The 57671-nt window shown below is 26.5% G+C and carries 44 protein-coding genes and 3 tRNA genes (1 of these 47 running past the window's edge); 20 read left to right on the forward strand and 27 right to left on the reverse strand.

The features are described from left to right. Nucleotides 1–250 precede the first annotated feature (250 nt). A complete protein-coding gene (gene cspE, locus Bfest607_RS02265) occupies nucleotides 251–460 on the reverse strand; it encodes a transcription antiterminator/RNA stability regulator CspE (protein ID WP_500838133.1) in 210 nt (69 codons plus the stop codon). 1417 nt (nucleotides 461–1877) lie between these two features. Next, nucleotides 1878–3365 carry a glucose-6-phosphate dehydrogenase gene (gene zwf / locus Bfest607_RS02270; protein WP_500838134.1) on the reverse strand — a complete coding sequence of 496 codons (1488 nt, stop codon included), beginning with the start codon at nucleotides 3363–3365 and terminating at the stop codon, nucleotides 1878–1880. 521 nt (nucleotides 3366–3886) lie between these two features. Between zwf and pyk the strand changes: the two genes are divergently transcribed. Beyond that, a complete protein-coding gene (gene pyk / locus Bfest607_RS02275) occupies nucleotides 3887–5341 on the forward strand; it encodes a pyruvate kinase (protein WP_500838135.1) in 1455 nt (484 codons plus the stop codon). A gap of 122 nt (nucleotides 5342–5463) precedes the next feature. On the opposite strand, the gene mepM is transcribed toward pyk, so the two are convergent. Together mepM and aspS are read right to left on the reverse strand one after the other, a co-directional pair. Then, nucleotides 5464–6837 carry a murein DD-endopeptidase MepM gene (mepM, locus tag Bfest607_RS02280; protein ID WP_500838136.1) on the reverse strand — a complete coding sequence of 458 codons (1374 nt, stop codon included), beginning with the start codon at nucleotides 6835–6837 and terminating at the stop codon, nucleotides 5464–5466. A gap of 303 nt (nucleotides 6838–7140) precedes the next feature. Beyond that, nucleotides 7141–8874 carry an aspartate--tRNA ligase gene (gene aspS, locus Bfest607_RS02285; protein WP_500838137.1) on the reverse strand — a complete coding sequence of 578 codons (1734 nt, stop codon included), beginning with the start codon at nucleotides 8872–8874 and terminating at the stop codon, nucleotides 7141–7143. A 302-nt stretch (nucleotides 8875–9176) separates the two neighbouring features. Between aspS and argS the strand changes: the two genes are divergently transcribed. Beyond that, the gene (argS, locus tag Bfest607_RS02290; RefSeq protein ID WP_500838138.1) at nucleotides 9177–10925 is read left to right on the forward strand and encodes an arginine--tRNA ligase; all 1749 of its coding nucleotides are present in this window, start codon (nucleotides 9177–9179) and stop codon (nucleotides 10923–10925) included. A gap of 20 nt (nucleotides 10926–10945) precedes the next feature. Here argS and murJ read toward each other — a convergent pair whose 3' ends face one another. Continuing rightward, nucleotides 10946–12502: a murein biosynthesis integral membrane protein MurJ gene (gene murJ, locus Bfest607_RS02295; RefSeq protein ID WP_500838139.1), complete on the reverse strand. Its 1557-nt coding sequence runs from the start codon at nucleotides 12500–12502 to the stop codon at nucleotides 10946–10948. 313 nt (nucleotides 12503–12815) lie between these two features. Between murJ and mdtH the strand changes: the two genes are divergently transcribed. Further along, nucleotides 12816–14039: a multidrug efflux MFS transporter MdtH gene (gene mdtH, locus Bfest607_RS02300; RefSeq protein WP_500838140.1), complete on the forward strand. Its 1224-nt coding sequence runs from the start codon at nucleotides 12816–12818 to the stop codon at nucleotides 14037–14039. A 265-nt stretch (nucleotides 14040–14304) separates the two neighbouring features. After that, nucleotides 14305–14394, forward strand: a tRNA-Ser gene (locus Bfest607_RS02305). A 139-nt stretch (nucleotides 14395–14533) separates the two neighbouring features. Here the strand turns inward: Bfest607_RS02305 and Bfest607_RS02310 are convergent. After that, nucleotides 14534–14627, reverse strand: a tRNA-Ser gene (locus Bfest607_RS02310). A gap of 147 nt (nucleotides 14628–14774) precedes the next feature. Between Bfest607_RS02310 and Bfest607_RS02315 the strand changes: the two genes are divergently transcribed. Beyond that, nucleotides 14775–14850, forward strand: a tRNA-Asn gene (locus Bfest607_RS02315). Between the two features lie 27 nt (nucleotides 14851–14877). Here the strand turns inward: Bfest607_RS02315 and Bfest607_RS02320 are convergent. Then, on the reverse strand, nucleotides 14878–15861 hold the full coding sequence (locus Bfest607_RS02320) for a KpsF/GutQ family sugar-phosphate isomerase (protein WP_500838141.1): 984 nt from the start codon (nucleotides 15859–15861) through the stop codon (nucleotides 14878–14880). A gap of 369 nt (nucleotides 15862–16230) precedes the next feature. Beyond that, entirely contained in the window at nucleotides 16231–16566 is a 336-nt protein-coding gene (gene tmaR, locus Bfest607_RS02325; protein WP_500838142.1) for a PTS system regulator TmaR, read from the reverse strand. Between the two features lie 187 nt (nucleotides 16567–16753). Here tmaR and sbcB point away from each other — a divergent pair, with 187 nt between their 5' ends. The 9 genes from sbcB (at nucleotide 16754) to hisIE (ending at nucleotide 25671) form a co-directional block, all read left to right on the forward strand. Further along, nucleotides 16754–18283 (forward strand): exodeoxyribonuclease I, encoded by a 1530-nt coding sequence (gene sbcB / locus Bfest607_RS02330; RefSeq protein ID WP_500838143.1) that lies wholly within the window; start codon nucleotides 16754–16756, stop codon nucleotides 18281–18283. A 230-nt stretch (nucleotides 18284–18513) separates the two neighbouring features. Further along, complete coding sequence (gene hisG, locus Bfest607_RS02335; protein WP_500838144.1) at nucleotides 18514–19413, forward strand: ATP phosphoribosyltransferase; 900 nt, start codon at nucleotides 18514–18516, stop codon at nucleotides 19411–19413. A gap of 7 nt (nucleotides 19414–19420) precedes the next feature. Further along, a complete protein-coding gene (gene hisD / locus Bfest607_RS02340) occupies nucleotides 19421–20740 on the forward strand; it encodes a histidinol dehydrogenase (RefSeq protein ID WP_500838145.1) in 1320 nt (439 codons plus the stop codon). Nucleotide 20741: 1 nt separating this feature from the next. Next, nucleotides 20742–21800 carry a histidinol-phosphate transaminase gene (hisC, locus tag Bfest607_RS02345; RefSeq protein WP_500838146.1) on the forward strand — a complete coding sequence of 353 codons (1059 nt, stop codon included), beginning with the start codon at nucleotides 20742–20744 and terminating at the stop codon, nucleotides 21798–21800. A gap of 35 nt (nucleotides 21801–21835) precedes the next feature. Further along, nucleotides 21836–22912 (forward strand): bifunctional histidinol-phosphatase/imidazoleglycerol-phosphate dehydratase HisB, encoded by a 1077-nt coding sequence (gene hisB / locus Bfest607_RS02350; protein ID WP_500838147.1) that lies wholly within the window; start codon nucleotides 21836–21838, stop codon nucleotides 22910–22912. Continuing rightward, nucleotides 22909–23505: an imidazole glycerol phosphate synthase subunit HisH gene (gene hisH / locus Bfest607_RS02355; RefSeq protein WP_500838148.1), complete on the forward strand. Its 597-nt coding sequence runs from the start codon at nucleotides 22909–22911 to the stop codon at nucleotides 23503–23505. The genes hisB and hisH overlap by 4 nt, the downstream gene beginning before the upstream one ends. Nucleotides 23506–23510: 5 nt before the next feature. After that, nucleotides 23511–24275: a HisA/HisF-related TIM barrel protein gene (locus Bfest607_RS02360; RefSeq protein WP_500838149.1), complete on the forward strand. Its 765-nt coding sequence runs from the start codon at nucleotides 23511–23513 to the stop codon at nucleotides 24273–24275. Next, entirely contained in the window at nucleotides 24245–25021 is a 777-nt protein-coding gene (hisF, locus tag Bfest607_RS02365) for an imidazole glycerol phosphate synthase subunit HisF (RefSeq protein WP_500838150.1), read from the forward strand. The genes Bfest607_RS02360 and hisF overlap by 31 nt, the downstream gene beginning before the upstream one ends. Further along, nucleotides 25015–25671, forward strand: coding sequence for a bifunctional phosphoribosyl-AMP cyclohydrolase/phosphoribosyl-ATP diphosphatase HisIE (gene hisIE / locus Bfest607_RS02370; RefSeq protein ID WP_500838151.1), 657 nt, complete (start codon nucleotides 25015–25017; stop codon nucleotides 25669–25671). Before hisF ends, hisIE begins: the two co-directional genes overlap by 7 nt. A gap of 336 nt (nucleotides 25672–26007) precedes the next feature. Here hisIE and gnd read toward each other — a convergent pair whose 3' ends face one another. Further along, complete coding sequence (gnd, locus tag Bfest607_RS02375) at nucleotides 26008–27429, reverse strand: NADP-dependent phosphogluconate dehydrogenase (RefSeq protein ID WP_500838590.1); 1422 nt, start codon at nucleotides 27427–27429, stop codon at nucleotides 26008–26010. 382 nt (nucleotides 27430–27811) lie between these two features. Here gnd and metG point away from each other — a divergent pair, with 382 nt between their 5' ends. After that, complete coding sequence (gene metG / locus Bfest607_RS02380) at nucleotides 27812–29452, forward strand: methionine--tRNA ligase (protein WP_500838152.1); 1641 nt, start codon at nucleotides 27812–27814, stop codon at nucleotides 29450–29452. A 186-nt stretch (nucleotides 29453–29638) separates the two neighbouring features. Here the strand turns inward: metG and folE are convergent, their stop codons facing one another. Next, nucleotides 29639–30301, reverse strand: a complete 663-nt coding sequence (folE, locus tag Bfest607_RS02385; RefSeq protein ID WP_500838153.1) for a GTP cyclohydrolase I FolE — start codon at nucleotides 30299–30301, stop codon at nucleotides 29639–29641. Nucleotides 30302–30658: 357 nt separating this feature from the next. On the opposite strand from folE, the gene rplY reads away from it, so the two are divergent. After that, nucleotides 30659–30952: a 50S ribosomal protein L25 gene (rplY, locus tag Bfest607_RS02390; protein WP_500838154.1), complete on the forward strand. Its 294-nt coding sequence runs from the start codon at nucleotides 30659–30661 to the stop codon at nucleotides 30950–30952. A gap of 137 nt (nucleotides 30953–31089) precedes the next feature. Here rplY and Bfest607_RS02395 read toward each other — a convergent pair whose 3' ends face one another. The 3 genes from Bfest607_RS02395 to gyrA all read right to left on the reverse strand — a co-directional run bounded on the left by Bfest607_RS02395 (nucleotide 31090) and on the right by gyrA (nucleotide 36336). Continuing rightward, on the reverse strand, nucleotides 31090–32169 hold the full coding sequence (locus tag Bfest607_RS02395) for a D-alanine--D-alanine ligase family protein (protein ID WP_500838155.1): 1080 nt from the start codon (nucleotides 32167–32169) through the stop codon (nucleotides 31090–31092). A gap of 199 nt (nucleotides 32170–32368) precedes the next feature. Continuing rightward, on the reverse strand, nucleotides 32369–33493 hold the full coding sequence (locus Bfest607_RS02400) for a porin (protein ID WP_500838156.1): 1125 nt from the start codon (nucleotides 33491–33493) through the stop codon (nucleotides 32369–32371). Nucleotides 33494–33795: 302 nt separating this feature from the next. Next, nucleotides 33796–36336 carry a DNA gyrase subunit A gene (gene gyrA / locus Bfest607_RS02405; protein WP_500838157.1) on the reverse strand — a complete coding sequence of 847 codons (2541 nt, stop codon included), beginning with the start codon at nucleotides 36334–36336 and terminating at the stop codon, nucleotides 33796–33798. A gap of 250 nt (nucleotides 36337–36586) precedes the next feature. On the opposite strand from gyrA, the gene ubiG reads away from it, so the two are divergent. The 4 genes from ubiG (at nucleotide 36587) to yfaE (ending at nucleotide 41431) form a co-directional block, all read left to right on the forward strand. Further along, entirely contained in the window at nucleotides 36587–37318 is a 732-nt protein-coding gene (ubiG, locus tag Bfest607_RS02410; RefSeq protein ID WP_500838158.1) for a bifunctional 2-polyprenyl-6-hydroxyphenol methylase/3-demethylubiquinol 3-O-methyltransferase UbiG, read from the forward strand. A gap of 386 nt (nucleotides 37319–37704) precedes the next feature. After that, entirely contained in the window at nucleotides 37705–39993 is a 2289-nt protein-coding gene (gene nrdA / locus Bfest607_RS02415; protein WP_500838159.1) for a class 1a ribonucleoside-diphosphate reductase subunit alpha, read from the forward strand. 42 nt (nucleotides 39994–40035) lie between these two features. Continuing rightward, nucleotides 40036–41169: a class Ia ribonucleoside-diphosphate reductase subunit beta gene (gene nrdB / locus Bfest607_RS02420; RefSeq protein WP_500838160.1), complete on the forward strand. Its 1134-nt coding sequence runs from the start codon at nucleotides 40036–40038 to the stop codon at nucleotides 41167–41169. After that, a complete protein-coding gene (yfaE, locus tag Bfest607_RS02425; RefSeq protein ID WP_500838161.1) occupies nucleotides 41144–41431 on the forward strand; it encodes a class I ribonucleotide reductase maintenance protein YfaE in 288 nt (95 codons plus the stop codon). The genes nrdB and yfaE overlap by 26 nt, the downstream gene beginning before the upstream one ends. Nucleotides 41432–41585: 154 nt before the next feature. Here yfaE and Bfest607_RS02430 read toward each other — a convergent pair whose 3' ends face one another. The 14 genes from Bfest607_RS02430 to folC all read right to left on the reverse strand — a co-directional run. Further along, nucleotides 41586–43109 (reverse strand): NADH-quinone oxidoreductase subunit N, encoded by a 1524-nt coding sequence (locus Bfest607_RS02430; RefSeq protein ID WP_500838162.1) that lies wholly within the window; start codon nucleotides 43107–43109, stop codon nucleotides 41586–41588. A gap of 50 nt (nucleotides 43110–43159) precedes the next feature. Beyond that, a complete protein-coding gene (gene nuoM / locus Bfest607_RS02435; RefSeq protein WP_500838163.1) occupies nucleotides 43160–44692 on the reverse strand; it encodes an NADH-quinone oxidoreductase subunit M in 1533 nt (510 codons plus the stop codon). 63 nt (nucleotides 44693–44755) lie between these two features. After that, nucleotides 44756–46642 (reverse strand): NADH-quinone oxidoreductase subunit L, encoded by a 1887-nt coding sequence (gene nuoL / locus Bfest607_RS02440; RefSeq protein WP_500838164.1) that lies wholly within the window; start codon nucleotides 46640–46642, stop codon nucleotides 44756–44758. A 22-nt stretch (nucleotides 46643–46664) separates the two neighbouring features. Further along, nucleotides 46665–46955 carry an NADH-quinone oxidoreductase subunit NuoK gene (gene nuoK, locus Bfest607_RS02445; protein WP_500838165.1) on the reverse strand — a complete coding sequence of 97 codons (291 nt, stop codon included), beginning with the start codon at nucleotides 46953–46955 and terminating at the stop codon, nucleotides 46665–46667. Further along, complete coding sequence (locus Bfest607_RS02450; protein ID WP_500838166.1) at nucleotides 46956–47525, reverse strand: NADH-quinone oxidoreductase subunit J; 570 nt, start codon at nucleotides 47523–47525, stop codon at nucleotides 46956–46958. A 30-nt stretch (nucleotides 47526–47555) separates the two neighbouring features. Next, nucleotides 47556–48101, reverse strand: a complete 546-nt coding sequence (gene nuoI, locus Bfest607_RS02455; RefSeq protein WP_500838167.1) for an NADH-quinone oxidoreductase subunit NuoI — start codon at nucleotides 48099–48101, stop codon at nucleotides 47556–47558. A gap of 27 nt (nucleotides 48102–48128) precedes the next feature. Next, the gene (nuoH, locus tag Bfest607_RS02460; protein ID WP_500838168.1) at nucleotides 48129–49097 is read right to left on the reverse strand and encodes an NADH-quinone oxidoreductase subunit NuoH; all 969 of its coding nucleotides are present in this window, start codon (nucleotides 49095–49097) and stop codon (nucleotides 48129–48131) included. Beyond that, entirely contained in the window at nucleotides 49087–51933 is a 2847-nt protein-coding gene (nuoG, locus tag Bfest607_RS02465; protein ID WP_500838169.1) for an NADH-quinone oxidoreductase subunit NuoG, read from the reverse strand. Before nuoG ends, nuoH begins: the two co-directional genes overlap by 11 nt. An 82-nt stretch (nucleotides 51934–52015) precedes the next feature. Continuing rightward, entirely contained in the window at nucleotides 52016–53356 is a 1341-nt protein-coding gene (nuoF, locus tag Bfest607_RS02470; protein ID WP_500838591.1) for an NADH-quinone oxidoreductase subunit NuoF, read from the reverse strand. Nucleotides 53357–53363: 7 nt separating this feature from the next. Next, nucleotides 53364–53831, reverse strand: coding sequence for an NADH-quinone oxidoreductase subunit NuoE (nuoE, locus tag Bfest607_RS02475; RefSeq protein ID WP_500838170.1), 468 nt, complete (start codon nucleotides 53829–53831; stop codon nucleotides 53364–53366). Between the two features lie 93 nt (nucleotides 53832–53924). After that, complete coding sequence (gene nuoC, locus Bfest607_RS02480) at nucleotides 53925–55712, reverse strand: NADH-quinone oxidoreductase subunit C/D (RefSeq protein ID WP_500838171.1); 1788 nt, start codon at nucleotides 55710–55712, stop codon at nucleotides 53925–53927. Nucleotides 55713–55805: 93 nt separating this feature from the next. Continuing rightward, on the reverse strand, nucleotides 55806–56474 hold the full coding sequence (locus Bfest607_RS02485) for a NuoB/complex I 20 kDa subunit family protein (RefSeq protein WP_500838172.1): 669 nt from the start codon (nucleotides 56472–56474) through the stop codon (nucleotides 55806–55808). Between the two features lie 2 nt (nucleotides 56475–56476). Beyond that, a complete protein-coding gene (gene ndhC / locus Bfest607_RS02490) occupies nucleotides 56477–56917 on the reverse strand; it encodes an NADH-quinone oxidoreductase subunit A (protein ID WP_500838592.1) in 441 nt (146 codons plus the stop codon). Nucleotides 56918–57047: 130 nt separating this feature from the next. Then, nucleotides 57048–57671, reverse strand: the 3' portion of a protein-coding gene (gene folC, locus Bfest607_RS02495) for a bifunctional tetrahydrofolate synthase/dihydrofolate synthase (RefSeq protein WP_500838173.1). The gene runs 663 nt beyond the window's last position; only the last 624 of its 1287 coding nucleotides appear in the window; its start codon lies beyond the right edge, outside the window; it ends in the stop codon at nucleotides 57048–57050.

Consider the following 57671-nt stretch of genomic DNA (forward strand, 5'->3'; position numbering starts at 1 on the left):
CTGCTATACTTACAACAAAGAATCCTTTTCATGATAAATAAAAAACACAATACATTTAAAAAGTTAAATCTCAGTATTATAACTACTCCTCTATTTATAAAGAGAGAACCCTTTTATCTTTTACTTATCTTATTCAAAAATTACAATCGATAAAACTATTATATAACAAAACATCATATTTGATTTCTTTCTTAAACTACCTCTGACATAAAACAAATTTATTAAAAACTTTTTATATACTCAAAAAAGTTTATATAGTTGTTACATTAACTGCTGACGGTCCTTTATGTCCATCTTGAATCTCAAACTCAACATTTTGACCTTCAGATAAAGTCTTAAACCCATTTCCTTGAATCGCAGAAAAATGTACAAACACATCCTTACTTCCATCAGATGGTGTAATAAAACCAAAACCTTTAGATTCATTAAACCATTTCACTTGACCTTTAATTTTTGACATCTTACATATTTCCTTTAAACGTTTTCTATTTCATAAAACAAAATTTTTAATGTTAAATCTACCAATTTTTAAAACAAAACAACTAGCCGACATTATTATAATTTTTATAATCTATAATATTATTCACATAATACTGTTACTAGTCAGTCTACCCTAAAAAATACTACTATACTCCTATTTTCTCGTGCTTGCATATCCTACCATTTTTAGAATAAAAAACCAACTTAGTTATTTCATAATAACAGAAAAATACCTATTATCAATTTTTTTTTATATCTATTTTTAAAAAATAAAATATAATCCTGTTATTAATAGATATTCTTCTAAATTACATACTATATATTAAATCATATTTATTATTAATAAATATGATTTAATATATTACTAACAATTTAATGTACTTTATAAATACAAAAAATATAGTCTTTAATATTAAAGACACACAATAATAACATAATTATCTATAAGAATACGTTAACACAAATCAAATAACTTATTATTATTTAAAAAAATTTATCTAACTAATATCTAAGCTTTCGATAAAAATTATAAAATACAATTAATATTCAATACAATACATACTGTATATTATAGCATACAGTATGTATAATTTTTTATAATTATAAAACTATAATAATATAACAATATAAAATAACTAAACTAAACAGAATTTTTAAAATATTCAAATAACACTAACCAAAAACTAACTTCAATAAAATAAAAATAATTACTCTTATTATATAAAATTATTATTATATTTATAATATTCCATAATATTAAATATCTACTATATAATTAATTAAATTTTCTCTATAAACAAAAAAAATAACAGAAGAATTAATTATACCTTAAATTAAAATACACTAATCATAGCTTCTATAAATATAATAGAATCTATAGAAACATTTATGACTACTACAATAAATTCTTGCTCATATTTCTAACAAGCTCACATCTAAAATCTATTGAAATATTATTTCGATACTAAATTACAAAATACTTACACTAAAATCTATACACAAATAATGTTAACTTAATAATTTTAACCATACAATTTCCTAATAATTATTAGAAATAACATAAAAAAATTTAAATAAATATAATAATAAAAACATCACCTTTTCTAATATTCCAATGATCTATATTAAATTACATATATAACGATTAAAAACATTTTACATATTTAATACGTTTTTCAACAAAATACTTTTAATAAAAACAAAATAATCTCTATTGTTCTTTAAAACAAGAAATTCTTTATTAAATATATACATAAATTTTTTAATTTAAAAAACAATCAATCATACATAAATATATATCAAACAAACTTGTTTACTAAAATTAGTATAGTTTTAATACCCCAACACAAACATATCTGAGTAATATATCATATATACTATAACCCTAAAAAATAATATTAATAATATATATACTCATTCCAATTACGATTATCTTTAAGAATCATAGCAGTAGATTCATTTGGACCCCAAGTACCAGCTTTATATAATTTAGGAATACTATTATCCAATTCCCATGCTTTCATAATAGAATCAACCCATTTCCAAGAACCTTCTATTTCATCGTAATGTACAAATAAAACTTGAATACCTTTCATCACTTCTAATAATAATCTTTCATATGCATCAGAAACATATTCTTTAGAAAAAATTTTGTTAAAATATAAATTTAAATTAGTGGTTTGCAAACGACTTTTATGTCCTAATCCAGGTACTTTACTAAGAATTTGCATATCTATCCCTTCATCTGGTTGCAATCGAATAATTAATTTATTATTAGGTAAACATAAATATGAATCTGAAAATAAATTAAGTATTGGTTTTTTAAAATACACAACAATTTCAGAATATTTTTTTGCTAATCTTTTCCCTGTTCTTAAATAAAATGGCACACCAAACCATCTCCAAGTATCTATATTCACTCTAATAGACACAAAAGTTTCAGTAGTACTATCCTGGTTTGCCCCTATTTCTTCCAAATAACCTGGAACTGGTTTGCCCCGAATTAAACCTGAAACATATTGACCACGAACTGTAATTTCATGTATTTTATTAGGATCAGCCATACGTAACGCACGTAAAATTTTTACTTTCTCATCTCTAATACAATCAGCACTTAAATAAGCTGGAGGAGACATAGCTATAATAGTTAAAATTTGTAATAAATGACTTTGTATCATATCTCTCATTTGACCTATTTTATCAAAATATCCCCAACGCCCCTCAATACCTACTTCCTCTGCAACAGTAATTTGTATATGATCAATAGTGTTATTATTCCAATTAGAAAAACATAAAGAGTTTGCAAAACGTAATACTAATAAATTTAATACAGCTTCTTTTCCTAAATAATGATCTACTCTATAGATTTGAGTTTCATCAAAATATTCTGACACCTTAGAATTAATAGTTTGAGCAGAACTCAAATTAGTCCCTAACGGTTTTTCTATAACTACTCTATTCATTTTTCTATTTAATCCTATTGAACTCAATCCCTTACAAATAGCTCCAAAAGTATGAGGAGGCATAGCCAAATAATTTATTGTTAATAAATCTAAACGTTTTAATTTATTAACTAATAAATTAAAACGCTCTATATGATTTACATCTAAATTACAGAATTCAAATCGTTTATAAAAACGATTCCATATATTTTCATCAATAGATTCACTTTGAATAAATATTTCTAAAGCAGAACGTATCACTTGAACATATTTTAAAGTATCCCATTCTGCTCGACCTACCCCTAATATACAAGTATCAGGATGAATAAAGCCTATTTTTTCTAATTTATACAACGCCGGGATTAATTTTCTACGAGCTAAATCTCCTTTAGCCCCAAAAATAATTAAATTACAAGCATGTGCTGTAGGTATATCTAACTGCATGTTTATGATTCTGCCTAATATAAATAATATTATTAAAATATTGAAATTTTCTTATATAAACCCTATAAATTCAATTTATTTATAAAATTTACATTATTCATGTAAATCAACACACAAAATAATGTTATATCTATAATACATATAAAATATTCACTACATATATTAGTATATAATACATGTAAATTAACTATTCAATTTAAATCCATTCTACATACTTACCAATGTATGTAATAAGTATACCAATATATTACATCTTCTTATAAAAAAAATACTATAAATCATTAATAACTAAAAATTTACACATTATAAAATATTGTTAAACAAAATTGAAATTTCTACGTTAGTATTAAGTAAATTTATCATCTAATAATTAATTATAATATTTTTATAATTAAAACTAAATAATAATAATTATATAATTGTAACTATAATACTCATTAAAAATTAGTATATTAAAAAATATTCTTCTTATACGGTAAGATATTAGATATAATAATATTATTACTATATAAGGAATTATTATGCTAAAACAATTGAGAAGAACTAAAATTATTGCTACTCTTGGCCCTTCTACAGATCAGGAAAACAATCTAAAAAAAATTATTACTTCTGGAGTTAATATAGTACGACTAAATTTTTCTCATGGAAAACCTTCAGAACATTTTAATCGAGCAAATAAAGTTCGAAAACTTGCTTCTCAATTAAATAAATATATTGCTATTCTTGGAGATTTACAGGGTCCAAAAATTCGAATTTCAACTTTTCAAAACGATAGAATACATCTACAATCAGGAGATAATTTTTTACTTGATTCCATGTATGAAGCTACTAATCAAGGTAATCAAAAATATGTAGGAGTCAACTATAAAAAACTTTATCAAGATGTATTTCCAGGTGATTATTTGCTTTTAGACGATGGAAAAATTCAACTACAAGTTATTAAAATTCATAACACTAAAATTTATACTAAAGTAATAATCGGCGGGATATTATCTAATAACAAAGGAATAAATAAATTAGGAGGAGGATTATCAGCTAAAGTATTAACAGATAAAGACAAAGCAGATATTATTACTGCCGCTAAAATAGGAGTAGATTATTTAGCAATATCTTTTCCTCGTAACAGTATTGATTTAAATTATGCTAGAAAATTAGTCACAAACGCTGGCAGCAATGCGAAAATTATATCTAAAGTAGAACGTGCAGAAGCAGTCAAATCTGATGAAACGATAGATGATATTATCAAAGCATCTGATGCTGTGATGGTAGCTAGAGGAGATCTAGGAATAGAAATTGGAGATCCAAAATTAGTTGAAATACAAAAAAAAATAATACATAGAGCACATATCCTTAATAAAGCAGTTATTACTGCAACACAAATGATGGAATCTATGGTTACAAATTCCATACCTACTCGAGCTGAAGTTATGGATGTAGCTAACGCTGTATTAGATGGAACAGATGCAGTTATGTTATCTTCAGAAACTGCAACTGGAAGATATCCATCTGAAACTGTTACTTCTATGTCCAATGTATGTTTAGGAGCAGAAAAAATATCAAATATTAATCAATCATCTACACTATTAAACGAATCAAAAAAAAACATTAAAAATATAAAAGAAGCTATTGCTTCATCAACAATGTATATAGCAAATCATTTAGATAGAATACGTGCAATTATTTCTATTACTGATTCTGAAAATATTGCATTATTTATGTCCCGTATTAATTCAAAATTACCTATCTTCGTGTTATCTAAGCATATCAGCATTCTTAATATAGTTACCTTGTATAGAGGGGTAATTCCTATTTATTTTAATTGTATTGGTAATAATATAATTGATGCAAGACGTTCTACTAATTTGTTACGAAATAAAGGATTCTTGTTTTCTGGAGAGTTGGTAGCAGTAATACAAGATAATACAATAAATAAATCCAATATAACTAATATGAGTTATATATTATCAGTTGAATAAAACATATTTAAATAATAGAAAAATATTTAATGCGTGTTATTTTACATGTCTCCTCATAACAAATATGAATAAGGTAATTTAGTCAAAACTCTGAAACATATATATCAACACGCGTACTATTTTTAATCAAAATTCAATTGTGGAATAATTTTATTTATTTGATTCAAATATTTTACACGTTCATTCCCTAAAAGTTTTTCTACATTTAAAATACTTGCAGTTAATGGATTTACAGGTCTTCGATTAATCCATACTTCAAAATGCAAATGAGGTCCTGTAGATCGTCCTGTATTACCAGAGAATGCAATATTATCTCCTCGTTTTACTTTTTGACCCGCTTTCACTAATATTTTTTTAAGATGCATATATCGAGTTATGCATTGAAAATCATGTTTAATAACAACATAATTTCCAGCAATCTTACTATATTTACTAACTAACACAATTCCATCTCCTATAGATAAAACAGGAGTACCAATAGGAACAGCAAAATCTACTCCAACATGTTGAGAAACTTGACCAGTAACAGGATTCAACCGATTCATACTAAAATTAGAAGATATACGATATGGTTTTAATATTGGTAATCGTATAAATTTATCCACAGATCTAACAGCTTCTTTATTATAAAAACGACCGTTATTTGCTCTAAAAACATAATAATCTTGACCTGAAGTATATATTCTTGCTCCAATTAATTCACTACATAAATTATCACTATTATTATTAAGAATAAAAGATACTAATATAGCAAACTTATCCCCTGAATGTAGTTTTTTAAAATCTATTTGATATTTCAACGCATTAACTACGTCTATTATACAATTTTCTTCTAATCCTAAAGATCGAGCACTATCAACAAATGTTCCATTTAATGATCCTGAAAATAAAACTGTATAATACAATTTATCTTCACTGCTAGATTTTTTTAATATTTTTATAATTCCTTGTTCAAAATTGGTATGTACATTATTATAAATACGTATTTCTTGTTCAGAAACACCCCAAATTAAACATTTTAATCGTTTTTGATTAACCATTATCCAAAATAAAGATTCTCTAATATTAAAATTATTTAATACAGGATATTGTTGTATTAATAAACCAACTTCCTCAATATTAATAAAATTACTGCTATATCTTTCCAAAAATTTCATTAAAGTATTATTAGGAGATAATATAGAATAATCATGCACAGCAAAAATTTTTATAGATTGATCTTGACAAAATTTTTTTCTTAAAATATTTGAATATAATATATTTTTATCAAAACATTTATTATTATTTATAATTTCAGAAGAAGAATATAATGTATACTGTTTAACTGGAGCGACATAACTAAAATTACTTTCATCTCTATTTAATTCGCCCCATGACTTTAGTATATTCCAAATGATAGTAATGATGATTAAAAATAATATAAACGGAATCATAGTATACCGTCGATACAAACAACGATATATTGACCTCCCAGAACTACGCACAACACCATACACTTATAATAAATCCCATGTCGTATCTCTTTCTCTAACAACTCACATGATATCAAATTTAAAATTATCTCATTTTATAAACAATTACATTAAAATCAATTAAATATACAACTATTTAATGATCATATGAAATAATAAAACTAAATTCTAAATATATTTGAATTTATCTATTTATAATAAGAAGTAATTTATATTGTATAATATAAATTACTTCTTATTTAAACGCAAAAATTACTACAAAAAAATACAGATATATTATTATTTAATACTAATTCAACAAAATCAAATGATTTGTATATAGCAGACTTAATCAGGTGAACCAATCATCAAATCTATCGCTGCAGTAGTTTTCGGAAATGCAATAACATCTCGAATACTATTAACCCCAGTTAATAACATAACTAATCTATCTAAACCAAATGCTAAACCAGCATGTGGCGGAGCTCCATACTTTAAAGCATCCATTAAACAACCAAATTTCTTTTTTTGTATATCTCGATTTATACCTAAAATATCAAATATTGCTTGCTGTAACTGATACGAATGAATACGCACTGATCCACTTCCTACTTCATGTCCATTAATTACCATATCATAAGCTTCTGAAATAATCGATAATGGATTATTTTTTAAATATTCTATATCATCGCAATTTTTAGGAGCTGTAAACATATGATGCACTGATACTAAATCACCAAAATTATTCTTTTTAAATATTGGAAAATTGATTACCCACAACGGAGCCCAATCATCTTTTTTAATTAAATTTAAATCAATACCTAATTTTTGCCTTAAAGAGCCTAATATATTTATTATAGACAAATCTGTACTCTTACCAAAAGCAAAAAATACAATACCATTATTCTTAAAATCAATTTTTTGCAATAACAATTTCAATAAAATTTTATTCAAATATTTAGATGCTGACCCATAAATTTCATGAATCTCTCCTTGCTCATTGTATTGTACTTTAATCCAAAAAAAATTCTGTAATCCATATTTTCGAACATAATCTTCATATTCATTAATCTGTTTACAAGTTAAAAAAAATCCACTTGGAATTTTCATAATCATTACTTGATCGGCAACTATATCTATTGTTATCTTTTCAAATAAAAGTTGGCTATTTTTAGATTTAAAAAAATCAGAAACATCAATTATTTCTATTGGATTCCTTAAATCTGGAGCATCAGACCCAAATCGACGAATCGATTCAAAATATGAAATCTGAGGAAATACTCCTAATTCTACATTTAAAATTTCACGCCATACAATACGAATAAAAAATTCCATAAGCTCTCGTATTTTTTGAGCAGTGATAAAGGATGCCTCTATATCAATCTGTGTAAATTCTGGTTGACGATCTGAACGTAAATCCTCGTCCCTAAAACATTTAGTAATTTGATAATATCTATCAAATCCAGAAATCATTAACAATTGTTTAAATATTTGAGGAGATTGAGGTAAAGCATAATTCTTATTCGAATATAATCTACTAGGAACTAAATAATCTCTAGCTCCCTCTGGAGTAGATTTAGTTAAAATAGGAGTATCAATATTCAAAAAACCTTCTAATTCCATAAACCGATGAGTCAATGACATAACCTTAGAACGAGTTTTAATATTAAATAACATCGAAGGTCTTCTTAAATCTAAATAACGATATTTTAAACGATTTTCTTCTATATTATTTTTATTAATATCCAATGGTAATGGTTTAGAGACATTAAGAATAACAAAAAATTTTGCAGAAATCTCAATAGATCCAGTAAACATATTTTTATTTATTTGATTTGTAGGACGCGCACGTACTATCCCTGTTAATTGTATGCAAAACTCTTGTTTAAGATTATTAACAGCGCTTATATATGTTTCTTGATGATCATTAAGATCAAAACATACTTGAATACAACCCTCTCTATCTCTTAATTCAATAAAAATTAACTTACCCAGATTTCTAAATTTATTTACCCATCCACACAATGTTACCTCTAAACCAACATGAGCTAAATTTAATTGCCCACAATAAGCAGTGCGCATACATTATTACCTCTTACTCATTAGTTTCACATACTCTATTTATAATTAAGAAAATAAATAAAAATTCTATTTTATTTCATACAATTATATAATTTAACATGATCTTATTATAAAATACATATTTGTATACAATCTTCTTTATAAAACGATAAAGAATAATGTTATATTATATATATTGCAATATAATACTTATTGATTATGAATTAATATATACAACAAAATGTCATACTAATTCTGCATATAGATATATATACAAGAAAATAATAAAAAATTGAAATAATTTAACTAATTTTTTAGATCATATGAATATTCAAAATTTTTTATCAAAACATCTATATCAAGCTTTTGTTCAAATAAATGCAGAATCTTTTTTTCATTTAATAAAAATACAAACATCAACTCATAAAAAATTTGGAGATTATCAAATTAATGGACTTATTCCTATATCTAAACTTTTAAACATTTCTATTGAAGAACTTTTTGAAAAACTTATGCAAGTTATTAATTTACAAAATATTGTTAAAAAAATAAAATTTGAACAACCAGGATTTATGAATATTTTCTTGCACTCAAAATGGATAGAAAATCAAATTAATCATATTATTTATTTACCTAACTTAGGAATTAAATCAATACAACAAAAAACTATAATTATTGATTATTCTGGTCCTAATATTGCAAAAGAAATGCATGTTGGACATTTAAGATCAACCGTAATTGGAGATAGTGTAGCTCGTATTTTATCTTTTTTAGGACATCACGTTATTAAAGCAAACCATATAGGAGATTGGGGTACACAATTTGGAATGCTCATTGCTTACATAAAAAAAAAAACACCATATTATTCTTTATATAATAAAATTCAATCATTTAATACATTAGAAAATTATTATCAAGAAGCTAAAAAAGAATATGATATTAATCCTGATTTTGCTAAATTATCACGCAGTTACGTTGTAAAATTACAACAAGGAGATAATAATTGTCGACAAATGTGGAAACACTTAGTAAATATATCTATTTTAAATAATCAAAAATTATATAATCGACTAAATGTTACTTTAAAAAAAAGTGACATTATGGGAGAAAGCATGTATCAAGACATGTTACCTAGTATCATAACAGACCTAAAAAATAAAAAAATAGCGGTCAATAGCAAAGATGCTATTGTAGTATTTCTTAACAAAAATCAAAAAAGTAAATGTCATTCTTCCTTTGGAGTGATTATTCAAAAAAAAGATGGAGGTTATTTATATAGTACTACTGATATCGCTTGTATAAAATACCGTTGTGAGACGTTGCATGCTGATAGGATCATTTACTATACTGACTCAAGACAAACACAACATCTTTTACAAGCATGGAAAATTGCATATAAAGCGGGTTATATTTCAAAATCAGTGCTATTTGAACATCATATATGCGGCATGTTACTCAATAAAAACAAAAAACCATTTAAAACTAGATCAGGAAATACATTAAAATTGACTACATTACTAAATGAAGCTTTAAAAAGAGCTCACTATTTGATATACAAAAAAAACCCTAATTTCGAACATAAAAAAATAAATAAACTTGCTCATATTATTAGTATAGGAGCAATTAAATATTCTGAATTATCAAAAAATCGATCGACAAGTTACATATTTAACTGGGATAATATGTTAAATTTTGAAGGAAATACTGCTTTATATATACAATATGCCTATACTCGAATATCCTCTATATTTAAAAAAACTAATCAAATTCATTTAAAAGAAAAAAAATACAATATTCAATTAATCACTAAAGAAGAAAGATCTTTAGCAATTTGCTTACTACAATTTAACGAAATAATTACAATAATAGCAGAACAAGGTACCCCCCATTTACTGTGTAATTATTTACATAAATTAGCAGCATTATTTTCTTCATTCTATGAAGATTGTCCTATTTTAGAAACGAAAGAAGCATATATAAAACATAGCAGATTAAAATTAACATTACTTACCGCCTATGTTTTAAAAAAAGGGTTAGAATTATTAGGTATAAAAACACCGAAATATATGTGATATATACAATTAATAAAAATTTAATTTGTAACATCTTTATGAAAAAAAATAAAATCTTTTATACGAAATCCTAATAATTTTAATATTATTAAATAAACACTCATTCCTAAAATTAATATACTTATTATCTTACATAATCTTAAAAAAATGTTATCTAAAATTAATTCCTTTCCACAAATTAATAATTGAGCATAATATATAGCTATACACATAAAAAATAATGCTATTGCTAATCTACATAAAAAAAATAACCATCCAGAAGATAAATGAAATAAATATTTTTTCCTAAATTGCCAATACAATAATCCTGCATTTAACCAAGCACCTAAACTAATAGAAAAAGCAAAAGTTACATGATTCAATATATGAATTAATATCATGTTTATACATTGAGAAAACACTACAGTTACCATAATTATTCGAATTGGAGTTTTAATATCATGACGAGAATAAAACCCTGCAGTTAATACTTTAAGAAAAATTAAACCAGGTAATCCTAATGAATAGGCTATCACAGAATACTGAGTCATTAACACATCAAATTCCGAAAATTTACCATATTGAAATAATGTTATTACTAATGGTTTAGATAACACTCCTAAAATAATAGCACTAGGAAAACTTAATATACAACATAATTTTAATCCCCAATCTATAAGATTAAAATATTCTACATTACTTCCTTTTGCAATAAATTTTGATAAACATGGCAACAAAACAGTAGTTAATGTAACTCCAAAAATACCAATAGGCAATTCAATAATTCTATCAGCATAATACATCCAAGAAATAGATCCACTCGGTAAAAATGATGCGAAAATAGTATTAATTGTTAAAGATATTTGATTACTTGAAACCGCAATTAACATAAACCCTACAGACCGGCATATTCTACGTATCCTATTATCATAAAAATTGAGTGTTGGTAATACTAATAAATTTATATTTTTTAAGAAGGGAATACAATATATACACTGCGATAATCCTCCTATAAAAACTGACCAAGACAACCCAATTATAGGAGAACATAAATATAAATATTTTGAACACAACATAAATCCTATCATACTTATATTTAAAAAAATTGGAATAAACGCAGGAACTAGAAAAAAATTCCATGTATTTAGTATAGCCCCCATAAACGATGCTAAAGAAATAAATAAAATATAAGGAAGTATAATTCGAAACAACAAAACAGTTGTATAAAATTTTTCTGAAACATTATCAAATCCAGGAACAGCAATTCTTATAATCCAAGGAGCTAATAATAACCCAGTAAAAATTATTATAATTAAAATAATTATTAATAAACCAAATGTACGAGAAATAAATGTTCTTATCTCTTTTATATTACAAAAACATTTATATTCTGACAACGTAGGTAAAAAAATTTGATAACACGCTCCTTCAGCAAAAATACGTCGTAAAAAATTAGATAATTTAAAAGCAATAAAAAAAGCATCAGTCATTACACTTGCTCCAAATGTTCGAGCTATAATATTATCTCTAATAAATCCTAAAACCCTAGAAAATGTAGTTATAAAACTCACTCGTATTAATGACTTTAACAAATTCATCGTTTTAAAATAAAAATAATTTCAACATTACAAAATAAACAGTGCTATTATTTATATAATATATACTATATTAGTACATACAAACTTATAATATACATTCAAATAAATTTATGAACTCATGATAAAATAAACAATTCTTAATAATCGTAAGACTAAAAATAGTCAAAAGTAAAATTTATTTCACTAAATATTGTAAAAACATTAATAATACAAAAAACATAATTATCGCGCCAAAAGTAATGTATCATATATAAATATTTTCCCATATAAGTACATAATCTATATAAACACATCATATCATAAGTGGTGACCCATGTATTCAATATCTAAAGCCAGAAAATTAGGTAAATATTTTTTAATTATAGATAACATGTTTGTTGTTGTGGGATTTTATGTTGTTTTCCCACTTATCTCAATATACTTTGTTGAACAATTGGGATGGGCAGCTTTTTTAGTCGGGTTTGCCTTAGGATTACGACAATTTATTCAACAAGGTTTAGGTATTTTTGGAGGAGTATTTGCTGATAAATTAGGAGCTAAACCTATGATTGTAGCTGGATTATTAATGCGTACAATAGGATTCATTATAATGAGTATCGCAAACACTCCTATATTATTATGTTTATCATGTGTATTATCTGCATTAGGAGGTACACTATTTGATCCTCCTAGAACAGCATTAGTTATAAAATTAGTACGTCCATGGGAATTAGGAAGATTTTATTCTATATTAATGTTAGAAGATAGTATATGTGCAATCATAGGAATAATATTAGGTACATGGTTACTGCAATACGATTTCAAATTAGTATGTTTTACAGGAGCAATATTATTCTTCATCGCTGGTATTTTTAATGCATGGAGATTACCTGCATATAAAATCTCTAGTTCTCATCTTTCCTTATTAGATGGAATTAAAAAAGTATTAAACAATCACAGATTTGTTGTTTATGCTTTAACATTAACTGGATATTATATCTTATCAGCCCAAATGATGTTAATGCTACCAATTCGAATGCATGAAATATCTGGACAATTATCATGTATAAAATATATTTATATTATAGAAGCTATTTTATCTTTATTATTTGTCATTCCTATAACTTATTGGACTGAAAAATATTTTCGATTAGAAACACGTTTAATGATAGGATTAATCATAATGATAATTAGCCTGTTTCCAATCGGATTAGTAAAAAATTTATATGAATTATTATTATTAATTAGTTTATTTTATTTTGGATCTATTATTGCTGAACCAGCAAGAGAAACATTAATAGCTTTATTAACAGATTACAAAGCACGTAGCAGCTATATAGGATTTAATAAATTTAGTTTAGCTTTAGGAGGTACTTTAGGGTATAGCGGAAGCGGATGGTTATATGATCTAGGTAAAAAATTTAATTTTTCACAATTACCATGGATAATATTAAGCATAATAGGTTTAATCACACTACTAGGATTATATTATCAGTTTCGATATTATTCCTTTCAATCCATATTATATAAAAAAAATTACAATCATACAAAAAAATAAACTTATTATTAAAACAGAAGTTTTACTCTATATATTTGTATGTGACACAATCACAACAAAACATCGTTAATTCGATCAAAATAAATCAATAAACTTTTATACTTGACAAATAACAATTAACTCTATAATATCCGGAGCTAGGTTTATCCTGATTTATGTTTGTTTAAACGCAATTTTCCATTGAAATTAATCATAATATATTGAGTTATATATTAAATTATATGCTTACTATATAATAAATAATATATCTTATATAAAAATAATCGGTGAGATGTCCGAGTGGCTCAAGGAGCATGCCTGGAAAGCATGTATACATATTCATAATGTATCAAGGGTTCGAATCCCTTTCTCACCGTATAAAAATTAAGTACTTATTTATAATCAAATAAACATAAATAAACCAAAAACTATTTATTCTAATAAAAAATAGCTACATTTATAAAAATTTTTAATACATAAAAATCAAAAAAAATTATTATTATATATGATAACTACGGAGAGAAAGGGATTCGAACCCTTGAAAGAATTAATTATATTTCTTTAAGCAGTTTTCGAGACTGTTCCGTTCAACCTCTCCGGCATCTCTCCTATTAACACCCAATAATATTAACATATAGGAATCGTATGTAGTTATTGATTGTTTTTAAAATAAAAAATCTTAATTTATTACTGTTTACTATTATAATATACACTTGTATATGTGTATATTATTATATATAATATGAGTGTATATGATCCTCTGTAGTTCAGTTGGTAGAACAACGGACTGTTAATCCGTATGTCACTGGTTCGAATCCAGTCAGGGGAGCCATATATAAAATTTACTTTACAAGATAAATTATTTATTTTCTAAAATCTTAAATTTATTCAAATCATCAATATTAACAGATCCAACCAAATTTCCTGATTTATCAATTACTGGAGCTGCAGTAATTTTTAATCTGTATAATACTTTAAGAGCTTTATCCACTTTACATTCTTGAAAAATACAATGACCAGGTTTAGTCATAGCAATCCTAATAGGGTCTTTTAAAGAATTTCCTTTCTGTACTATCCACTTTTTCAAATCACCATCTGTAAATACACCAACAACATATCCATTATTATCATGTACAGCCGTCAATCCTAATCCTGTACGAATTAACTCAAACATAGCATCCATCACTGTTGATACCCAAGAAACTTTTGAAATATTTTTTCCTATACGCATCACATGATATACACAATTTAATAATTGTGCTCCTAAATTTCCACCAGGATGAAATCGAGCAAATTTTTCTGTACTAAATCCCTTATATCTCATTAAAGATATAGTTAAAGCATCTCCCATTATTAAAGAATTAACTGCACTAGCAGTCGGCACCAATCTCATAGGACACGCTTCTCGTTGTATTTCAATATTTAAAACACAATTTGATTTCCTGGCTAAAGGAGAATTAATATCACCAGTTAATGTAATTATAGGAATATGATTTTTCATCAATATCGGCATTAAGGCATTTATTTCATATATACGACCGGAATATGAAATAAACACTATTACATCTTGAGATCCTATTACACCTAAATCCCCGTGCAAAGCTTCAGAAGGATGCATAAAAAATGCTGCAGTTCCAGTACTAGATAAAGAAGCTGCAAGTTTTTTTCCAATATGTCCAGATTTACCTATACCAGATACAATAACTTTTCCTTTACACTTTAATAAAATCTGACAAGCAACTGCAATACTCTTATCTAAACGATCTAGCATATGTAGAGCTTCATTTATTTCAATTTTTATAGTTTCTTTAGCATACTCTAACAATAATTTATCATTAATCATTGCTCTAAATGATTATTAAAATAGTCAATAAACACTATTAATATACAAATAAATATTTATTGCTTTAAATTAAAAATTAAAATTTATCTACTTAAAAAATATTATCATAAATCTATTAAAATAATTAGAATTAATCAATACATAAAATGCATTAAAATAATATTTTGTATATCTATAAAATATAATTTTATTAAACATATCTTATGTTATAAACACTTATTTACACAAAATGTAATATGCAACTATATACTGTTAATATAGTTAAATCTAATTTTATGAATTTACTAATACTATTAAAACATTACTTCTCAATTAATAATAATCTTAATTATACTTTTAAAAAATAAAAAATTTAAATACTACTACTCATCATTGATCAGAATTATTACAAGATTTCTTGAGATATTTCAATTTTTTTGATAATTCTCTACGTTCTTTAGATAACTCTGCATTTTTTATAATATATTCATCAACTCGATCTTCATAATCACTGCACATATTAGTTATAATAGCTCGAACATCTTCTATAGAAGTTTCAGATTTTATATAGTTACTTAAATCTCCTAATAACAGTACTCTTTTTTGATTGTCACGAATTTTTTTTTCATTATCAACTATTTCACGTTGAAGTTTATTTTTACGACGAAACATGCTTACAAACTCTAACACATCATAAAAAGATTTATTTACGGTATCTTGATTCATAATTTTATTCCAAATTAATTTATATTGAATATTATAATAATATTTATTTGTTAATAATACTAAAGATAATTTGAAATTATTTATAATATTTCACTTTATCTCCATGTATAATAATATATAATTAAAATTTACTATATTAATAATAATTCTGTTTTAGTTTTAAAAAAATTATTGGTGTTTATATACTATGCCTCTATTTAAAAATCAATCCACTTTTTTTATCTATGACTATGAAACTTTTGGATTAAATCCAGCTCTAGATCGAGCTGCTCAATTTGCAGGAATAAGGGTTGATAATAAATTTTGTTTAATAGGTAAAAAAAAACAATTTTTTTGTAAAATACCAAATGATTATCTTCCTACTCCAGAATCTGTTCTAATTACAGGAATTACTCCTCAATATACTTTGCAATATGGATTAACAGAATCAGAATTTGCATACCAAATCTTTAACATATTTAACAAACCAAATACATGTATTGTTGGATACAATAATATCCATTTCGATGATGAATTTAGTCGACATATTTTTTACAGAAATTTTTGTGATCCTTATTTATGGGCATATAATCATGGAAATTCCAGATGGGATTTATTACCTATTTTAAGAGCTTATTACTCTATATATCCTGAAAAAATTCATTGGCCAATCACTAATAAAAATACAGTTAGTTTTCGATTAACTGACTTAACTCAAGCTAATAATATAAAACATACACATGTACACAACGCAATATCTGACGTACATGCTACATTAGAAATAATGAAACTAATACAAATAACTCATCCATATTTTTTTCAATTTTTATATACTCACCGCACTAAAGATCAATTAAAAAAAATAATAAATTTTGATATGATTGAACCTCTTATTTTTATTTCTAATAAAATAAATAATACATATGAAAAAAGCTTTATAAAATTTTTAGTACCAATCTCTTGGCATCCCAAAAATCACAATATTCTTGTTACTTACGACTTAGATAAAAAACCAGATTTATTATTCAATTTAAATGAAAACCATCTATATCACAATATACATCAAAATACATCCAATATTTTTAAACAAATCCCATTACAATTAATTCGATTAAATGCATGCCCTATTTTAATTCCAATTAATCTTCTTAAAGAAGAAAATATCTTTTACCACAAAAATGATTTATTTACTTATTATCAACATTGTTTAAAAAATTTAAATTTTATTCGCACAAACATAAATTACACTTATTTTAAAAACAAAATTAATACATTTTATACAATTATCGAATCTTATTTCACGATTAAAAAAAAATATCAAAAAACTCACGTAGATAATCAATTATATTATAAATTCTTTAATTCCTACGATCGTCAACTTATTAAGACAATTCGTAATGTTAGTAATATATTTGAATTATCTAAAATACAAATTCACAACAATCATGATGCTCGTTTAAAATTATTACTATTTTTTTATAAAGCCCGAAATTTCCCTTGCAGTCTTAATAGAATAGAACAAAAATTATGGTTATCTTATAAAAATTCATTACTTCACCAAAGTAAATATAAACATTACTTAAATAATATAAATAATCTTCTGCTATGTCAAAATAATTCAACTCAAATCAATCTCTTATGTATACTAAAAAAATATTATAAATACTATTCAAATAATACATTTTTATTTACCATACATATGATGTATGGTATTAATATTTTTATTAATTTTAATTGAAGTACAAACTATATTCATATCATATAAAGTAACTAAATAATATTTAACCCTATACAAATGTCATCAGATTCGATAAAATAGTCTGGTAGAATATTATTTGTTAAAAATTAATTAATACGTTGAATTAAAATGCTTTGTCTTTAATAAAAAATATTACATATTTCTAACACACGTTTACTGCATATTTTATTGTCGTCATAATTTATTGTCATACAAGGTAAAATATCATCATGTTGAACAAATCAAGATTACGAATTGCAATGCAAAAATCAGGAAGACTAAGTAAAGAATCTAAACAACTACTCGAAAGATGTGGAATTAAAATTAATCTGCAACAACAACGACTGCTAGCATTTGCAGAAAATATGACTATTGATATTATGAGAGTAAGAGACGATGATATTCCAGGGTTAATTATGGATGGTGTTGTAGATTTAGGAATTATTGGAGAAAACGTTTTAGAAGAAGAATTACTAACTAGACGATCTCAAGGAGAAAATCCATGTTATATTTCACTAAGACGATTAGATTTTGGAGATTGTAGACTATCCATGGCTTTGCCTGTAGATGAACCATGGAGTGGGCCATCATGCCTTCAAGGTAAGCGTATTGCCACATCTTATCCAAATTTATTAAAACAATATTTAGACAAACTAGGAATTTATTTTAAACCATGTTTATTGAATGGTTCTGTAGAAGTAGCTCCAAGAGCTGGATTAGCAGATGCAATTTGCGATCTTGTTTCAACTGGAGCAACATTAGAAGCTAATGGATTACGTGAAGTAGAAGTAATTTATAGATCTAAAGCATGTTTAATTCAACGACCTGGTCATTTATCATACAATAAACAATCACTAATAAATAAATTAATGATTCGAATACAAGGAGTTATTCAAGCTAGAGAATCTAAATATATTATGTTACACGCTCCTGCTGAACGATTAGAAGAAATTATTAATTTACTACCTGGAGCAGAGAGTCCCACAGTGTTACCATTAGCAGGTAATCAAGATCGTGTAGCTATATATATGGTAAGTAATGAAACATTATTCTGGGAAACTATGGAAAATTTAAAACATCTGGGAGCTAGTTCTATTTTAGTATTACCAATTGAAAAGATGATGGAATAAAAATTTTATGAATTTTAATAATTATCTCATACCTGTATATTGGAATCGTTGTTCTGTATCTGAAAAAAATATGTTACTTAAACGACCTATACAAAAAAATAAAAAAAACAGCGTATATTTAAATGTAAAAAATATATTAGATCAAGTATCTCAATACGGAGATAGTGCCCTAATACGATTCAATTTACATTTTGATCATATTCAAACAAAATTTTTAAAAATTCCACTAAAAGACATCGATAATTCAAATAAATATTTATCGCACACAACAAAAAAAGCAATACATTCTGCATTTAACAATATTAGTCAATTTCATCAAAAACAATATTTTTCAGAAATAAGTATTGAAACTACGCCTGGAGTGTACTGTAAACAAATTATTCGGCCATTAAATAAAATTGGTCTATATGTACCAGGAGGTTCCACTCCATTACCTTCAACAGTGATGATGTTAGGCATTCCTGCCCAACTTGCAAAATGCGAACGAATAATACTATGTTCTCCTCCTCCTATTTCTAATATAATATTATACACTGCTCAACTTTGTAATATTAAAGAAATCTATCAAGTAGGAGGAAGTCAAGCTATTGCTGCTATGGGATTTGGTACTAAATCCATTCCAAAAGTAGATAAAATTTTCGGACCTGGAAATATCTGGGTTACTGAAGCTAAACGACAAATTCGTTTCAGAACACATGATGTATCTATAGATATGTTAGCTGGACCATCTGAAATATTAATAATAGCTGACGACACAGCCAATCCAATTTTTATCGCGGCAGATCTTTTATCTCAATCTGAACATGGACCAAATTCTCATGTTATTCTTATCACTACTGATATAAATATTGCTATACAAACACGAAATGAAATAAAAAAACAACTCAGAAAACTCTCTCGTATTAATATAATTAGCAAGTCTTTAACACATGGATGTATAATAATTGCTGACGATATTATGGAATGTTTTGAAATAAGCAATAATTATGCTCCAGAACATTTGCTTATTCAAATTAAAAATGCTAATAATTATTTAAAATACATTACTAATGCTGGATCAATATTTTTAGGAAATTGGTCCCCAGAATCTGCCGGAGACTATGCAAGCGGACCTAATCATGTGCTACCCACATATGGAAGTACTATTAATACATCCGGATTAGGGGTAACCGATTTTCAAAAAAGAATATCAGTTCAAGAACTAACTCAAAGCGGATTGTTAAAATTATCAGAAACTATTACAACATTAGCACAAATCGAACAATTACAAGCCCACAAACATGCCATAACACACCGAATAAATTATATTAAAAGGAAATATAAATAAAATGAATATTCATTGTTTGGTTAGAAATCAAATATTAACCTTAAAACCATATCAATCAGCCAGAACATTCAAATATTCAGGAAAAATATGGCTAAACGCCAATGAATACCCTATAGCTCCTCATTATAAATACCAATATACAGATAATTTAAATCGTTATCCAATGTGTCAACCAAAAGAAATAATATATAATTATGCAATTTATGCTGGAATACAAACTAATCAAATTTTAGTTTCTAGAGGATCTGATGAAAGCATTGAATTATTAATGAAAGTTTTCTGTAACCCAAATAAAGATACGATTATTTTTTGCCCTCCAACTTATGGTATGTATAAAACTAGCGCAGAAATTTTAGGAATTAATTATCAAATGATTCCTACTATAAATAATTGGCAATTAGATTTATCATCTATCGAATCAAAATTAAATAATGTTAAATTAATATATGTATGCAATCCAAATAACCCCACTGGCAATATTATTAATTTACATAGCTTAAAAAAACTATTAAAAATTATTAAAAACAAGGCCTTATTAGTAAGTGATGAAGCTTACATTGATTTTTGTCCTAATGCTAGCTTAGTAAAATTACTTTCAGTATATCCAAATTTAATTATTCTAAGAACATTATCAAAAGCTTTTGCATTAGCAGGATTACGTTGTGGATTTACTTTGGCTAATCCAGAAATAATAAAATTATTAAAAAAAGTAATTGCTCCTTATCCAATACCTACTCCAGTTATTGATATCGCTACTCAAGCGCTCACTCCTAAAGGTATACAATATACTCAAACAAGAATAGAAAAAATTTATACCAATCGTAATATTTTAATAAAAGGTTTAAAAGAATGCCCCTGTGTACAAAAAATATTTCCTAGTTATACTAATTACATATTGGTTCGATTTTACCCGAAATATCAAGTATTTAATAAACTATTACACCACGGTATCATATTAAGAGATCAAAGTTATCAATTAGGACTAACAAATTGTTTACGCATTACCATTGGGTCAAATAAAGAATGCCAAAAAATAATTTCTATTTTAAAAAATAAATAATTTTATATCTGATGAAATAAAAATACGGAGTTATTATGAATAATGATAAAATATTATTTATAGATCGGGATGGTACTTTAATTCACGAACCACAAGACAATTTTCAAATTGATTCATTAGAAAAATTATTACTAGAACCTTATGTTATTCCAGCACTTATAACATTAAAAAAAATTGGTTTTAAATTTATAATAATCACTAATCAAAATGGATTAGGAACTATTAAATTTCCCTATAAAAAATTTAATCAACCTCACCAATCAATGATTCAAATTTTTAAATCGCAAGGCATTACATTTGATCAGATACTAATTTGCCCACATTTACCTGAAGAACAATGTAATTGTCGTAAACCAAAAACTGGATTAGTGTCTCCATGGTTAAAAAACAAACTATTAAATAAATTTAATAGTTATGTTATCGGGGATAGAGATACCGATTTACAATTAGCTGAAAACATGAAAATACATGGAATACAATATCATCAAAAAAATTTTAATTGGATAAAGATACAAAATTACATAATTCAAAATAGCTATAGATTTGCTCATATTCAACGTATTACTAATGAAACTAATATCGATATAAAAATATGGCTTGATCAATGTCAAAACAATTATATCAATACTGGAATTAACTTTTTTAATCATATGCTAGATCAAATAGCTATTCATGCAAAAATACGAATACATATTATAGCAAAAGGAGATTTACACGTTGATGACCATCATCTTATTGAAGATACCGCATCAACTTTAGGAGAGGCATTTAAACAAGCATTAAGAGAAAAAAAAGGTATTGGTCGTTTTGGATTTATTTTACCAATGGATGAAAGTATTGCTCAATGCATATTAGATCTATCTGGACGAGCATATTTAGATTATCAAGCACAATATACTTTTCAAAAAATAGGAGATTTTAGTAGCAGCATGATAGAACACTTTTTTCGATCACTATCTTCAAAAATGGAATGTACGCTACATTTAAAAGTAATTGGAAAAAATGATCATCACAAAGCAGAAAGCTTATTCAAAGCCTTTGGTCAATCATTATACCAAGCAATTCATGTACGAGATAATCATATACCAAGCTCTAAAGGTACCTTAATATGAAAATTGTAATCATTAATACTAAATGTTCAAATTTATTCTCTGTAAAAACTATGCTAAAAAAAATAGGATGTAATCCAAAAATCACTGATAATCCTGATACCATATTAAAAGCAAATAAATTATTTTTACCAGGAGTAGGAACTGCTTTTGCTGCTATGCAACAATTAGAAAAAAAAAACCTTACTCAATTAATACAAAATTGTACACAACCAATATTAGGTATTTGTTTAGGAATGCAATTATTTGGATCTTCAAGTGAAGAAAATGATAATACAAAAACTTTAGGAATTATTGATACTTCTATTACACGAATACAATGTCATGATACAAAATTAACAATACCTCATATGGGTTGGAATAAAGTTGTCTTTTTAAAACAACATCCTTTATTTTATGGAATAAAAAATAATCATTACTTCTATTTTGCCCATAGCTATATCATGAAATTAAACCAATCAACTATCGCTTATACTAATTACGGAAAATTATTTAGTTCAGTTATAGCACATAAAAATTACTTAGGAGTTCAATTTCATCCAGAAAAATCAAGTGCTTCCGGTAAACAACTACTTAAAAATTTTTTGGAGATTTAATATACATGATTATTCCTGCTTTAGATATTTTTAATGGAAATACAGTAAGATTATACCAAGGTAATTATCAAATTCAATCTCATTATGCAGATCCCATACATATTTTACAAAAATATATACAACAAGGCGCTGAAATAATTCACTTAGTAGATCTGTCAGGAGCGAAAAATCCAAAAAATAGACAAATTACATTAATCAATAAATTAATCCAAACAATTATGATATCTAATAATACTAAATTAAAAATACAAATAGGAGGAGGTATAAGAAGTGCTGTAGATATAGAAAATCTATTAAAATTAGGAGCAAATCGTATAGTATTAGGATCTACAGCTATTACACATCCAAAAGAAACAAAAAAATGGTTTGAATATTTTGATCCTAATATTTTAATTTTAGCTTGTGATGTATATATTGATTCTCATAAAAATAAAAAAATAGCAATTCAAGGATGGCAAAAAAAAACTAATATACAATTAGAACAAATAATAGACAATTATAATTCAGTAGGATTAAAACATATATTATGCACAGATATTTTAAGAGATGGAGCTTTTTTAGGAAGTAATATTAATTTATATAAATCAATATGCCGAAATTGGCCAAATATATCTTTTCAAGCCTCCGGTGGAATTGCTCAATTAACTGAAATACCTAAATTAAAACAGGCTGGAGTTAATAGCATTATTATTGGACGAGCCTTTTTAGAAAAAAAATTTACTCTTAATGAGGCCATATTATGTTGGCAAAACGAATCATTCCTTGCTTAGATGTAAAAAATAATAAAGTTATTAAAGGAATCAGATTTAAAAATCATGAAATAGTAGGTGATATTGTAACTTTAGCTCAGTACTATTCAAAATCAGGAGCAGATGAATTAGTATTTTATGATATAACAGCATCTCCTTACAATAAAGTAGTAAACAAAAGATGGATATTAAAAGTTGCAAAAGTTATCGATATTCCATTTTGCGTTGCTGGTGGAATTACAACTATACATCAAGCCAAACAAATACTTAATTTTGGAGCAGATAAAATTTCAATTAATTCTCCAGCCTTAATAAATCCATTGTTAATTCAAGAATTCGCTAATCATTTAGGAACTCAATGCGTTGTAGTTGGTATTGATGCATGGTTTAACTCTATAAATAATACTTATCAAGTAAAATGTTTTAGTGGAGATAGTCATCGCATTAAATCCACATCATGGGAATTATTAGATTGGGTTAAAAAAATACAAGAATATGGAGCTGGTGAAATTGTATTAAATATAATGAATCAAGATGGTATGCAAAATGGTTATGATTTACAACAATTATTAAAGATTAGACAATATTGTAAAATTCCTCTAATAGCTTCTGGAGGAGCAGGTTCTTTTCAGCACTTTTTAGATGTTTTTAACTATTCTCAAGTAGATGGAGCTCTAGCTGCTTCTGTTTTTCATAAAAAAATCATTAAAATTAATGAATTAAAAAAATTTTTATTTAACAAAGGAGTAAAAATTAGATTATGCTAACAAATAATGATAAATATCAAAAATTAAATTGGGATAAACACCACGGATTAATTCCAGCTATTGTGCAACATTCAGTTTCAGGAGAGGTATTAATGTTAGGATATATGAATAAAGAATCCATATCTGAAACAGAAAAAAGTGGATATGTCACTTTTTTTTCAAGAAGCAAAAATCGATTATGGATGAAAGGAGAAAGTTCTGGAAATTTATTAAAATTAGTAAATTGGTATCCAGATTGTGACTATGATTCATTACTTATTTTAGTCTTACCTAACGGAAGCACTTGTCATAAAAATACTAACAGTTGTTTTTATCCTGCAACTACTGATTTTAGTTTTTTATATCAATTAGAAAATATTATTTTTATGAAAAAAAATAATAATTACGCATCAGTTAAAAACCAAAAAGAATCATCATATACATCTAATTTTTATTCTAATAGTATTGAACGCATAGCTCAAAAAGTTGGAGAAGAAGGACTAGAAACTGCTTTAGCTGCGGTATCTCGTAATTCAACTGCACTCATTAATGAATCAGCAGATTTAATTTATCATTTATTAGTTTTATTGCAATACGAATCATTAACCTTTAACAAAATCATTCAAGAATTACGAAATAGAAATAATTTAAAGAATAAAAAAATTAATTAAACCTAACCAAATATTATAAAATTAAAAATTTTTCCATATATGAAATATGAAAACCTATCATGATTAAAATATTTTTAGATTTAATTATAAAAATATTTAAAAATTCTAATATATTTCTTATCAAGACAACTTAAGTTTTAAGAATTACAAATCTTGTATTTAAAATAAATAACATCTTCATGCAAGTAAATATAAATATATCAATATAAACTTATATTGATATATTTATATTTACTTTAAAACAACAAAATCAAATATATTTTGTATAAAAATACAATAAACATATCCACAATATAAAAATTCATTAAAACTATATTCCTTTTTTATATTTTACCTCTATTGATTCCATTGAGTATGGAATACCCCAGATTTGTCAAGACGAGAATAAGTATGAGCTCCAAAATAATCTCTTTGTGCTTGAATAAGGTTTGCAGGTGATACAAAACTACGATAACTATCATAATATGATATTGCAGCAGATAATGCAGGCATAGCAACTCCATAACTAACCCCATAAGCAACAATTTCTCTTAAAGATTGCTGATAGTTACTCGCAATACATACACAATACGGCGCTAATAACAAATTTTCAATTTCTAAATTTATAGAATAAATATCAATAATTTTTTGTAAAAATTTTGAACGAATAATACAACCAGCTCTAAAAATTTTAGCAATGCTTTTAAAATTTAAATTCCAATTATACTGTTTAGAACTTAATTGAAGTTGATAAAAACCTTGAGAATATAAAATAATTTTACTTAAATACAAAGCTTGTCGAGATTTTTCAATTAAACTATCAATATCACTTGTAGATATAATATTCATCTTACCAAGCATAGGGCCAGATAACATTTTAGATGCTTGAACACGTTGATTTTTCAACACAGATAAATAACGCGCAAACACTGACTCAGTAATTATAGTTACTGGTATCTCTAAATCCAATGCATCTTTAATAGACCATGCCCCTGTTCCTTTATTTTTTGCAACATCAAGGATACAGTCTAAAATAGGAAGATTCGTTTCTTTATCTTTTTGAAGAAAAATTTTACTAGTTATATCAATAAGGTAACTATTTAACTCTCCTTTATTCCAATTATTAAAAACTTGTACCAATTGATCATAAGTTAAATTCAACACCCGTCTTAAAAAAAAATATATTTCAGCAATTATTTGCATATCACCATATTCTATTCCGTTATGCACCATTTTTACATAATGTCCAGAACCATTTGGACCTATATATTCAACACACGATTCATCATCAACACGAGCAGCAATCTTTTTAAATAATAAAGACACAATTTTATAAGCATCTTCCGAACCTCCAGGCATCAAAGATGGTCCTTTTAAAGCTCCTTCTTCTCCTCCAGAAATTCCTAATCCAATAAAATGTATTTTTTTTCTTAACAACTTTAAACCACGTTTCATAGTATCTTTGTAAAACGAATTTCCTCCATCAATTAACACATCACCATCATCCAAATAACTACATAAATCTTCAATCATATGATCTACACATAATCCTGAAGTAATCATTAAAAATATTAATCGAGGTCTTTTTAATGAAAAGACAAACTTTTCCAAAGAAAAATATGGAGTAAGATTTTTATTTAAATTATTTTGAATTATTTTTTCAGTTTTTTCTGAAGAACGATTATAAATTGCAACACTATAACCTTTATCTTCAATATTTAATGACAAATTTCGACCCATAGTTCCCATACCAATAACACCAACTTCTTGTTTTTCCAACATAAAACCACCTCTATTTATGTATTTTTTATGAATAAATAATTTTTCTTATATAATAAAACCATCATACACGAACTATATAGGTCATATAATATATAATTATATACTAATATTACATATAATGTATATATTATTAATGTATACACAAATCAATTCATCTAACATTTCTCTTTAATTTCTATTAATTAACTAAAATAATACATTAATTAATGTCAAATATTTTATAATATACTCATAAAACCTAAATTAATAATATACTTATATTATACATATATTTCAATATATTATACTTTCTAATAAATTAATAAACTAGAAATACATGCTGATTTAGTATATACTAAATCAGCAAAAATGTTGCAGTATTTGAAAATAAGTATTCATCATGTCAAAAAAAATTTTAGTTACTTGCGCTTTGCCGTATGCAAATGGATCTTTACATATTGGACATATGCTAGAGCATATACAAGCAGATATTTGGGTGCGTTATCAACGAATGAGAAATAATGAAGTTTACTTTATTTGTGCTGACGACGCACACGGCACAGCAATCATGTTGAAATCTCAACAACTTAATATTGATCCAAAAATAATGATATCAAAAATTCAAAAAGAACATTATAAAGATTGTTGTGATTTTAATATCAGTTATGATAATTATTATTCTACACATAGTCAAGAAACCCGAGATTTGCTATATAGTATTTATTCTAAATTAAAAAATAATGGATTAATTAAATCTCAATTCATTTCACAGTTATACGATGATATAAAAAAAATATTTTTACCAGATAGATTTATTATAGGAATATGCCCAAAATGCCATTCATCTCAACAATATGGAGATAATTGTGATCAATGTGGAGCTATCTATACTCCTCTTGATTTAATAAACCCTAAATCAGTAATTTCAGGTACTACTCCAATCATAAAGAAATCTAAACATTTCTTTTTTAACTTACCAAAGTTTACAAAAAACCTACAAAAATGGATATATTCAGGAGTTTTACAACAAGAAATATTAAATCAAATAGAAGAATGGTTTAAATTAGGATTAAAAGAATGGGATATTTCTAGAGATGCTCCATATTTTGGTTTTAAAATTCCAAATACTACTTCGAAGTATTTTTATGTTTGGATGGACGCAACTGTAGGATATATGGGAACTTTTAAAAATTTATGTAAAAAAAACAAAAATATATCCTTCAAAGATTTTTGGGATATAAACTCAGAAAATGAATTATATCATTTCATCGGTAAGGATATTACTTACTTTCATAGTTTATTTTGGCCAGCAATTTTAGAAGGCAGTTGCTTTCGTAAACCAACAGGAATATTTGTACATGGACATGTCACATTAAATGGATCTAAAATATCAAAATCTAAAGGATCTTTTATCAAAGTCAGTACTTATCTATCTCATTTAAATTCAGATTATTTAAGATATTATTATGCTACAAAATCATCATCTAAAATTAATGATATTGATTTAAATTTTAATGATTTTTCTACTAAAATCAACTCAGATATTATAAATAAAATATTAAATCTAGCAGCTAGAAGTGCAAGTTTCATAAACCAATATAATCACGGACAACTATCTTCTAATATAGAAGACCCAAATCTATATAATTTTTTTATAAATTCTCGATGTTCTATCGAAAAATCATTTAAGAATAGAGAATTTAGTGAAGCTATGCGTAATATTATGTTATTAGCAGATGAAGCAAATAGATATATTGATAAAAATTCTCCATGGCATGCTATTCATCAAATAGATGGAATAAAAAATGCATTATCTATTTCTTCTATGGGAATTCATCTATTTAAAATTTTAATGACCTATCTAAAACCTGTTTTACCTATATTATCAAGATATAGCGAAAAATTTTTAAATACCCATTTATCATGGGATACAATTGATATTCCTTTAACAAGTCATAAAATTAATAAATTCCAAATAATATTTCATCGTATTCATGACAATCAAATCAAATCTTTAATAAACTTATTAAATCAGCAATAATTTTAATACATACTTCTTTTAACAAAACAAAATCAGACACAAACACATCCCTTTTTTAAAATTAAATATACTATATCATATGATAATAATATGATTACATGCACTAATACATCTTCTGTTAACATAAAGGAACACGTCTAATAAATTTAAAAATTAACACAAAATTAAAATATATGCATTCAACTATTAATTACTATACGTAATAGTATGTAGAAATTCTCTTCGAATATTTTCATTTGATTTAAATAATCCACCCATTGCTGTAGTATTTGTAGTACTTGCAATATCATGTATCCCTCTTGCTTTAACACAATAATGTGCAGCATTAATAAATATTGCAACACTATGAGTATCTAATAATGTTTTTAATGCTAAAAAAATTTGTTGTGTTAATCGCTCTTGCAATTGAGGTCTTTTAGAAAAAAATTGTACTATCTTATTGATTTTTGATAAACCGATTACACTATTTTTTGGAATATATGACACAGTAGCTTTTCCATTAAACACAATAAAATGATGTTCACACACACTAGTAATATTAATATTACGTACTGTAATCATTTCATTTATTTTCATAGTGTTTTTTATTATTGAAATTTTAGGAAAATTTAAATAATCTAAACCAAAGAAAATTTCTTCTACATACATTTTTGCGATACGACTTGGAGTATGTAAAAGACTGTCATGATTTAAATTTAATTTAAGAAGATACATAATAGATGCTATATGATCTTTAATTTTATTCATACGAACTTCATTATCTATATTTAATTCAATTACAGGATTTTCCAATCCATGATGTAATAAAGCATCACGTACTAATAACGATTCTTGCGTTAATTTAGACATATAATTTTCTCTAAATAATTTTTATATCTATTACTATATATGAAAATAATATACTCATAATCATGATAATCAACAGTATTACAAAATTTATTAAATATGATCAATCATTTTAAAATTAAAAATAGATAATGCCTCCAATATAATACAACTCACCATTCAATACACATATATTAAAGTAATAAAATTGATTATTTCATTGAAATAACTATTTATATAAAATAAAAACAACAAAAATATATTATATATAATATATTTTTGTTGTATAATATATATACATTAAATTGATTTTTTTAAATATTATGTATAATTTTTGAAATTCTATTTATATATAAATATATTGATTAGGTATGTAATTATATGTTTAAAATACAAGCTGAATTACGCGTTTCTATTAAAACGGCTGCGGTTCGTCGTTTGCGTAAAAAAAATAAGTGTCCAGCCATAGTATATAAAAATAATAAATTTAAAAATTTACCCGTAGAATTAAATAATATTGATATACAGCATCCTAACTCTATAGTTCATTTTTACAAAAATAATATTTTACAATTAATAATACGTAATAAATCAATTTTAACTGTAAAAATAAAAGAAATACAATATCATCCTTATAAACCAAAAATAATTCATATAGATTTTATGTGCGTTTAATAATAGCATTAAAATAAACTATTAATAATTACTACTATATAAACATAGTATTCATATAGGTTTTATTGTAAATATTATATATATATTTTAATAAAAATTAAATATATACTATTTTATTACTATATGAATAAACCGCATTATTTCTTTTCTACTGAATAGTAATCTAAAGCTAATTTAATAAGCGTAGTTAATAACAAAGTAGAATCTAAACCAGTTGCTTCCCATAATTTAGGATACATACTGCTACTGGTAAATCCAGGTAAAGTATTAACTTCATTAATAATAACCTGATTATTTGATTTTAAAAATACATCTACACGAGCCATTCCAACACAATTTAAAATTCGAAATGCATGCATAGCATAATTTTGAATTTTATTGCTAATAATATCACTAATTTTAGCAGGTATTATTGTTTTAGTTGTATAACTTATATATTTTTTATGATATGTATAAAAACTATTATTAATAATAATTTCTCCACATACACTAGTTTTTATTTTTGAATTCCCTAAAACTGCGCATTCTAATTCTCTTCCTGTAATATATGGTTCTATTATAATTTTATTACTATACAAAAAAGCCGTATCTAATGCTCGTTTAAAAGTAGTACTATTGACAACTTTAGAAACCCCTATGGAAGAACCTTGATTTACGGGTTTAATAAAAAAAGGTACTCCAAATATATTAGAAAAATTATCAAATTTTATATCTGATCTTTCATAATTAGAAAAAGTTTTAAATAAACCAACAGGTAATCCTGCATCACGTAATAGACGCTTAGTAATATCCTTATCCATACAAATCGAAGATCCTAAAACATTTGATCCAACGCATGGTAAATTCATAATACGAATAAACCCTTGTAAAGTTCCATCCTCTCCTAACACTCCATGGGTTATCGGAAAAATCACATCAATTTTAAATAAATGATCAGAAGTATCATTAATACAAAAAACAAATTTACCAGAAAATTGTTTTATTAAAATTGGAAAATACTTATACTGTTGATTATTAAAATTAGAAAAAATATCCAAACATACATCGTTAGGAATTACATACCAACCACCATTTTTACTAATCCAAAAAACAACTATCTCAAAAAGATTTCTATCTATATGTTTCAAAATATAATTTGCTGATTTCAGTGAAACCTCATGTTCTTTAGAAAATCCACCACAAATCAATCCAACTCGTAATTTATTATTTAATTCCATATATAAAACGTGTTAATACTACAATATAGTAAATCATAACAGAACTACTAACAATAATAATTGTTTCAAAAATATATTTGATGATATTTATTTTACACATAAAAAACAAAAAAGCTAAATTAAATTTACTAAATTTAGCTTTTTTGTTTTTTATAAAATATTTTTACTCTTATTAATTAATAAAGAAATCGCAACTTTATTAAAATAAATAAGATAATCCTACTGAAAACATATCATCAGTACAAATTTTCGCAGCATTAGTAAAATCATTTTTAACTAAAAGATTTAATCTATAATCTATAGTAGCTGAAATTTTTTTATTAAAAGAATAACTACTACCAAAAGTTACATATTTCTTCAAATAATTCCCATATCCATTGTCTACATCACTAGCTTTAGAATGTAAGTAAGATATAGAAGGAGTTACTCCACAATTAAACCTATATTGAGCTATAACTGATACATCTCTTGTTTTATTAGCAAAACCATAAATACTTTCTGGATTTAAAACATCACTAAAATTACCAAAAGGAGTCATATTATAAGTTTCTCCATAAACTGCAGACAAATATGCTCCATAAGCATTATATTTCACACCAAAACAATATGCTTCGGCAGGATCTGTATTATAACTAACATCTAAACTTCTTTGTTCAAAAGTACGTTGACTATTCATGTAGGATACAGATGCCGCAATACCATTACTTAAATTATAAGATGCAGAAATTCCATATCCCTCTCCATTAGCTGTTTTTACAGTGCGACCAGTTTTCTGATCAACATCATTCTTTCCTTGATACTGGATAGCAAAATTTAACCCATTCAATAACCCAAAAAAATTCTTATTACGATAAGTAATCAAGTTTGATGATCGACCAGACAAAAAATTATCAGCTAAAGATGTATCACCTCCAAATTCTGATGCTAAATCTGTCCAGGATTTTACATCATATAATATTCCATAATTTCTTCCATAATCAAAGCTTCCAAAATTTCCTAGTTTTATTCCTACATAACCTAGAAGTGCCCGACCATTATCTGATAAATTAATTCCTTCTTCAACATTTCTTAATGGAAACTCATACTCCCATCTTCCAAAACCTGAAATTTTACCTTCATTTAAACAAGTTTCCCCGAATAAACCATACCTTACAAAAAGATAATTAATTCCATTATCAAAATTTTTTGAAAAAAATTGACCTCCTGATATATTCCCATACATATTCAATACATTTCCGTTTTTATTATAAATCTCAGAAGCCCCAAAAGCGCTTGTTGCCATAACCATAGTTACAATCAGGTTAACAAAACACCATAATTTCATATCTACCACCCTCATCTTAGATGAAACCCAAATTTATTAACAATAAATATTGTTATACTTCAACTTAATTATATACCGACCTTACCTCGTATAATACTAAATAACATAGAACTTTTCAAGTAACTGATTATATTAATATATCTCATTCTTTAATAAGACACAACAATTGCTAATCTTCATAATTATTCTTTATTTATAAAATTATTTATGCTAAAAAATTATAAATATAATCATTCTTTATATAAAAATATTATTTTATTATACAAGTAATATTTACCTGTTAACTACTAACTAAATATTAATTAATTAGTTTCTGCTGATTCTACCACACGTTGCAATCCAACTACATGTTCATCATGTGCAGTACGGATTAACATAACTCCCTGAGTATTACGTTTAATAATATTAACCTCAGAAGCACGAATACGAACTAATCGACCAGCATCAGTAATGATCATTATTTGATCATCTTGATTAACTTGAACAGCTCCTACTACATTACCGTTACGCTCTGTTACTTTAATAGAAATCACTCCTTGAGTAGCACGCGACTTTAATGGGTACTCTGACTGATTTGTACGCTTACCAAATCCATTTTTTGTTGTAGTTAAAATAGAACTTCTATTTTTTGGTATAATTAAAGATACTACCCGATCTCCTTTTAATAAATGAATACCTTTTACCCCTACTGCTGAACGACCCACGCTACGAACCTGAGTTTCTCTAAATCTAACAACTTTTCCGTAAGCAGTAAATAACATAACCTCATCATTCCCATTAGTAATATCAGTTCCAATTAATTCATCTCCTTCATTAAGATTCAACGCAATAATACCAACATTTCTAGGTCTACTAAATTCCATAAGCGCAGTTTTTTTTACAAAACCGCTACTAGTAGCCATAAATATTTGATACCCTGTTGTATATTTTTGAATCGGTAAAATAGCAGTAATTCGTTCATTTGTATCTAAAGGTAATAAATTAATAATTGGTTTTCCCCTGGAACCACGTTTGGCTTCCGGTAATTGATATACTTTCATCCAATATATTCGACCATAATTAGAAAACAACAAAACAGTATCATGAGTATTTGCTATAAGTAATCGAGTAATAAAATCTTCTTCCTTAATACGAGTAGCTAATTTACCTTTTCCTCCTCGTTTTTGAGCATCATAATCAGTTAATGGCTGATATTTTACATAACCTTGATAAGATAAAGTTACCATTACATCTTTTTGATTAATTAAATTTTCTATATTAATATTAGGAACGGTATCACTAATTTCAGTTCGACGAGCATCATTATACTCTTCCTTAATAGAAAGTAATTCTTGACGAATTACTTTCATTAAGGAACTTGGATTTTTCAAAGTAAAAATCAAATTTTCCATTTTTTTTAATAAATTATAATACTCTATTAACAATTTTTCACGTTCTAAGGTAGTAAGTTTATGTAACCGTAAATCTAAAATAGCCTGTACTTGGTTTTTAGTAAGATAACACCCGTTATTTTTAGTAAAATTATTCTTAGACAACCATTCAGAATTTAACAAATCAACAGACATTTTTTGTCTGACGTCCATTACATCATTTGCTAGCCAAACTTTAGATATTAAAGAATAACCAGCATTAATAGAACTATTAGAACAACGAATCAATTCAATAATAGTATCTATATTGGATAAAGCTATTACCAATCCTTCCAAAACATGAATTCGATTACCAGCTTTTTTTAACTCAAATAAAATACGACGTGTTATCACCGAACGCCGATGACATATAAAAGCAGATAAAATATCTTTTAATGACATAATTTTTGGTTGTCCGTGAGATAACGCAACCATATTAATTCCAAAAGATATTTGTAATTGAGTCAAAGAATATAAATTATTTATTACTATTTCACTAATGGCGTCATGTTTAATATCAATAACAATTCTCATCCCATCTTTATCAGATTCATCACGTAAACTATGTATTCCGTCAATTCGTTTCGTTTTTACTAACTCTGCAATTTTTTCTAATAATTTAGATTTATTAACTTGATATGGAATTTCATATACTATTATAGATTCTCGACCAGTTTTAATATCAGTTTCAATTTCTACACGAGCTCTAATATGAATTTTACCTCTACCTGTTTCATATGCTTTTTTTAATTCACTACAATCATTAATAATAGCAGCAGAAGGAAAATCCGGTCCAGGTATATGTCTCATTAATTCATTAACAGTAATATTTTCGTTGTCGATTACTGCTAAACATCCATTAATTACTTCAGAAAGATTATGCGGTGGAATATTTGTAGCCATTCCTACAGCAATACCAGATGAACCATTAATCAGAATATTTGGAATTTTAGTAGGTAATACTTCAGGAATCTGTTCAGTTCCATCATAATTAAATTCATAATCAACTGTTTCTTTTTCTAAATCAGATAACAATTCATTTGCAATTTTAGACATACGTATTTCTGTATAACGCATAGCTGCAGCTGAATCACCATCTACTGACCCAAAATTTCCTTGTCCATCAATTAAAACATAACGCATTAAAAAAGGCTGTGCCATACGAACAATAGTTTCATACACAGCAGAATCTCCATGAGGATGATATTTCCCTATAACATCTCCTACTATTCTAGCAGATTTTTTATAATTTTTATTCCAACAATTTCCAAGAATTTGCATAGCGAATAACACCCGACGATGCACTGGCTTCAATCCATCTCTGACATCTGGTAGTGCACGACCTATAATTACAGACATAGCATAATCCAAATAAGAACGTTTCAATTCTTCTTCTATATAAATCTGTGTAATTTCTTTAGCACGACTATTCATATAATGATACCCTTGGATTATATATATCGTATATAATAAACTATTTTCAAAAATAACTTTTAATATTATACTCTTATTTAATACTTAATAATATCATTAAGAACAACTTACTACTATTTTTAAGATAAAAATACATTACTAACAAATAATATACATTATACGATAAAATGTAATTAACCACAAAAAAGCAATACTATAAAATAATTAAAATTATAAAATATAAATCTTAGTTAACTTAAAATATTACATGATGAATAAAAATTTTATTGAAAAATCAATAAAAAATATTGATCTTGAAGAAATTAAAAAATTCAATCTATCTGCTTCACAATGGTGGGATACTAATGGTATATTTCGATCTTTACATCACATAAATCCAACACGTTTATATTACATTCTTAAATACAGTAACGGAGGACTATTCGAAAAAAAAATATTAGATATTGGATGCGGAGGAGGGATTCTTGCGGAAAGTATGGCTATAGAAGGAGCAAAAGTTACTGGACTAGATTTGAGTGTTCATTCATTAAATATAGCTAAATCTCATGCTTCATCCCAAAACTTAGCAATTAATTATATATTAGAAACAATAGAACAACACTCAATTAATTATACTAATTATTATGATATAATAACCTGTATGGAAGTTTTAGAACATGTACCTAATCCAATTTCAGTAGTACATGCTTGTTCTTCTATGATAAAAACAGGGGGATCAGTTTTTTTTTCTACATTAAATCGAACCTTCAAAGCATGGTTATTAGTGATAATCGGAGCTGAATATATTTTTAATATCATTCCTAAAGGCACTCATACTCTAAAAAAATTTATTACACCATCAGAATTATTAGATTGGATTGATTTTACTACGCTAAAAGCAAATAATATTTCTGGAATATACTACAATCCTTTTACTGATAATTGCATGATCACAGAGGATATAAGCATTAACTATATATTACATGCATATAAATCATCATGAATAAACAATAACAAACATGACTTTAAAACTATAGATTTTTAATAATATTTTTATAAAAATATATATATAGTTATAGCACTATGACTAGTAAAATTATTAATTTATTATTAATAACAAAAAATAAAAACAATGATTAATTGTCATGATACTATGGTTAAAAGTTATTATCAAATAATGATACAATTATTCAATTAAACGTCATTGATAACGCTTTTAATTATATTTATCTTATACTTATTAAGAACACTAAAAATTATTCTAAATCTATATAAAAAAGGACATATAATTAAATAAATTTAATCACTTCTTTTATAAAAAAAATTTTATTGATTACAATCACACATATTAATTATTACCATATAACTTTAATAAGGAAATATATCAATATGAATCAAACTTTATTGGTTACTAAACGAGATGGACATCAAGAACCTATCAATTTAGAAAAAATCCATCGAGTAATTAATTGGGCAGCTCAAGGTTTAGAAAAAATTTCAGTTTCACAGGTTGAATTACGCTCTCATATACAATTTTATAATGGAATAAAAACTTCTGATATTCAGGAAACTATTATCAAAGCAGCAGCAGATTTAATTTCTAAAGAGGCGCCAGATTACCAATATTTAGCAGCACGTTTAGCAGTATTTCATTTACGTAAAAAAGCATATGGACAGTTCGAGCCTCCTAAACTATATAACCATGTCTTACGACTCGTAAAAATTGGAAAATATGATAAACACCTATTAGATGATTATAATCATCACGAATTTAACCAAATGGATGAGTTTATTGATCATTGGAGAGATATGAATTTTTCATATGCTGCTATCAAACAATTAGAAGGAAAATATTTAGTTCAAAATCGAATAACTGGAGAAATCTATGAAAGTGCTCAGTTTTTATATGTATTAACTGCAGCATGTTTATTTTCTAAATATCCTAAAAATACTAGAATGAATTATATAAGAAAATTTTATAACGCAGTATCAACATTTAAAATTTCTTTGGCAACTCCTATTATGTCTGGAGTGCGTACACCAACTCGTCAATTTAGTTCCTGCGTATTAATTGAATGTGATGATAGTCTTGATTCTATTAACGCAACATCTAGTGCTATTGTAAAATATGTTGCACAACGAGCTGGAATTGGTATTAACGCCGGCCGAATTAGAGCAATAGGTAGCCCAATACGCAACGGGGAAGCATTTCATACAGGATGCATCCCTTTTTATAAGCATTTCCAAACAGCAGTTAAATCATGTTCTCAAGGAGGAGTGCGAGGTGGGGCAGCTACTTTATTTTATCCTATTTGGCATTTAGAAATTGAAAATCTACTCGTTCTAAAAAATAACAGAGGAATCGAATCTAATAGAATACGTCATTTAGACTATGGAGTACAAATTAACAAATTAATGTATCAACGACTTATCACAGGAAAATACATTACATTGTTTAGTCCATCTGACGTGCCAGATTTATATGAATCTTTTTTTTCCGATCAAAATATCTTTGAACGCTTATATCATAAATATGAAAATAACCATAAAATTCGACAACGCAAAATTAAAGCAATAGTATTATTTTCTTTAATGATGCAAGAACGAGCTTCTACTGGAAGAATTTATATTCAACATACAGATCATTGTAATACTCACAGTCCATTCAATAGCACTCTTGCTCCAATTCGACAATCTAATTTATGTTTAGAAATAACATTACCTACTAAACCATTAAATAATATTAATGATACAAATGGGGAAATAGCTCTATGTACATTATCTGCTTTTAACCTTGGTAATATCAATAATTTAGATGATTTATCTGAACTTTCAATTTTAATCGTACGAGCTCTAGATGCTTTATTAGATTATCAAAGTTATCCAGTGTTAGCTGCACAATATAGCGCTATAAACCGTCGATCTTTAGGAATAGGGGTAATAAATTACGCTTATTATTTAGCAAAACACGGAGTACGTTATTCAGATGGAAGTGCAAATATATTAACACACCATACATTTGAAGCTATCCAGTACTATTTATTGCAAGCTTCTAATCTTCTAGCTAAAGAAAAAGGCCCTTGTGCATGGTTCAATGAAACTTCATATGCCCAAGGAATATTACCTATTGATACGTACAAAAAAGACTTAGATTGTATAATTAATGAACCATTATACTATGATTGGGAAAAATTGCGTAATCAAATTAAACAATACGGATTAAGAAATTCTACAGTATCTGCGTTAATGCCATCAGAAACTTCTTCACAAATTTCTAATTCTACAAATGGTATTGAACCTCCTAGAGGATATATTAGCATTAAAGCATCAAAAGACGGTATTTTACGACAAGTAGTCCCTCAATATGAAAAATTATCATCTAATTATGAATTATTATGGAATATTCCAAATAATCAAGGTTATTTAGAATTAGTAAGCATTATGCAAAAATTCATCGATCAATCTATCTCAACAAATATGAATTATGATCCATCTTGTTTCCCAGAATCTAAAATTCCAATTAAACAACTATTATCAGATTTACTATATGCATACAAATTAGGAATTAAAACATTATACTACCACAATACTCGGGATGGATCCTCAGAAATACAAAAAAAAATAGAATATAATAATAGTCAATCAAACACCTGTTCAAGTGATGCTTGTATAATGTAAAATATTTTACTTGCCGTCATTTTAAGAAATAAAAGGATAAATATGATATACACAACTTTTTCTAGAAAAAAAAATAATCAACTTTTAGAACCAATGTTTTTAGGTCAACCAGTAAATATTGCTCGATTTGATCAACAAAAACATGTTATTTTTGAAAAATTAATTGAAAAACAATTATCTTTTTTTTGGAGACCAGAGGAAATAGATATTTCTAAAGATCGAATAGATTACCAATCTCTTCCTGATCATGAAAAACATATTTTCATTAGTAATTTAAAATATCAAACATTACTCGATTCTATACAAGGAAGAAGCCCAAATATTGCTTTATTACCTTTAATTTCTATTCCAGAATTAGAAACCTGGGTAGAAACTTGGTCGTTTTTCGAGACTATTCACTCTCGATCCTATACTCATATTATTAGAAATATTGTAACTCATCCATCATTAGTATTTGATGATATTGTAACTAATAAAGAAATTTTACAACGAGCAAAAGATATCTCAATATATTATGACGATTTAATTAAATTGACTAGTTATTATCATATTTTAGGACCTGGAATACATAAAATAAACAAAAATACCGTTACTGTAAACTTACATGAACTTAAAAAAAAATTATATTTATGTTTAATAAGTATTAATGTATTAGAAGCAATCAGATTTTACGTTAGTTTTGCTTGTTCATTTGCATTTGCTGAACGAAAACTAATGGAAGGTAATGCTAAAATTATACGTTTTATTGCCCGAGATGAATCTTTACATTTAAGTGCAACCCAACATATACTAAATCTTATGCGCACTGGATCAGATGACCCTGAAATGGCTGATATTAGTCATATGTATCAAACAGAAAGTCATAATTTATTTTTAATGGCTGCAGAACAAGAAAAAATGTGGGCTCAATATTTATTTAAAGATGGATCTATGATTGGATTAAATAAAGAAATATTATGTCAATATATAGAGTATATTACAAATATACGTATGCAAGCAATTGGACTAAAAACACCTTTTAATAATACTAAATCAAATGTAATACCTTGGATTAACTCATGGTTATCTTCAGATAATGTTCAAGTTGCACCTCAAGAAGTAGAATCCAGTTCTTATTTAGTAGGTCAAATAAATACTAGTATTGATGATGATGAATTTAATAACTTTCAATTGTAAAATTATTATAGATAATAATACATCTCGTGATATACAATTTATTTATCACAATTCAGTATTTCGATCTTTATTAGAAATATTAAAATATCATAATATATCGGTAAATTATCAATGTAAATCAGGCTATTGTGGAAGTTGTCGAGTCACTTTAGTAAAAGGAAAAATAAAATACTATAATAAACCTCTAGCATCTTGTCTTTTTTCTGAAGAAATTTTTATTTGCTCTTGTTTCCCAACAGAAGATATCATATTAAAAATATGATATCTTCTGTATTACAGTCACTTTGACATTACTTATTCATACCAAATAATACTGATAAATTTACTATAATAACAGAAATAGTACAAATATAAATATATTATTTATTAACAAAAATATTTTTGTATACATTGATATATTTTATACATGCAACTTTTTACATCATTAATTGAATTAAATGAATTACAAACTGTGGATATAAACCGCTACACAATATAGTGATCACCATAATTATTATCATCAATCCTTCCATTTTATACATCCAATTAGAAAGGTGATTAAAATCAATACAAACATTATTACTATTATATATAGAATTATAACAAAATAAATTAGTTAAAATTTTTAAATAATAAAATGTACTAATAATACTACTAGAAATTATAAAAATAGTTATTATCCATAATTTACTACTTATACTTAATAATAATAAATAAAATTTACCAATAAAACCAAACGTTAAAGGTATCCCTGCTAATGACAAAATCGTTATTGCAAATATTATTGATAACATAGGTGAATTCCAGAATAAACCACTATATGAACAAACTAAATCTATATTTTTTTTCTCTTTTTCTATGCAAGAATTTGATATAATATTGATTATTCCAAAAACCCCTATATTAGAAACTAAATAACTTATAAGATACAAATTGATAGATTCTTGAGTCATTGCGCTATTTACGTATAATGCAATCAATGCTACTAATAAATACCCTGAATTAGTTATCGAAGAATAAGCTAAAATACGTTTAATACTATTTTGATAAATAGCCATCATACTTCCAAATAACATAGATAAACATGCTGAACCTGATAAAAAAACATAAAGCATCTCATTATATTGATCTGGAAATATTAATAAAAATCGCATTAACGCAGAGATTACAGCAATTTTACTACCAGTAGATAAATACATAGATATTGCAGTAGGTGCTCCCTGATATACATCAGGAATCCACACATGAAACGGAACAAAAGATAATTTAAAACCAATTCCAATCATAATCATTATTAATCCTATAATGACCAACAGTATCGGTGATAATTGATAAATAATTATTTCAGAACCGCTACAATAAGTTAATAATAATTTTTTAATTTCAACAAAAGATAAACAACCCGATCCACAATATATAAAAGCTATTCCAAAAAGTAAAAAAGATGACGATACCCCAGATAATATAATATATTTAATACCTGATTCTACAGATTTCTTCTGAAAAACAGCATAACTAATTAAACCAAACATGGGAATAGAAAGTAATTCTATTCCTAAAAATAATATTATTAAATGATTTGTAATCGTTAATAACACTCCACCCATAGTAGAAAGTAACAATAGTAAATAAAACTCATCTTTACGGGGACTTGGATACGATAACAACCATGAATATCCTGATATAACACTAGCTAGACTTGCTAATATCACAAGCGATATATGCAATACAGAAAAACTATCAACATGTATTAACTGAAAAATATTTAATTTTTCTTTAGTATCAATCCATGACATTATTTTAAAAGCAAACATCATAGATACAATTAATCCAATTGCTGTAAATATAGCATGTTTTAAATTCCCTCTATTCCATGCTATGGATAACATAATAATAATAACTGTTATACCTATAATTAATATAGGTAATAAAACAATTATATCGCTCCAAATTTTTATCATAAAAAAATAGCTATCCTTTATAAAGTTACAACAATAATTATTATAAATAATTACATCCTTGTAATCTCATATATATATTTAGTAGTTTTATATGATGTATCCAAAATAAACTGAGGAAATAACCCAATTATAAAAATACATAAAAGTAATATTATACTAATAAATTTTTCATGAAATTTTATATCTGTTAATAGACCGTATACTTTTTTTGAAGAACCATAATACACTTTTTGCATCAAAACTAAAGAATAAATAGATGCAAATAATATTCCACCCATAGCAGCTATTATTGCAACAAATGGCGCTACTTGAAAAATTCCAAATAAAATTACTGCTTCTCCTATAAAATTTCCAGTTCCAGGAATACCTAACATTGCTGCCACAAAACACAGAGAAAAAGCAGGAATAAAATTTATATTATTCCATAAACCACCCATCTCAGTGATATTACGAGTGCTTAATCTTTTATGTAACTGTCCACATAAAATAAACATTCCAGCTGCAGATAAACTACATGAAATCATTTGTAGAACAGCTCCTTGATAAGACAATTGATTATTACTATAAATTGCAATTAATATAAATCCCATATGAGATATATTTGCATATGCAATCATTTTTTTTATATCAACTTGAGCACAAGCCATCCAAGACCCATAAAAAATATTTAATAATCCTAAAAACATTGCAATTAAAGAAAAATCTCGTACAGCACAAGGACAAAATGGAAGAACAAATCTAAAAAATCCATAAATTGCAGTTTTTAATAAAATACCTACTAAATCTACTGATCCCATCATAGGAGAAGAACTATGAATTTCTATCAACCAAGAATGAAAAGGAACAATTGGCATTTTTATTGCAAAAGATAAAAAAAAACCTAACATTAATAAATATTCTACATTTTTTGGTAATGTAACTTTTGATAAACAATCATAATCAAATGACCAAATTCCATTAATTTTATAATTAAAATAAACAATAATTATAATAGACACTAACATACTCAACCCGCTAAGTTGAGTATAAATAACAAATTTAGTGGCAGAAATAACTCGTAATTTTTTATTATTACATTCTACATAACCCCACATAGATATTAAAAAATACATTGGAATTAATATAATTTCCCAGAAAAAAAAGAATAAAAACATATCTACTGATAAAATAACTCCTATTCCACTACCTAAAACCCACAACAAATTTAAATAAAATAAACCCTGATATTTACTTATATTATCCCAAGAACTTAATATTGATAAAACTCCTAAAATTCCAGATAACACTAACATTAATAATGATAAACCATCTAACGCTAAATGAAAATTAATTCCAAATCTTGGAATCCAAGAACATACATATTCTAACTGCCATAAAGAAGTAGATTGATTAATTTTTAAAAATTCATTTAAGATTGATTTAAAACACCCCAGGCTAGACAACCATAATATTACGCTTATAAACAATTCAATACTTACTCCCAATAAAGCAATCCATCGAGGATTAAATACACTAATTCGCTCTGATTGCCAAGACAATAAACCAAAAATAAAAGGAATTAATACTAAAATTAATAATAACATTATATTTTCTTCGTCTCCAAAAACAATACAACTTTATAATTTATATCTTTTCTTTCAATATCTTTATATATTTGAATTCATTAAAATCATAAGCAGAGCAATAATTGCACCAATATTTATTAACAATATATTCCAATTTATTTTTTTATGTTCAGTGCACAAAAAACATTGACCTAACCAATTAAAAATAGATATACACACATTAATCCCAGATCCAATAAAATCATTGTAATAAAATAACTTATTTATTATATAAAAATACGGTTTCACAAATATAGTCTTATATAACCAATCTAGTCCCCATCCATAATGACATAATAAAATTAAATATCGTGTTATAAACTCCGATGACAATTGTTCTTTAAAAGCTTTATCTTGTATTGTAAATATAGTATTTTTGAACCAAAATACATATGCTATCCATATTCCTAACAATACTAAAATTTCAGAAGTTATAATAAAATATATTTGTCTATAATCAAATTCATAAAAATAACTACTATAAAAATCATTTATTAAAAATAATGGTATTTTTATCCCAGCGGCAGTAGATAAAAATAAAAGAATAATTAAAGGAAAATATTGATTAATTTCAAAACTAATTTTCGGTTTAATTGATTGATGTCCATGAAAAATTATAAAAATCATACGAAAAATATAAATAGGAGTTAAAAACACCCCTATTAATCCTAAAATTAAAAAAAGATAATTATGATTATTAAATATACTTAATAAAATTAATTTTTTAGAATAAAAACCAGAAGTAATTATAGGTAATCCAGACAATGACGCTCCACCTACTAAAAAACAAATATAAAGAAAAGGTGTTGATTTAAATAATCCACCCATCTTTAGAATGTTTTGCTCACCCTGACATGAACGTATTAAAGAACCCGCTGATAAAAATAACAAAGCTTTAAAAAAAGCATGTGTTGTTAAATGATATATCGCTCCATACCAATTTTTTTCTCCTAAAGCTAAAAACATATATCCAATTTGGCTAATAGTAGAATATGCTAGAATTTTTTTAATGTTATTTTGAAACAGCGCAGAACAACTAGCTGTCACTAAAGTAATAGCTCCTACAACACCTACTATATATAAAATACAGGAATTAATTAAAAAAAAATTATTTAAACGATAAATTAAATATACTCCAGCGGTCACCATAGTAGCTGAATGAATTAAAGCAGATACCGGAGTTGGGCCAACCATAGCACTAACTAACCACGTATGCAAAGGAAATTGAGCTGATTTAGTTATAGCTCCTATTAGAAAAACAACAGCAATACAACTAGATAAAGCAGTAGTTGATAAATATTGTGGAGATAACTGTAGTAATTCATGTAAACTCAATGTATGATATTGATCATAAACCATAAATAAACCACACATTAAACATATATCTCCAAATCGAGTAACAATAAATGCTTTCAAAGCTTGAAAGCCATTGTTACTATTGTAGTAATAGAAACCAATTAATAAATAACTACATAAACTTACTCCTTCCCAACCAAAATATACACATAATAAATTATCTGACAAAATTAAAAGAATCATATTAAACATAAATAAATTAATATAAATAAAGAAACGAGCATACCCTTCAGATTCACGCATATACCAAATAGAATATATACAAATTATAAAACCAATCCCAGTAATTATTGACAACATCAACAAAGACAATCGATCTAATTTAAATTTTATTCCAATATGCATGGTATCTACTTTTAACCATGACCATAACTCCTGAATAATTATAAAATCAGCTTTATCATACAAACAATAATGAAAATTTAATATTAAAAAAGCAGTAATACACGCTGATATTCCAATACCACTACTTCCTATTATTGCTGTAATATTCTTTCCGTGATTCTCTTGAAATATTATTAATGCAATAAAACTTAACAATGGAAATAACATAGTTAAAATAAACACATTCATATCTTTCTTAAATATCTCAATTTTACGTTACATCATCAGTATTTAAAGTTCCATAACACCGATACAAATGTAACAATAACGCCAATGAAACTGCTGATTCAGAAGCAGCTACAGTGATAACTAACATATATATAATTTGTCCATATTCCTGGCCCAAATACGCACCTACTACTACAAACGCTAACGCTGAAGAATTAATAATAATTTCTAACCCTAATAACATTAAAAAAAAATTCTTCTTAATCGTTATTCCTATTAATCCTAATATAAATAAAATAATAGATAAAATTAAACCATGCGATAAAGGAATCATTTATTTATTTTTCTTATCATTATTATTTATGAAAACAATATTATCACAAATAGATTGACTTTCTTGAGCTATATGTAATACAGAAATTAATGCACTTAATAATAACAATGACGCTATTTCTACAATCAGTAGATACTCTCCTTCTCCTCCAAACAAAGTAGCACCAATCAAATTAATAGGTATTGTTGTTTTTATTATATCAATAAATTGATCTTCTATTCTAAAAACAGAATAAAACAAAATGAATAATAAACTACCCATAATAAATAAAACACCTAAACTAAATTTTTCTAAAAAAAATACACAACTTCTGTTCTTAGAACAATAAGAAGCTTCATTACTCATATTAAACATCATCATTACAAATAAAAAAAGCACCATAATTGCACCAGCATAAATAATAATTTCTATAGACCCAGCAAAAGATGCTTTTAAAGCAAAAAAATTACATGATACAAAAAATAATGAAGATACCAAATATAATAATGAATGCACAGTATTATTATTTAATACAACACAAATAGTTGCCAACACTGCCATGAATCCGGAAATATAAAATAAAACTACCATACTACATCATTCTCCTTATTATAATATTAATTAAGGTAATATAGTCTTAACATTAATAGGTTTTTCTTCATTCTTCGATTCACCCTTACCTTTATTAGCGTGTGTGACTCCAGAAACCTGATAAAAATCATACTCTAATTCTTTTCCTGGTCCTTCTATTAATAAATCAGATTTTTCATATACTAAATTATCTCTTTTAAAATCACTCATTTCAAAATCTGAAATTAACTGAATAGCTGCAGTTGGACAAGCTTCTTCACACATACCACAAAAAATACATCTAGAAAAATTAATTCTAAAAAATTCTGGATACCATCGACCATCAACAGTTTCCGATTTTTTCAAAGAAATACAACCCACTGGGCAAGATACTGCACACAAATTACAAGCTACACAACGTTCATTACCAAATTGATCTCTAGTTAAAACAATACGTCCACGATATCTAGGAGATAATTTACAAGAAACATCAGGATATAAATGCGTCTCTCGTTTATTAAAAGCTTGTTTTCCAACCATCCATATACTACGTATTATAGAAAAAACATTTATAAAAAATTGTTTCAGCTTTATCATAAATATATTTCACCAACATGAAATTGATTATATTAAAATAAAAAACGCAGTAACTAACAGATTTAATAACGCCATAGGTAATAACCACTTCCAACCAATCAACATAACATGATCATAACGAGGCCTTGGCAAAGAAGCGCGAATTAATATAAATAATAATATAATAACACTTGTTTTACTAATAAACCATACTATTGGAGAAAGATAAGGACCTGACCAACCCCCAAAAAATAACACTACCATAAATGCTGACATTGATATAATATTAATATATTCAGAAATAAAAAATAAACTAAATTTTATGCCAGAATATTCAATATGATACCCTGCAATTAATTCTTGTTCTGATTCTGGCTGATCAAAAGGATGTCTATGACATAAAGCTAAACTTGATATAAAAAAAATAATAAATCCTAAAAACTGAGGAAATATATTCCATACATTTTCTTGATCTTTTATTATATCTGACAAATTAAACGATCCAGATTGAGCAACTACTCCCATTAAAGATAACCCTAAAAACACCTCATAACTTAATGTTTGTGCAATAGCTCTTACAGAACCAATTAAAGCATACTTATTATTACTTGACCAGCCTGCAAGTAATACTGAATATATCGATAATCCTGACATCATAAGAAAAAACAATATTCCAATATTACAATCAAATATAACTACATTAGGAAACAATGGAATAATAGGCATAATCATTAAAGATATAATAAACGCAATCATTGGTGCTAACACGAATATATATCGATCAGAAAAAACAGGTACCCAGTCTTCCTTAAATATAATTTTAATTAAATCTGCTAATAATTGTAAAGATCCCTTCCAACCTACTCTATTTGGACCATATCTATTTTGAAACAGAGCTAATAATCGACGTTCAATAAAACTCATGTATGCTCCACATACAACTATAATAAATAAAACAAATATCGAACGAATAAAAATATCAAAAAATTTTAATGATTCTGAAACATTAACCATCATGACGATCTAAAACTCCCTCTACATTTTCTGCATACATTCCCAAAAAAAACATAGGAACTCCAGGAAAACCTATTGGTAACCCAATATGTTTTATAGGTAAATTAGTGCTTATTTTTACTGGTAAACATAAACTATGCCCAAAACATACAAATCTAATCAACATACCTTCTTTCAAATTTAATTGAGTAGCATCTAATACACTAATCTTTGCATATAAAGAAGGCATACAATCCTGAATACATTTTGTGCGTTGCGACATATATTCACTCCCAAATAAATGCCAACAAGGAGCTATTAACCATCTACTTAAATTATTATTACTACTACTATTAACTGAGCAACAATATTTAGAAGAAATTAATTTAATCCAATTTATTTTTTTATTACTATAATTAATATAGCCCTTATCAGATATTGAATCAAATAATCGAATCCCAGGATCTTCCGGATATAGTTCTTCTCCTACTTGATTTTGTAATTTATTCCATGATTGAGGAGAATTCCAACCAGGAGACCAAGCAAATGCTACTTGATTATATGATGATCTTTGGTGACGATGATTACCCTCCATAGAAAAAGTAAACATTGTTTCATCATTTTTTAAGGTACAGGGTTCATGTACATTTACATTTGAATGCATAGAAGTACGTCCACTATAACGATGCGTAGATTGAGCTATTTTTTGTCCATGTACTCTAAAACTAGCAGCTGGAGCAGCATATTTAATTCCAATTAATTTTGGAAAACAGCGTACGACAGACTCTATTACATGATCAATATGTAACTCTTTTGTTCTAATATAATTAGTATATGAATCACGTATTAAATACAACCATCTCCAACTTTCCAAAATATTAACGTTATTATTATAAAAATTAGGATCATATAACCTAAAGAATCTCTGTGCCCTTCCTTCATAATTAACTACAGTGCCATCGCTTTCAACAAAACTAGCAGCTGGCAAAACTAAATTTGCTTTTTCTTGAATTAAATTATATTGATGATCAAGAACAATCAGATAATTAATATTATTTAACATATTGTTAATTCTTTCCGTATTAGCATAACGATACAAATCATTTTCTAATACCACAATACTAGTACGCATTGCCGATTTTTTTGTTACAGTACTACTACTACTAGTAGCACATAACGAATCAATAGCATCATCTAAACTTTTAGTAGTCATCATAGATAATCCAATACTATTAACATCTTGAGTAACAAAAAGAATTCCCACATCATTTTTTATTTTTTTTAAAGCACAAGCAATATTAGAAGCAGCAACAATTAACTCTTTACTTCCTGCATTACTTCCTGAAATAATCAATGGCTTACGGGATCTTTTTAACTGTTGTACTACTATATTTAATTTATCATTTAATACAGGATTAAAATCCTTAACTCTAGGAAATGAATTATCCAAAGCATGAGCTATAGCACAACCAAATCGAGCTTGATTTAACGCAGAATCATAATATGTTACCATAGCTAAATCATCTAATTTTGTTTTATCAAAACCGATAATCAGTAATGGACATTTAATATTTTGAGAAAAATTAATAACAGATATAGATTGCCAATTTAAAATTCCTTCAGATTCTGCCATCTGATATGAATGACCTTTCATTGCTTGACGTACTGATAACGCAATACGTGCTCCAGTTTGAGTAATATCTTCCCCTAAAATTAATATTACATCATAATCTTCCACTTCGCATGCAGATGGAACATAAATACCACTATTACATAATATCTCTAATATTAATGATAATCTTTCTTGTTCAGAAGAATTAACTCCAGAATAAAAATTATCTTCACCAACTAAATTTCTTAAAGCAAAATTACTTTCAATGCTTGCTCTAGATGAGCCTATCCCAATTATTTTATCACTATCTTTAAAAAATTTTACAGAATTTTCTATAGCGCTAACTAAATTAATTTCAGTATAAAGATTATTATTGTTTTTTTTTAACGGATTTTTAAGTCGATCACTAATATTAACATAACCACATCCAAATCTTCCTCGGTCACATAAAAAATAACTATTTACTTTACTATTATAACGATTTTCCACTCGACATAATTTACCATAACGCTCACCTACGATAATGTTACATCCCACACTACATTGTTGACATATACTAGGAGCAAAAGTTACATCCCATTTTCTAGCGTAATTTTTTGATTGTGTTTTATCAGTAAATACCCCAGTAGGACATATTTCTATCAAATTTCCAGAAAATTCATTTTGAAGCATACCATCTTGAACTCGTCCAAAATAAATATTATCATGAATACCAAATACACCTAAATCATCACCACCTGCATAATCGTTATAATAACGAACACATCTGTAACAAGTAATACAACGATTCATCTCATGATTAATAAATGGACCTAAATACTGATTATAATGAGTACGTTTAGTAAATTTATAACGTCTATAAGTATGACCAGTCATTACAGTCATATCTTGAAGATGACAATTACCTCCTTCTTCACATACCGGACAATCATGAGGATGATTAATCATTAATAATTCTAATATACTTTTTCTAAACTCCTTTAGTTCTTTCTCAAAAATAGAAATATGTATGTTCTTTTTTATCGGGGTCATACAAGACATAACTAACCTCCCAGAACTTACAACAGTAGCATCCTTATCACTATCATACAATTTCACAGCGCATTGTCTACAGGCTCCAACACTTCCTAATGCAGGATGCCAACAAAAATAAGGAATATCAAACCCCAAAGATAAACATGCGTCTAAAATATTTTTTGATTTTTTTACAAAATATCGCTTACCTTCTATATAAATAGGAACTGTCATATTTATTAACATCCATTCTTATTCAAAAACACATACATATATATATAAAATATTAAAATTAATTAATTATTTAAATATTAATTTAAATAATCTGAATACTGCTTATATTATTATCAATATTTAAATTATTTAAATTAATACCACATTCAAACTCATTACGAAAATACTTTAAAGCACTTTTCAAAGGCTCTATTGCTCCAGGAGCGTGCGCACAAAAAGTTTTTCCAGGACCTAATAAATCACATAAATGATCTAAAATCTCGATATCTCCAGAAACACCATTATTTTTTTCTAATGACAAAAGTAACTTTACTATCCAAGGTAATCCTTCTCTACATGGAGTACACCATCCACACGATTCTCTAGCAAAAAATTCTTCTAAATTGCGCACTAAACTAACCATATTAACAGTACTATCTATAGCTACTACCATTCCAGTTCCAAATCTGCTACCTACAGCACTAATGCTATCAAAATCCATAGGAGTATCTAAATGATCTTGAGTTAAAAAATCTGTACTTGCACCTCCTGGTTGCCATGCTTTTAAAAACAAACCATCACTCATACCTTGAGCATAATTTTCTAACAACTCCCGAGCTGTAATACCAAATGGAACCTCCCAAACTCCAGGATTTTTCACCTTACCAGAAAAACCCATTAACTTAGTTCCAGTATCTTTACTATTCTTACTAGAAAGGGTTTTATACCAACTTTCTCCATATTCTATGATTCCAGGAATATTACACAATGTTTCAACATTATTAATACAAGTAGGTTTACCCCACAACCCCGACTGAGCGGGAAAAGGAGGTTTAGGTCTAGGAACAGCTCGTTTTCCCTCTAAAGCACTAATCAAAGCAGTTTCTTCTCCACAAATATACCTACCAGCTCCCTTATGTAAAAATATATTTAAACTAAACTCAGTATTTAAAATATTTTTACCTAATAATCCTGATAATCGCAATTCAGAAATAGCAAAATTTAAATACTTAGCAATCAGAATATATTCATAACGCAAAAAAATATAAGCCACAGAAACATCTAAAGCATATCCAGCAATTAATATTCCTTCTAATAACAAATGCGGCAATCTTTCCATTAAAAAACGATCCTTATAGGTCCCTGGCTCCATTTCATCTGCATTACATATTAAATAACGAACTTTTTGATCAGAAGATTGACTATTTGACATCATAGCCCATTTTAATCCAGTAAAAAAACCTCCACCACCACGTCCTCTTAGTCCTGACTTTTTAATCAATTCAATAATATCAGACTTAGACAAACACGTAATTGCTTTACGCAAAGCAACATATCCATGTTTAGATTGATATTCGTTTAACCACACCGGTTCATCAGTTTCTAAATTCATCCTCCAAGTTAAAGGATACCTCTCTGGACTTTGATATTTTTTTTTCATTATGAAATATTTACTGATACAATTCTAAAATTTTATTTATTTTCGACAAAACAACACATGAATATAAATCTTCATTAATCATAATAACAGGAGACTTATCGCACATTCCTAAACAACAAGTAGGTAATAAAGTAAACTTATTATCTTTAGTAGTGTTTCCAATTTTTATACTGAAAATATCTTCTAATTTCTCCTTAATTTTATCACATCCATTAAGATAACATACTATACTATCACAATATCGTATAATATTTTTACCTACTGGTTGTCTGAAAATTTGATTATAAAATGTAGCTACTCCCTCTACTTCAGATACAGAGATGTGTAATATTTGAGCTATCAATACAATTGCATCATCTGACACCCATCCATAACTCTTTTGAACTATTTTTAATGCTTCTATAGAAGCTGCCTGATTATTTTCATAACGATCACACTCTGCTTGAATAATATTTAATTCCTCCTTAGTTAACTGCATAATACTTCACTCACTCCATAACAATTAATATACTGTTGATAATATTTTACTATAATTTCCGCATTTATTATCTATAATATCATTGTTTTTATATCAACGATCCACATCTGACATAACAAAATCTATACTTCCTAAATAAGCAATTAGATCAGATATTAAACTCCCTCTAATAACTGATGGAATTTGTTGTAAATGAGGAAAACTTGGAGTACGAATTCGAGTTCTATAACTCATAGTATTGCCATCACTAATTAAATAGTAACTATTAATACCCTTAGTAGCTTCAATCATTTGTAATGACTCATTAGGAGGAATAACAGGACCCCAAGATACTTGAAGAAAATGAGTAATTAAAGTTTCAATATGCTGCAATACATGTGTTTTTTCAGGAGGAGTAGTTAAAGGATGGTCAGATTTAATAGGACCTACAGGCATATTATTTAAGCACTGATCTAAAATACGTATACTCTGATACATTTCTTCTATTTTTAAAACAATTCTATTATAACAATCGCTAATACCATTTCCTATAGGCACATCAAAATCAAAATTTTCATAACCAGAATACGGTCGTGATTTTCGTACATCAAATTCAATGCCAGTCGCACGTAATCCAGCTCCTGTTACCCCCCAATTTAATGCTTCCTTCGCTCCATACGATCCAACTCCACAAGTACGTTTTTTAAAAATACCATTTTTTAAAGCCATTTCAACATAAAACAAAATTCTCTTGGGTAACCAGGATAAACACTGTGTCAATAAATCATGCCAATTATCGGGTAAATCATAAGCTACCCCTCCAATCCTAAACCAGGCTGGATGCATTCTAGCTCCAGTTATTGCTTCTATTACATCATATATCTTTTGTCTATCAGTAAATGCTAAAAAAACTGGAGTCATAACCCCTACATCTTGTAAATAAGTACTAACGTAAAGTAAATGACTGTTAATTCTAAACAATTCAGACAACATAATACGAATAACTTTTGCTCGATCTGGAACAACAATCCCAGCAAGCTTCTCAATAGCTAATACATAAGGCATCTCATTAATACATCCACCTAGATACTCAACTCGATCAGTGTAAGGTATAAAACTATGCCATGATTGACGTTCTCCCATTTTTTCTGCACCTCGGTGATGATATCCAATATCTGGAACACAATCAATAATTTCTTCCCCATTCAATTGTAAAATAATGCGAAATACCCCATGTACTGATGGATGATTCGGACCAAGATTAAGAAACATAAAATCTTCATTATTATTATATCTTTTCATTCCCCACTCTTCTGGATTAAACAATAATTCTTCCATAGATAAATCTTCTTTTTGCTTCGTAAGAGTAAAAGAAGGACAAAATTCTGTAGCTCGTGCCGGATATTCCTTACGCAACGGAAAACCTTCCCAATTTTTCGGCATGATAATACGAGTTAAATTTGGATGATTATCAAATTTTATTCCAAACATTTCCCAGGTTTCTCGTTCATACCAATTAGCATTAATAAATACAGAAGTAATTGTAGGAACATGCATAGATTTTTCTAATAAAGGAACTTTTAAAATTACATCAGCATTAATTGATATAATCATTATATGATAAAACACTGTAAAATCAGATTCTGGCAATTTTGAACGATGTATTCGTAATCTTTCATCAATACCATGTAAATCATATAACATAACATGCGATTCTATTTCTTTCAAAAATACCATTATAGGTATAATTTTTTCACGGGGTATCCAAACCATCAAAGCATCAGTATAAGAAAATTGTATTATGAAATTAGATGACCCAAATTCAATAATCAAGCTATTTAATATAGAATTTTCTTTACAAAAAAACGAACTCTTATCAAGATGTTCATTACTACTATTCATAATGTGATATTCTAATTATATAAATTGATTAATATTAATCATAAACAAGTAATAAAATAAAAACAATAATATTTATTTGTTATATGTACATTATCAAGTTTCTGTATGATATGTTTGTTTAACACGAATATCATGTTTTTGGTCTTTTTCAGATTTCATATTCGCTCGATACACTCCCTTATCTTTTACAACCCAAGAAAGAGGTCTACGCTCTTCATTAATAGATTTTTGTAACAATAATAAAGCTTGAATATACGCTTCAGGTCTTGGAGGACATCCAGGAATATAAATATCTACTGGAAGAAATTTATCCACTCCTTGTACCACAGAATAAATATCATACATCCCTCCAGAATTTGCACAAGCTCCCATAGAAATTACCCACTTTGGCTCTAACATTTGATCATATAAACGTTGAATTATAGGAACCATTTTAATAAATGGAGTTCCAGCAATAACCATAAAATCTGATTGACGAGGAGACGATCTTAATACTTCTGATCCAAACCGAGCAACATCATGTACAGCAGTAAAAGCAGTAGTCATTTCTACATAACAACAAGACAACCCAAAATTATAAGGCCATAAAGAATTACTTCTACCCCAATTCACTATTTTATGTAACAACACAGCTAATTTACCAAAAAAGATATTTCTCTGAACATATTTCTTTAATGGGTCAGACACTACCTTTTGATCCTGTAGTGGATATTCATCATTATCATTTTTCTTTGTACGGGCTAAAGTTAAAGTATATTTCATAATTATTTATCACGCTCTTTAAGAAATTTTAAAATATTATCTAAACTCAAACAAGTGTGGATACTATCATCATTTTTATTTTTTAATGGATTTTTTATCCAATTAAACGCTCCTATACGCATTAAATATATTAAACTTATTAATAAAATAAAAATAAAAATAATTATCTCAGTAAACCCTATCCATCCTGATTCTCGAATAGATATAGACCAAACATATAAATATATTCCTTCTGCATCAAAAATCACAAAAAGCATCCCAATCAAATAAAATTTAATAGAAAATTTTATCCGAACTTGCCCTGTAGATTTAATGCCAGACTCAAAAGGAACATTTTTTGATAGAGAATCAGATCTACCACCTAAAAAATATCCACATAATAACATAAAAATACATAAAAAAACTGCGCTTACTATATATATAAATATTCCTAAATAATGCATATATTGACTTATCCATCCTTTTAAAACAAAACTAAAATAACAACAAAACATCATATACATACATGTGATATATACTCAAATCTATTATTACATCATCAATTCAATCACCCAATCTATAAATGTAGATGTATTAATTAATTTTAAACATTAATTTAATAACAGGATTAACCGCATAAAATGAACCAAATACTAATATACAATCATTAAAATTAGAATCAGCAACAGCTTGATTCCAAGCACTAGTTATATCTTCAAAATATTTAACATCAAATCCAACAAAATTATTAAATATATCTTTCATATTTGCAGAAAATGGTGTAGCTAAATTAGCACAGTACCAAATATTAATTAAGTTACTTAAATAATACGCAGTATTTCTAATATCTTTACTTTTTAACATGCCAATTACCGCTCTTACTATCCCTTTTCTTCTTGAAATTATTGGATATAATCTATTAGTTACATAAAAAGCAGCATGAGGATTGTGTCCTACATCTAATATCATTAATGGATAATGATTAATTATTTGCAATCTGCCCAATAAAATAGCATTACGCAATCCATAATTAATCGATTTTTTAGATACTCTAAAAGGCAACCAATACAATATACTTAAAACAACAGCTGAATTTTCCAGAGGAATAAAAAAAGGTGTAAGTAAATTTATTAAAAATCTACGGTATTTATTATATCGTATCCACGTCCAAGTACCGTTCTTACAGCAATAAAAATCCCAATCCTTTCCTCGAGCAAA

The organism is Candidatus Blochmannia festinatus (nom. nud.) (assembly GCF_059936355.1).

Coding starts and splice junctions, on each gene's coding strand:
- sbcB (WP_500838143.1), top strand. CDS start 16,754: ATGCCTCTATTTAAAAATCAATCCACTTTTTTTATCTATGACTATGAA.
- Bfest607_RS02485 (WP_500838172.1), bottom strand. CDS start 56,474: ATGAAATATACTTTAACTTTAGCCCGTACAAAGAAAAATGATAATGAT.
- nuoM (WP_500838163.1), bottom strand. CDS start 44,692: ATGTTATTATTAATTTTAGTATTAATTCCTTTTATTTTTGGTTTATTG.
- folE (WP_500838153.1), bottom strand. CDS start 30,301: ATGTCTAAATTAACGCAAGAATCGTTATTAGTACGTGATGCTTTATTA.
- Bfest607_RS02430 (WP_500838162.1), bottom strand. CDS start 43,109: ATGATAAAAATTTGGAGCGATATAATTGTTTTATTACCTATATTAATT.
- hisB (WP_500838147.1), top strand. CDS start 21,836: ATGAATAATGATAAAATATTATTTATAGATCGGGATGGTACTTTAATT.
- cspE (WP_500838133.1), bottom strand. CDS start 460: ATGTCAAAAATTAAAGGTCAAGTGAAATGGTTTAATGAATCTAAAGGT.
- nuoC (WP_500838171.1), bottom strand. CDS start 55,712: ATGAATAGTAGTAATGAACATCTTGATAAGAGTTCGTTTTTTTGTAAA.
- yfaE (WP_500838161.1), top strand. CDS start 41,144: ATGAATTTAATAACTTTCAATTGTAAAATTATTATAGATAATAATACA.
- hisG (WP_500838144.1), top strand. CDS start 18,514: ATGTTGAACAAATCAAGATTACGAATTGCAATGCAAAAATCAGGAAGA.
- pyk (WP_500838135.1), top strand. CDS start 3,887: ATGCTAAAACAATTGAGAAGAACTAAAATTATTGCTACTCTTGGCCCT.
- tmaR (WP_500838142.1), bottom strand. CDS start 16,566: ATGAATCAAGATACCGTAAATAAATCTTTTTATGATGTGTTAGAGTTT.
- nuoE (WP_500838170.1), bottom strand. CDS start 53,831: ATGCAGTTAACTAAGGAGGAATTAAATATTATTCAAGCAGAGTGTGAT.
- Bfest607_RS02400 (WP_500838156.1), bottom strand. CDS start 33,493: ATGAAATTATGGTGTTTTGTTAACCTGATTGTAACTATGGTTATGGCA.
- ubiG (WP_500838158.1), top strand. CDS start 36,587: ATGAATAAAAATTTTATTGAAAAATCAATAAAAAATATTGATCTTGAA.
- Bfest607_RS02320 (WP_500838141.1), bottom strand. CDS start 15,861: ATGATTAATGATAAATTATTGTTAGAGTATGCTAAAGAAACTATAAAA.
- metG (WP_500838152.1), top strand. CDS start 27,812: ATGTCAAAAAAAATTTTAGTTACTTGCGCTTTGCCGTATGCAAATGGA.
- ndhC (WP_500838592.1), bottom strand. CDS start 56,917: ATGCATTATTTAGGAATATTTATATATATAGTAAGCGCAGTTTTTTTA.
- nrdA (WP_500838159.1), top strand. CDS start 37,705: ATGAATCAAACTTTATTGGTTACTAAACGAGATGGACATCAAGAACCT.
- nuoI (WP_500838167.1), bottom strand. CDS start 48,101: ATGATAAAGCTGAAACAATTTTTTATAAATGTTTTTTCTATAATACGT.
- hisF (WP_500838150.1), top strand. CDS start 24,245: ATGTTGGCAAAACGAATCATTCCTTGCTTAGATGTAAAAAATAATAAA.
- aspS (WP_500838137.1), bottom strand. CDS start 8,874: ATGCGCACTGCTTATTGTGGGCAATTAAATTTAGCTCATGTTGGTTTA.
- hisD (WP_500838145.1), top strand. CDS start 19,421: ATGAATTTTAATAATTATCTCATACCTGTATATTGGAATCGTTGTTCT.
- nuoK (WP_500838165.1), bottom strand. CDS start 46,955: ATGATTCCTTTATCGCATGGTTTAATTTTATCTATTATTTTATTTATA.
- nuoH (WP_500838168.1), bottom strand. CDS start 49,097: ATGATGGTTAATGTTTCAGAATCATTAAAATTTTTTGATATTTTTATT.
- hisC (WP_500838146.1), top strand. CDS start 20,742: ATGAATATTCATTGTTTGGTTAGAAATCAAATATTAACCTTAAAACCA.
- zwf (WP_500838134.1), bottom strand. CDS start 3,365: ATGCAGTTAGATATACCTACAGCACATGCTTGTAATTTAATTATTTTT.
- Bfest607_RS02450 (WP_500838166.1), bottom strand. CDS start 47,525: ATGGTAGTTTTATTTTATATTTCCGGATTCATGGCAGTGTTGGCAACT.
- nuoG (WP_500838169.1), bottom strand. CDS start 51,933: ATGACAGTTCCTATTTATATAGAAGGTAAGCGATATTTTGTAAAAAAA.
- hisH (WP_500838148.1), top strand. CDS start 22,909: ATGAAAATTGTAATCATTAATACTAAATGTTCAAATTTATTCTCTGTA.
- argS (WP_500838138.1), top strand. CDS start 9,177: ATGAATATTCAAAATTTTTTATCAAAACATCTATATCAAGCTTTTGTT.
- mdtH (WP_500838140.1), top strand. CDS start 12,816: ATGTATTCAATATCTAAAGCCAGAAAATTAGGTAAATATTTTTTAATT.
- Bfest607_RS02360 (WP_500838149.1), top strand. CDS start 23,511: ATGATTATTCCTGCTTTAGATATTTTTAATGGAAATACAGTAAGATTA.
- hisIE (WP_500838151.1), top strand. CDS start 25,015: ATGCTAACAAATAATGATAAATATCAAAAATTAAATTGGGATAAACAC.
- gyrA (WP_500838157.1), bottom strand. CDS start 36,336: ATGAATAGTCGTGCTAAAGAAATTACACAGATTTATATAGAAGAAGAA.
- nuoL (WP_500838164.1), bottom strand. CDS start 46,642: ATGAATGTGTTTATTTTAACTATGTTATTTCCATTGTTAAGTTTTATT.
- nrdB (WP_500838160.1), top strand. CDS start 40,036: ATGATATACACAACTTTTTCTAGAAAAAAAAATAATCAACTTTTAGAA.
- rplY (WP_500838154.1), top strand. CDS start 30,659: ATGTTTAAAATACAAGCTGAATTACGCGTTTCTATTAAAACGGCTGCG.
- Bfest607_RS02395 (WP_500838155.1), bottom strand. CDS start 32,169: ATGGAATTAAATAATAAATTACGAGTTGGATTGATTTGTGGTGGATTT.
- murJ (WP_500838139.1), bottom strand. CDS start 12,502: ATGAATTTGTTAAAGTCATTAATACGAGTGAGTTTTATAACTACATTT.